At 38.7% G+C, this 57,671-nt stretch carries 58 protein-coding genes, 4 tRNA genes and 1 pseudogene (1 of these 63 running past the window's edge); 27 read left to right on the top strand and 36 right to left on the bottom strand.

Going from position 1 to position 57,671, the window contains the following annotated elements:
• The first annotated feature begins 19 nt into the window (after positions 1-19).
• Positions 20-95, top strand: a tRNA-Glu gene (locus tag BMW38_RS11630).
• 90 nt (positions 96-185) lie between these two features.
• Here BMW38_RS11630 and BMW38_RS11635 read toward each other — a convergent pair.
• Positions 186-1,133: a hypothetical protein gene (locus BMW38_RS11635; protein WP_045433461.1), complete on the bottom strand. Its 948-nt coding sequence runs from the start codon at positions 1,131-1,133 to the stop codon at positions 186-188.
• Positions 1,134-1,407: 274 nt separating this feature from the next.
• Here BMW38_RS11635 and BMW38_RS11640 point away from each other — a divergent pair, with 274 nt between their 5' ends.
• Positions 1,408-1,746, top strand: a complete 339-nt coding sequence (locus tag BMW38_RS11640) for a hypothetical protein (protein WP_005038239.1) — start codon at positions 1,408-1,410, stop codon at positions 1,744-1,746.
• Positions 1,747-1,764: 18 nt separating this feature from the next.
• Here the strand turns inward: BMW38_RS11640 and BMW38_RS11645 are convergent, their stop codons facing one another.
• The 5 genes from BMW38_RS11645 to BMW38_RS11665 all read right to left on the bottom strand — a co-directional run bounded on the left by BMW38_RS11645 (position 1,765) and on the right by BMW38_RS11665 (position 9,078).
• Positions 1,765-2,709, bottom strand: a complete 945-nt coding sequence (locus tag BMW38_RS11645; protein ID WP_092708185.1) for a cation diffusion facilitator family transporter — start codon at positions 2,707-2,709, stop codon at positions 1,765-1,767.
• 132 nt (positions 2,710-2,841) lie between these two features.
• Positions 2,842-6,000 (bottom strand): efflux RND transporter permease subunit, encoded by a 3,159-nt coding sequence (locus BMW38_RS11650; RefSeq protein WP_092708191.1) that lies wholly within the window; start codon positions 5,998-6,000, stop codon positions 2,842-2,844.
• Positions 5,990-7,207: an efflux RND transporter periplasmic adaptor subunit gene (locus BMW38_RS11655; RefSeq protein ID WP_092708194.1), complete on the bottom strand. Its 1,218-nt coding sequence runs from the start codon at positions 7,205-7,207 to the stop codon at positions 5,990-5,992. Before BMW38_RS11655 ends, BMW38_RS11650 begins: the two co-directional genes overlap by 11 nt.
• A 2-nt stretch (positions 7,208-7,209) precedes the next feature.
• The gene (locus BMW38_RS11660) at positions 7,210-8,625 is read right to left on the bottom strand and encodes a TolC family protein (protein WP_092708197.1); all 1,416 of its coding nucleotides are present in this window, start codon (positions 8,623-8,625) and stop codon (positions 7,210-7,212) included.
• Between the two features lie 54 nt (positions 8,626-8,679).
• A complete protein-coding gene (locus BMW38_RS11665) occupies positions 8,680-9,078 on the bottom strand; it encodes a cation efflux protein, CzcI-like (RefSeq protein ID WP_170834066.1) in 399 nt (132 codons plus the stop codon).
• A 158-nt stretch (positions 9,079-9,236) separates the two neighbouring features.
• Here BMW38_RS11665 and BMW38_RS11670 point away from each other — a divergent pair, with 158 nt between their 5' ends.
• A complete protein-coding gene (locus tag BMW38_RS11670; protein WP_092708203.1) occupies positions 9,237-9,929 on the top strand; it encodes a hypothetical protein in 693 nt (230 codons plus the stop codon).
• Between the two features lie 61 nt (positions 9,930-9,990).
• Here BMW38_RS11670 and ettA read toward each other — a convergent pair whose 3' ends face one another.
• Positions 9,991-11,652: an energy-dependent translational throttle protein EttA gene (gene ettA / locus BMW38_RS11675; RefSeq protein ID WP_003653862.1), complete on the bottom strand. Its 1,662-nt coding sequence runs from the start codon at positions 11,650-11,652 to the stop codon at positions 9,991-9,993.
• Positions 11,653-11,948: 296 nt separating this feature from the next.
• Here ettA and BMW38_RS11680 point away from each other — a divergent pair, with 296 nt between their 5' ends.
• Both BMW38_RS11680 and BMW38_RS11685 read left to right on the top strand, forming a co-directional pair.
• Entirely contained in the window at positions 11,949-13,226 is a 1,278-nt protein-coding gene (locus tag BMW38_RS11680; protein ID WP_092708206.1) for an O-acetylhomoserine aminocarboxypropyltransferase/cysteine synthase family protein, read from the top strand.
• Positions 13,227-13,499: 273 nt separating this feature from the next.
• Complete coding sequence (locus tag BMW38_RS11685; RefSeq protein ID WP_005044093.1) at positions 13,500-14,390, top strand: SDR family NAD(P)-dependent oxidoreductase; 891 nt, start codon at positions 13,500-13,502, stop codon at positions 14,388-14,390.
• Between the two features lie 66 nt (positions 14,391-14,456).
• Here the strand turns inward: BMW38_RS11685 and BMW38_RS11690 are convergent, their stop codons facing one another.
• From BMW38_RS11690 to BMW38_RS11700, 3 genes are all read right to left on the bottom strand, one after another.
• On the bottom strand, positions 14,457-16,646 hold the full coding sequence (locus tag BMW38_RS11690; RefSeq protein ID WP_092708209.1) for a solute carrier family 23 protein: 2,190 nt from the start codon (positions 16,644-16,646) through the stop codon (positions 14,457-14,459).
• 334 nt (positions 16,647-16,980) lie between these two features.
• Positions 16,981-17,622 carry a hypothetical protein gene (locus BMW38_RS11695; protein ID WP_092708212.1) on the bottom strand — a complete coding sequence of 214 codons (642 nt, stop codon included), beginning with the start codon at positions 17,620-17,622 and terminating at the stop codon, positions 16,981-16,983.
• Between the two features lie 78 nt (positions 17,623-17,700).
• Positions 17,701-20,049, bottom strand: a complete 2,349-nt coding sequence (locus BMW38_RS11700) for a Tex family protein (protein WP_092708215.1) — start codon at positions 20,047-20,049, stop codon at positions 17,701-17,703.
• Between the two features lie 668 nt (positions 20,050-20,717).
• Here BMW38_RS11700 and ompR point away from each other — a divergent pair.
• The 5 genes and pseudogenes from ompR (at position 20,718) to BMW38_RS11725 (ending at position 25,224) form a co-directional block, all read left to right on the top strand.
• Positions 20,718-21,482 carry an osmolarity response regulator transcription factor OmpR gene (ompR, locus tag BMW38_RS11705; protein WP_000060753.1) on the top strand — a complete coding sequence of 255 codons (765 nt, stop codon included), beginning with the start codon at positions 20,718-20,720 and terminating at the stop codon, positions 21,480-21,482.
• 17 nt (positions 21,483-21,499) lie between these two features.
• Positions 21,500-22,957 carry an ATP-binding protein gene (locus BMW38_RS11710; protein WP_092708218.1) on the top strand — a complete coding sequence of 486 codons (1,458 nt, stop codon included), beginning with the start codon at positions 21,500-21,502 and terminating at the stop codon, positions 22,955-22,957.
• A 27-nt stretch (positions 22,958-22,984) separates the two neighbouring features.
• Positions 22,985-23,113 (top strand): annotated as a pseudogene (locus BMW38_RS11715) (hypothetical protein).
• Positions 23,114-23,148: 35 nt separating this feature from the next.
• Positions 23,149-24,663 (top strand): acetyl-CoA hydrolase/transferase family protein, encoded by a 1,515-nt coding sequence (locus tag BMW38_RS11720; protein WP_092708221.1) that lies wholly within the window; start codon positions 23,149-23,151, stop codon positions 24,661-24,663.
• Positions 24,664-24,792: 129 nt separating this feature from the next.
• Entirely contained in the window at positions 24,793-25,224 is a 432-nt protein-coding gene (locus tag BMW38_RS11725) for a GNAT family acetyltransferase (protein ID WP_003653874.1), read from the top strand.
• A gap of 173 nt (positions 25,225-25,397) precedes the next feature.
• Here the strand turns inward: BMW38_RS11725 and BMW38_RS11730 are convergent.
• From BMW38_RS11730 to BMW38_RS11740, 3 genes are all read right to left on the bottom strand, one after another.
• A tRNA-Phe gene (locus BMW38_RS11730) sits at positions 25,398-25,473 on the bottom strand.
• Between the two features lie 126 nt (positions 25,474-25,599).
• A tRNA-Phe gene (locus BMW38_RS11735) sits at positions 25,600-25,675 on the bottom strand.
• A gap of 105 nt (positions 25,676-25,780) precedes the next feature.
• Complete coding sequence (locus BMW38_RS11740) at positions 25,781-26,164, bottom strand: GNAT family N-acetyltransferase (RefSeq protein WP_003653877.1); 384 nt, start codon at positions 26,162-26,164, stop codon at positions 25,781-25,783.
• Between the two features lie 101 nt (positions 26,165-26,265).
• Between BMW38_RS11740 and hisB the strand changes: the two genes are divergently transcribed.
• From hisB to hisA, 5 genes are all read left to right on the top strand, one after another.
• Positions 26,266-26,859, top strand: a complete 594-nt coding sequence (gene hisB / locus BMW38_RS11745; protein WP_004639787.1) for an imidazoleglycerol-phosphate dehydratase HisB — start codon at positions 26,266-26,268, stop codon at positions 26,857-26,859.
• Positions 26,859-27,476 carry an imidazole glycerol phosphate synthase subunit HisH gene (gene hisH / locus BMW38_RS11750; RefSeq protein ID WP_092708224.1) on the top strand — a complete coding sequence of 206 codons (618 nt, stop codon included), beginning with the start codon at positions 26,859-26,861 and terminating at the stop codon, positions 27,474-27,476. Before hisB ends, hisH begins: the two co-directional genes overlap by 1 nt.
• 152 nt (positions 27,477-27,628) lie before the next feature.
• Positions 27,629-28,177, top strand: coding sequence for a DUF805 domain-containing protein (locus tag BMW38_RS11755; protein ID WP_092708227.1), 549 nt, complete (start codon positions 27,629-27,631; stop codon positions 28,175-28,177).
• 86 nt (positions 28,178-28,263) lie between these two features.
• Positions 28,264-28,905, top strand: a complete 642-nt coding sequence (locus BMW38_RS11760) for a 3'-5' exonuclease (RefSeq protein WP_092708230.1) — start codon at positions 28,264-28,266, stop codon at positions 28,903-28,905.
• Positions 28,906-28,999: 94 nt separating this feature from the next.
• Positions 29,000-29,731, top strand: a complete 732-nt coding sequence (gene hisA / locus BMW38_RS11765) for a 1-(5-phosphoribosyl)-5-[(5-phosphoribosylamino)methylideneamino]imidazole-4-carboxamide isomerase (protein ID WP_092708233.1) — start codon at positions 29,000-29,002, stop codon at positions 29,729-29,731.
• A gap of 55 nt (positions 29,732-29,786) precedes the next feature.
• Here the strand turns inward: hisA and BMW38_RS11770 are convergent, their stop codons facing one another.
• Positions 29,787-30,488, bottom strand: coding sequence for a hypothetical protein (locus tag BMW38_RS11770; protein WP_092708236.1), 702 nt, complete (start codon positions 30,486-30,488; stop codon positions 29,787-29,789).
• A gap of 30 nt (positions 30,489-30,518) precedes the next feature.
• The gene (locus BMW38_RS11775) at positions 30,519-31,070 is read right to left on the bottom strand and encodes an XRE family transcriptional regulator (RefSeq protein ID WP_213031157.1); all 552 of its coding nucleotides are present in this window, start codon (positions 31,068-31,070) and stop codon (positions 30,519-30,521) included.
• A gap of 96 nt (positions 31,071-31,166) precedes the next feature.
• Between BMW38_RS11775 and BMW38_RS11780 the strand changes: the two genes are divergently transcribed.
• A complete protein-coding gene (locus BMW38_RS11780; protein WP_092708242.1) occupies positions 31,167-32,069 on the top strand; it encodes a DMT family transporter in 903 nt (300 codons plus the stop codon).
• Positions 32,070-32,102: 33 nt separating this feature from the next.
• On the opposite strand, the gene BMW38_RS11785 is transcribed toward BMW38_RS11780, so the two are convergent.
• The 4 genes from BMW38_RS11785 to BMW38_RS11800 are packed head-to-tail and all read right to left on the bottom strand — an operon-like array spanning position 32,103 to position 34,433.
• Entirely contained in the window at positions 32,103-32,408 is a 306-nt protein-coding gene (locus BMW38_RS11785) for an antibiotic biosynthesis monooxygenase family protein (RefSeq protein ID WP_092708527.1), read from the bottom strand.
• A 4-nt stretch (positions 32,409-32,412) separates the two neighbouring features.
• The gene (locus BMW38_RS11790; RefSeq protein ID WP_092708245.1) at positions 32,413-32,805 is read right to left on the bottom strand and encodes a DUF4870 family protein; all 393 of its coding nucleotides are present in this window, start codon (positions 32,803-32,805) and stop codon (positions 32,413-32,415) included.
• Between the two features lie 36 nt (positions 32,806-32,841).
• On the bottom strand, positions 32,842-33,471 hold the full coding sequence (locus BMW38_RS11795; protein WP_092708248.1) for a DUF1294 domain-containing protein: 630 nt from the start codon (positions 33,469-33,471) through the stop codon (positions 32,842-32,844).
• An 11-nt stretch (positions 33,472-33,482) separates the two neighbouring features.
• Positions 33,483-34,433, bottom strand: coding sequence for a homoserine kinase (locus BMW38_RS11800; protein WP_092708251.1), 951 nt, complete (start codon positions 34,431-34,433; stop codon positions 33,483-33,485).
• 112 nt (positions 34,434-34,545) lie between these two features.
• Between BMW38_RS11800 and hisF the strand changes: the two genes are divergently transcribed.
• Complete coding sequence (gene hisF / locus BMW38_RS11805; RefSeq protein WP_092708254.1) at positions 34,546-35,304, top strand: imidazole glycerol phosphate synthase subunit HisF; 759 nt, start codon at positions 34,546-34,548, stop codon at positions 35,302-35,304.
• A 41-nt stretch (positions 35,305-35,345) separates the two neighbouring features.
• On the opposite strand, the gene BMW38_RS11810 is transcribed toward hisF, so the two are convergent.
• A complete protein-coding gene (locus tag BMW38_RS11810; RefSeq protein ID WP_092708257.1) occupies positions 35,346-35,984 on the bottom strand; it encodes a hypothetical protein in 639 nt (212 codons plus the stop codon).
• 109 nt (positions 35,985-36,093) lie between these two features.
• Here BMW38_RS11810 and BMW38_RS11815 point away from each other — a divergent pair, with 109 nt between their 5' ends.
• From BMW38_RS11815 to BMW38_RS11825, 3 genes are all read left to right on the top strand, one after another.
• Positions 36,094-37,098 carry an AraC family transcriptional regulator gene (locus BMW38_RS11815; RefSeq protein WP_092708260.1) on the top strand — a complete coding sequence of 335 codons (1,005 nt, stop codon included), beginning with the start codon at positions 36,094-36,096 and terminating at the stop codon, positions 37,096-37,098.
• 132 nt (positions 37,099-37,230) lie between these two features.
• Positions 37,231-37,920 carry an aquaporin Z gene (gene aqpZ, locus BMW38_RS11820; RefSeq protein WP_092708263.1) on the top strand — a complete coding sequence of 230 codons (690 nt, stop codon included), beginning with the start codon at positions 37,231-37,233 and terminating at the stop codon, positions 37,918-37,920.
• A 41-nt stretch (positions 37,921-37,961) separates the two neighbouring features.
• A complete protein-coding gene (locus BMW38_RS11825) occupies positions 37,962-38,126 on the top strand; it encodes a hypothetical protein (protein WP_092708530.1) in 165 nt (54 codons plus the stop codon).
• A 10-nt stretch (positions 38,127-38,136) separates the two neighbouring features.
• Here BMW38_RS11825 and BMW38_RS11830 read toward each other — a convergent pair whose 3' ends face one another.
• From BMW38_RS11830 to BMW38_RS11840, 3 genes are all read right to left on the bottom strand, one after another.
• Entirely contained in the window at positions 38,137-38,379 is a 243-nt protein-coding gene (locus BMW38_RS11830; protein WP_092708266.1) for a hypothetical protein, read from the bottom strand.
• A gap of 45 nt (positions 38,380-38,424) precedes the next feature.
• A complete protein-coding gene (locus BMW38_RS11835; RefSeq protein WP_213031149.1) occupies positions 38,425-39,024 on the bottom strand; it encodes a LysE family translocator in 600 nt (199 codons plus the stop codon).
• A 97-nt stretch (positions 39,025-39,121) separates the two neighbouring features.
• Positions 39,122-40,201, bottom strand: coding sequence for a DNA/RNA non-specific endonuclease (locus BMW38_RS11840; protein ID WP_213031150.1), 1,080 nt, complete (start codon positions 40,199-40,201; stop codon positions 39,122-39,124).
• A 255-nt stretch (positions 40,202-40,456) separates the two neighbouring features.
• Here BMW38_RS11840 and BMW38_RS11845 point away from each other — a divergent pair, with 255 nt between their 5' ends.
• On the top strand, positions 40,457-40,894 hold the full coding sequence (locus tag BMW38_RS11845; protein ID WP_092708272.1) for a hypothetical protein: 438 nt from the start codon (positions 40,457-40,459) through the stop codon (positions 40,892-40,894).
• A 56-nt stretch (positions 40,895-40,950) separates the two neighbouring features.
• Here the strand turns inward: BMW38_RS11845 and BMW38_RS11850 are convergent, their stop codons facing one another.
• Positions 40,951-42,828 (bottom strand): potassium transporter Kup, encoded by a 1,878-nt coding sequence (locus tag BMW38_RS11850; protein WP_092708275.1) that lies wholly within the window; start codon positions 42,826-42,828, stop codon positions 40,951-40,953.
• A gap of 118 nt (positions 42,829-42,946) precedes the next feature.
• On the opposite strand from BMW38_RS11850, the gene BMW38_RS11855 reads away from it, so the two are divergent.
• Positions 42,947-43,036: transfer RNA gene (locus BMW38_RS11855), tRNA-Ser, on the top strand.
• 63 nt (positions 43,037-43,099) lie between these two features.
• Here the strand turns inward: BMW38_RS11855 and BMW38_RS11860 are convergent.
• The 3 genes from BMW38_RS11860 to BMW38_RS11870 form a co-directional block, all read right to left on the bottom strand.
• Positions 43,100-43,441 (bottom strand): DHCW motif cupin fold protein, encoded by a 342-nt coding sequence (locus tag BMW38_RS11860; protein WP_092708278.1) that lies wholly within the window; start codon positions 43,439-43,441, stop codon positions 43,100-43,102.
• Between the two features lie 136 nt (positions 43,442-43,577).
• A complete protein-coding gene (locus BMW38_RS11865; RefSeq protein ID WP_092708281.1) occupies positions 43,578-44,357 on the bottom strand; it encodes a hypothetical protein in 780 nt (259 codons plus the stop codon).
• A gap of 146 nt (positions 44,358-44,503) precedes the next feature.
• Positions 44,504-45,061, bottom strand: coding sequence for an NAD(P)H-dependent oxidoreductase (locus tag BMW38_RS11870; RefSeq protein ID WP_092708284.1), 558 nt, complete (start codon positions 45,059-45,061; stop codon positions 44,504-44,506).
• A gap of 116 nt (positions 45,062-45,177) precedes the next feature.
• Between BMW38_RS11870 and BMW38_RS11875 the strand changes: the two genes are divergently transcribed.
• Together BMW38_RS11875 and BMW38_RS11880 are read left to right on the top strand one after the other, a co-directional pair.
• Entirely contained in the window at positions 45,178-45,513 is a 336-nt protein-coding gene (locus BMW38_RS11875) for a winged helix-turn-helix transcriptional regulator (RefSeq protein ID WP_092708287.1), read from the top strand.
• A 27-nt stretch (positions 45,514-45,540) separates the two neighbouring features.
• Positions 45,541-45,759, top strand: a complete 219-nt coding sequence (locus BMW38_RS11880) for a DUF6500 family protein (RefSeq protein WP_092708289.1) — start codon at positions 45,541-45,543, stop codon at positions 45,757-45,759.
• A gap of 101 nt (positions 45,760-45,860) precedes the next feature.
• Here BMW38_RS11880 and BMW38_RS11885 read toward each other — a convergent pair whose 3' ends face one another.
• The 3 genes from BMW38_RS11885 to BMW38_RS11895 all read right to left on the bottom strand — a co-directional run bounded on the left by BMW38_RS11885 (position 45,861) and on the right by BMW38_RS11895 (position 48,787).
• Complete coding sequence (locus tag BMW38_RS11885; protein WP_092708292.1) at positions 45,861-46,745, bottom strand: hypothetical protein; 885 nt, start codon at positions 46,743-46,745, stop codon at positions 45,861-45,863.
• Positions 46,742-48,094: an AAA family ATPase gene (locus BMW38_RS11890; protein ID WP_092708296.1), complete on the bottom strand. Its 1,353-nt coding sequence runs from the start codon at positions 48,092-48,094 to the stop codon at positions 46,742-46,744. Before BMW38_RS11890 ends, BMW38_RS11885 begins: the two co-directional genes overlap by 4 nt.
• A 144-nt stretch (positions 48,095-48,238) precedes the next feature.
• Positions 48,239-48,787, bottom strand: a complete 549-nt coding sequence (locus BMW38_RS11895) for a TetR/AcrR family transcriptional regulator (protein WP_092708299.1) — start codon at positions 48,785-48,787, stop codon at positions 48,239-48,241.
• Positions 48,788-49,492: 705 nt separating this feature from the next.
• Between BMW38_RS11895 and BMW38_RS11905 the strand changes: the two genes are divergently transcribed.
• The 3 genes from BMW38_RS11905 to BMW38_RS11915 all read left to right on the top strand — a co-directional run bounded on the left by BMW38_RS11905 (position 49,493) and on the right by BMW38_RS11915 (position 52,435).
• Positions 49,493-50,296, top strand: a complete 804-nt coding sequence (locus BMW38_RS11905; protein ID WP_092708302.1) for a GNAT family N-acetyltransferase — start codon at positions 49,493-49,495, stop codon at positions 50,294-50,296.
• A 123-nt stretch (positions 50,297-50,419) separates the two neighbouring features.
• On the top strand, positions 50,420-51,322 hold the full coding sequence (locus tag BMW38_RS11910) for a helix-turn-helix domain-containing protein (RefSeq protein WP_092708305.1): 903 nt from the start codon (positions 50,420-50,422) through the stop codon (positions 51,320-51,322).
• A gap of 111 nt (positions 51,323-51,433) precedes the next feature.
• A complete protein-coding gene (locus tag BMW38_RS11915) occupies positions 51,434-52,435 on the top strand; it encodes an aldo/keto reductase (protein WP_092708308.1) in 1,002 nt (333 codons plus the stop codon).
• Between the two features lie 46 nt (positions 52,436-52,481).
• On the opposite strand, the gene BMW38_RS11920 is transcribed toward BMW38_RS11915, so the two are convergent.
• The 6 genes from BMW38_RS11920 to BMW38_RS11945 all read right to left on the bottom strand — a co-directional run.
• A complete protein-coding gene (locus BMW38_RS11920) occupies positions 52,482-52,874 on the bottom strand; it encodes a hypothetical protein (protein WP_092708311.1) in 393 nt (130 codons plus the stop codon).
• 22 nt (positions 52,875-52,896) lie between these two features.
• Positions 52,897-53,640, bottom strand: coding sequence for a hypothetical protein (locus BMW38_RS11925; protein WP_092708314.1), 744 nt, complete (start codon positions 53,638-53,640; stop codon positions 52,897-52,899).
• A gap of 182 nt (positions 53,641-53,822) precedes the next feature.
• Positions 53,823-55,019 (bottom strand): ATP-grasp domain-containing protein, encoded by a 1,197-nt coding sequence (locus tag BMW38_RS11930; protein ID WP_092708317.1) that lies wholly within the window; start codon positions 55,017-55,019, stop codon positions 53,823-53,825.
• The gene (locus tag BMW38_RS11935; RefSeq protein WP_092708321.1) at positions 55,016-56,227 is read right to left on the bottom strand and encodes an ATP-grasp domain-containing protein; all 1,212 of its coding nucleotides are present in this window, start codon (positions 56,225-56,227) and stop codon (positions 55,016-55,018) included. The genes BMW38_RS11930 and BMW38_RS11935 overlap by 4 nt, the downstream gene beginning before the upstream one ends.
• 14 nt (positions 56,228-56,241) lie before the next feature.
• Positions 56,242-57,132, bottom strand: coding sequence for an FAD-binding oxidoreductase (locus tag BMW38_RS11940; protein ID WP_092708324.1), 891 nt, complete (start codon positions 57,130-57,132; stop codon positions 56,242-56,244).
• Between the two features lie 15 nt (positions 57,133-57,147).
• Positions 57,148-57,671 carry the 3' portion of a hypothetical protein gene (locus BMW38_RS11945; RefSeq protein WP_003653956.1) on the bottom strand. It continues 157 nt past the right edge of the window, so 524 of the gene's 681 nt are visible here — the last part of the coding sequence; its start codon lies beyond the right edge, outside the window; the stop codon is at positions 57,148-57,150.

Below are 57,671 nucleotides of genomic sequence, written 5' to 3' on the forward strand. Positions count from 1 at the left end.
AGATGTATGCCTCACATATGTCCCTATCGTCTAGAGGCCTAGGACATCGCCCTTTCACGGCGGTAACCGGGGTTCGAATCCCCGTAGGGACGCCAAATTCTAAAAAGCCACTGCATAATGTCAGTGGCTTTTTTCTTGCCTTAAAAATGAAAAACCAATCAATGATTAGCTTTTCATATGCTCCATTAGCTCGCAATGCCCACTTGTACTTCAAGGCGACCCGACTGTACACGTAGCCCTCTAATTTCAAATTGATCTACCAATTGCTGGACCAACTCTCGGCTTTCTCTCAAAATATTCAAACCCGGTAAAATACTAAAATCAGTCAAACTTAAAAGCTTTTCAACCATCCATGAACGGTTATTAATAAAGTCGATAAATCCTGCTTGCTCTAGGTCAATAAACCACATACGGTGACCATCACGCTGGATGCCAGGAATATCACCAATCAAGTGATTAATGAGTGATGGAATCGGTAACATATTCACCACTTCAAAACCAACTCGACCAATACGGCGCACAGCCCAGTTTGATAGTGTTCCCCCATGGCGGATCTGAACATCAAGGCTCTCATCCATTTGACGTAGGCGCAAAAATTTTTCCTGCCCAATACGGCATTCCAATACTTTAAAATCTAAACTTAAACGATACATGAAACGATGGTAATGCCCATCGATCTCGACTTGGAAACTATCATTGCCACACTTGATTTTAATATCATCAATTTCAGAACGATCTATGCGCTTACGAATTTGATTATTTAATAGCATTTCCGGTAAATACAGCGTTAAGGTGCTCTTCCCCAAAAATGTACGTGCCATGATCAACGCGACTTGACGTGCAGTTTCACTGGTTTCAGACACCATATCTCTCACAGTGCCTGCCGCCAGATTAGTCATTCCGACAACTCCACGTCTGGTGTGAGTGGTCACTTGGTCGAGCGCATCTAATGCAGCATCCGCGACCCCTGCAATATTACGTGTCGTATCACTAGCGAACCCGACTGCATCTTGGGCATGTTGCAATGTCTTATGCAGTAATCGACGAGATAATGACGGTTTTGCGGTATCTGGGTTATCTACAGCCGATGCTGTTGTTGTAGGCTTCGACTCATTGTCATCTTGTTGACCCAAGTCCCTCTCTCCTTTTTATATTTATTTCACATCCTATTTATGAGTATTTAAGCTCATTTATAGTGCTAATCACACTTCATTTTTCTGTAGATTAGCATGCTCTACAATATTATTTTAATTTTTATGTGTACGCATAAATCATCTGCTTTTTGTATTTCCTTGTTTATTCAAAATTAATTTTTTGCTAGCTCAAAGCACTTCATCGATATCTTACAAATTTTTTTCTTTTTCGACATTTCCGTTAGAATAGATTCAAACTGAATGTGGAGTTCCTATGCAATACCGTTGCCCTCAATGTCAAAGTGTTAAAATTATGCCTGTAAGCCAAGGCATTAACAGCGCAAAACCAACTGTTCCTAAAAGCCTTGCTATCTTAATTCCTGCAATTTTTATGCTTTTACTCTTGGTTATTATTAGCATTTTTATGTGGATTTTTGGCAATGGTGCAAGCAGCTCTCTTCAAATTGCAACAGTAGTTGTTTTTGTTGTGACTGTAGGGGCAGGTTTTATGTTCTGGCGTGATTTACCAGACTTTAAACTGTCTATGCAAGCATTTATGCAGTCACAAAAACATTGGAAATGCCGTGACTGCAATAACGAGTGGGAAATCTAATCAATTATTCACATCAGTTTAATGCTGATGTGAATGTGCTTCGTCAGCATGTTCATGGGGAGCATGCTGGGCAGTGTGCTGACAGTTAATCTCCTCGTCATCTTCAATTTGCAAAGTAACCTCTGCAATCCCATGTTCATGAGATAGCATTTCGACTGCTTCATTATAAAGCCTTGTCCGTTCTGCTTCTGGCGCAAACAAGTGCACCGTTAAATGAATATTTTTAGACGTAATGGCCCAGACTTTAAGTTGATGAATACTTTCAACGCCATTTAAAGAAAGTAGATCTGTACGTAATTTCTCAATATCCACTTCTTCTGGCACACCTTCGAGCAAAATATTAATACTCTGTTTAAGCAAAATCCATGTTCTTGGTAACACCCAAAAGCCAATGAGTACGGCAATAAGCGTGTCAATCCAGTACCAGTTGGTGAAATAAATCGTTATTGCCGCGATGATCACTCCTACCGAACCCAATGCATCGCTTAAGACCTCTAGATAAGCACCTTTAACATTTAGACTAGAGTTAGCGCCCGACATTAAAATTTTCATTGAAATGAGGTTAATTACTAAGCCAACCGTTGCCACAATGAGCATCCCCACACTTTGGATTTCAGGTGGCTTAGAGAACCGAATATAGGCCTCATATAAAATATAAACTGCCACCACAAAGAGCATGAGCGCATTAAATAAAGCTGCCAAAATTTCAAAGCGCTGATAGCCAAAAGTACGCTTATTATCAGCGGGACGTTTTGAAATTTGAATGGCAACCAAAGCAATTGCCAAAGCAGCTGCATCTGTAAACATATGTGCAGCGTCAGAGAGCAATGCCAAACTTTGTGTGATTAAACCTGCAATGACCTCAATAATTAAAAACGTTGTAGTAAGAGCTAAGGCAATTGTTAATTTTTTAGCATTACCTTCAGTCACTACCGCATGACTATGATCATGTTGTCCACCCATGTTGCGGACTCCTTATTATTTATCTTTATGGTGAGGTAAAAGTAACAATGAATGCATTATTATTTTTACCTCTTTCAAACACTTTTTTGACTTAGATTCTGTAATCAAAAAAGATATCTTAAATCGATGACATTATGAATGCTCAGCGCTTTTCGCCTTGCTTTCATTCATCCATCGATAAATTACTGGTAATAAAACCAGAGTTAATATCGTAGATGAAATAATGCCACCAATAACAACCGTTGCCAAAGGTCGTTGCACTTCTGCACCGGTTCCTGTTGCCAAAGCCATTGGAATAAAACCAAGCGAAGCAACACAAGCCGTCATTAGAACGGGTCTTAAGCGTAAGATCGCCCCATTCCAAGTTGCAGTTTGAATATCAAAGTTTTCTCTAAGCTCTTTAATAAAGCTCAGCATCACCAGACCATTCAAAACAGCAACACCAGACAAGGCAATAAATCCAACGCCAGCCGACATCGAAAGCGGAATATCCCTTAGCCAAAGTGCGATAATGCCACCCGACAAAGCAAACGGTACGCCGCTAAACACCAACAGACTTTCTTTAATATTATGGAATACAGCCATCAGTAAAATGAAAATCATAGCAAGCGCTAATGGAACAACAATTTTCATTCGTGCAGCAGCTGAAGCTAGATTTTCAAACTGACCACCATATTCCAACCAATACCCCGCTGGTAGTTGTTCTTTTGCGAGCGTTGTTCTTAGCTCTTGAACAAATGATCCTAAATCACGGCCTTCTACGTTAGCGGTAATAATGACACGGCGCTTACCATTTTCACGTCCTACCTGATTTAAGCCTGAGGTACGTTCAACTTTAGCGACATCTTGAAGCTGGATTAGACCACCATTTGGTAATTGAATCGGAAGTTGGGCTAAGTTTTGAATGGTACGTTGCTGATCCTCTAAGCGAATTTCAAAATCGAATCGTCTATCACCTTGTAAAATCTGCCCTACATTTTGTCCACCGACACTTGCCGCCACAATATCTTGAATGGCTTTGGCAGATAATCCATATTGCGCAGCCAAAGGACGATTAATTTCGATACTTAGCACAGGCAAACCGCTCGTTTGTTCTACCTTAACGGCTGTAGCACCAGAAATTGTCTGTATTTTTTGAGCAAATGCCTGAGCCTGCTCATTAAGCACTTGCATATCATCGCCAAAAATCTTGACGCCAATATCGCTACGAATGCCTGAAATCAGCTCATTAAAACGCAGCTCAATCGGTTGAGAGAACTCGCTGTTATTGCCCGGTAATGTCGCCAAGAAAGCCTGCATACGCGAACGTAGTTCATCTAGCGTTTCTTTAGAGTTTGGCCATTGATCATGAGGTTTAAGCAAAATGACCGCATCAGAGATATTAGGGGGCATCACGTCAGTTGCAACCTCAGCCGTTCCTGTTCGTGCAAAAACAGCCTTTACCTCTGGAAAATTTTTCAAAATGAGCTTTTCAGTATTTTCTTGCATTCGCAGAGACTGTTCGAGTCCTGTACTAGGTGAACGCATTTGCTGTAACGCAAAATCACCTTCACTGAGTTGCGGAGCAAATTCACTGCCCATTTGGGTCGCTAACACACCTGTGAGCACTAAAATACTTAATGCAAAACTCAGAACAACGATCTTAAGTTGATAAGCCCGATCGAGAATATCTCGATATTTCTGCTTTAAAAGCAGCATCCAACGTGTTTCTTTTTCTTTCACTTCACCCGTAACAAAAAGAGCAACTGCCGCAGGTACAAATGTCACAGAAAGAATCATGGCACCCAATAACGCCATAACCACGGTCATTGCCATTGGATGAAACATTTTGGCTTCAACACCCGATAAGGCAAAAATAGGTAAATAGACCACTAAAATAATCATTTGCCCAAAAATAAGCGGTCGACGGGCCTGTTTCGCTGCGAGAAAAACTTCTTTGAATCGCTCAGTGCGTGTAAGTGGGCGTTGTAAAGCATGCTGTGCTTCTGCTAGACGTCGAATACAGTTCTCTACGATAACAACTGCACCATCTACAATAATCCCGAAATCAAGCGCTCCTAGGCTCATCAGGTTGGCACTAATGTTTTGCTCAGCCATACCTGTCAGGGTAAATAGCATCGAAAGTGGAATAACACAGGCAGTAATTAAAGCTGCTCGGAAATTTCCAAGGAAAATAAACAGAATCACAATAACCAGAATCGCCCCTTCTACAAGGTTCTTCTGTACTGTTGCAATTGCTTTGTTTACCAAACTCGTCCGGTCATAAACCGTTTCGATTTCTACACCTTTAGGTAAGGTAGATTGGATTTCCTTAATTTTGGCATCAACCGCCTGAGCAACGGTACGGCTGTTTTCCCCCATCATCATCATGGCAATGCCAAGAACAGTTTCTTCACCATTGTAAGTTGCGGCACCTGTTCTTAAATCATGCCCAATAGAGACATTCGCCACATCTGCCACACGAATTGGTAAACCATTTTTAGTGCTTACAGTAATGTTTTGAATATCCTCAACACTACTTAACATGCCCGGAACACGAACAGTGAGCTGCTCTCCGTTTTCTTCAATAAAACCTGCTCCGCGATTTTCATTATTTTCTTGCAAAGCAGTTTGAAATTCATTAATTGAAATTTGCAGCTGCTGCAGACGTTTTAAATCAGGAGAAACAATATAGGTTTTATTGTAGCCACCAATACTGTTAATTTCGGCTACGCCTTTCACTCGCTGCAATTGAGGACGTACAATCCAGTCCTGAATTTCACGCAAGTCCATGGCTGTATAGGCTGTACCATCAGCTTTTTTAGCACCAGATTTTGCTTTTACGACCCATTGGTAAATCTCACCTAATCCCGTTGAAACAGGAGACATAACTGGATCAACTGATTCGGGCAGTTGTCCGTCCGCCTCTTGCAATCGCTGATTAATTAATTGCCTTGCCCAATAAATATCTGTCCCATCTTTAAAAATGATGGTGACTTGAGAAAGTCCATAACGGGAAATAGAGCGAGTCTGTTCCAGATTAGGAATTCCGGCCATCGCATTTTCAATAGGATAGGTAATGCGTTGTTCGACCTCTAAAGCCGTATATCCATTTGCTTGAGTATTAATCTGGACCTGAGCATTGGTAATGTCTGGAACCGCATCAATAGGAAGCTTTTGATAACTCCAGATTCCGACTCCAATCCACGTCAGCACAAATAGCATGACCCAAATAGCATTTTGAATGGCAAACTGAATAATTCGATCAAATAACCCTTCGGGTTTGGGCAGTTCAGGTTTATTAATGTCCATGCTCTGCCTCTCCTTTTTCCAGTTCGGATTTCAGCAAGAAGCTGCCTTCTGCAACATAGCGCTGGCTTGGATTAATACCTTTTACAACTTCGACCCACTGACCATCTTTAGAACGTTGCCCCAACTGTACCGTGACAGGTTCAAACTCAAAGCCTGTTTTGACCATTTTTGGAGTAAAGATAACGTCTTTACCTTCAACTTGCTGGATCGCTTGTGCTTTTACACGTATCACTTTTTGCGTTGAACCTGAATTTAGCTCAACGTTAACCATTAGGTTTGGACGTAATTCACTATTATTTGCTAAAACCTTAGCACGAACTTGTAAGCGCCCTGTCTGAGCATCAGCCTCTGTTGTTAAGCTTTGAACCTGTGCAGTAAATACATTCCCAGTTTGCAAAGATTTAAATTCAATCTGCTGATTTGGCTGTACATTCATATTTGCGGTGCTTGGTAAAATAAACTCCAGCCACAACTGATCAAGTTGATTAATAATAAAAAGCTGATCTGCAAGCTGTACGTTTTCACCCACCACAATATCTTTATTACTCACCGTGCCAGCAATTGGAGCTGTTAAGGTGTAGCGTCCGCCTGAACCGGAACCTGCGCCGAATGCACTTAAGCGTGAGCGAGCTGCTTTAACCTGAATTTGGGCTTGCTGGTAAGCGTTATAAGCTCGTTGATAATCTTGTTTAGCAGAAATTCCCTGAGACCATAAGCTACGTTCACGTTCATAGTCCTGACGCGTTAAATCAAGATTAGACTGTGCAATTTGTAAATTCGCTTGTTGATCGACTAGATCTGGAACCAATAAGCTTGCGAGAGCCTGACCCTTTTTAACCTGTTGTCCCAATTCAACATAGACTGCTTCGACACGACCACTAAAACTTGGTGAGACATGGGCTTGACGGTCTGTATTTACAACCAGTTTGGCTGGATAAGTTTGAAGTTGAGCAACTTCCCCCACTTCAACCTGTTCAATTTTTAAATTTTGTTCCTGCATTTGTTGAGCAGTGAGCATCAATGGTTTTTCACCTTCGTCATGATGTCCTTCACCCTCTTCCTCAGCATGCCCATGGCCTTCTGAGGCTTCAGAAGAGGCAGGTTTATTTTTTGAATTTAAAACGAGCAAGCCGATTAATATTGCAGTGACTGCTGCAATCACTCCCACCCAAAGCCACTGAGAATTTTTCTTTAAATTTGTCGACATTTTTATTCTCCTGCCTGAGTTTGGAATGATTGGCTTTGTTGCCAAGCACGTTGATTCAATTGCATTAAGGCATCTTTCGCCATGATTTGTTCCGGCTCTAAACCGAGACGCAAACTTTGAATTTCAATTGAATTTTGCCAAGCCTGTTTTAATAGCTCGACTTTACGTAAACGGACATCTTGCAATTGCATGGTGGCTTGCTGAACATCGGTAACTGCGAACTTACCCAAACGGAAACCTTGTAATGTTTTTTGTTGAACTTGAGCCGCAAGAGGAACTTGCTGATCATTGAGTTGTTTAAACTGGATGCGCAAACCCTTTAACTCTGACATCAAAGTCTCAATATCTGCTTGATTCTGCTGTCGATAAAAGCTTTGTTGGCGTTGAGTCAGCTCTTGCTTGGCTTGAGCAATCTTGATTCCATATTGCTGGCGATTAAAAAGATTTAAAGGAATTTCTACGCCTAAACGAATTTGGTTATCTGTACTCTGCTCTGGAGAGCGAGTGTTATTAACACCCAAAGTTACGGTAGGTTGTGGTCTTGCTTTTGCTTTAAGCTGTTGAATATTGGCTTGCTGCGCAAGAGAATCCAACTGGAAAGAGCGCTCCAATAAATTATTTTGTGAATCTTGGTTTGGTTCTATATTCGCTGCCAGCGCCCATAACTGGTTTGGACTTTGAAAGAGCTGAAACTGACTTGAACCACCACCCCATAAATTCACTAGTTGCTGTTTCGCAACTTGGAGTTTTAAATCGACTTGTTGGTATAAGCGCTGATTTTCCAAGTGAGACATACGCACTCGGTCTACATCAACTTGCGCAATACTTCCTGCCTGATAACGTTTTTCCGATGCTAGTAAATTTTCTTGGCTAACGGATAGCTGCTCTCCAATGAGAGACTTTTCAAGCTCAAGCAAAGCCACTTGCGACCAAAAATATTTAACGATTAATCCAAGCTCAGCGGTATAACGCTGCTCAGCCAAATCAATTTTTGATATCTCCACTTTTGCCAAATTTTGTGCAGCTTTGCGCTGCCCAAAAATATCCAAAGGCTGAGATATACCAATTGCGAGTTCTTTTTCTTGATCACTCTGGAAACCTGTTTGCTCAATGGAAAGACTTGGGTTTGCCCATAAACGACTCTGCTTTAAATTAGCCTCAGCCATTTGCTGCTGTGCTTGCCAAACACCTTGCTGACTTTGATAGTTTTGTACCTGTTCTAACGCTTGCTCAAAAGTAAACGCTGCCTTTTGAATATAGCGTTCTTGTTGAATATCAGACTGAGCCATCACTGCTTGCCCAGCCAATAGCATAGCAATAGACAGGCTTGAAATTGTTAAAACTTTTTTTAACGTTATCTTAACGTTACTCTCTAAGTGATAAGTAGAACTCACTCGATTTGAAAAAATAGAAGACATGTTTTTGCCCCGCAATAAATAAGAGATGCGGTGGGCTTTTTTTGGCTACCCCACCTATAGCGGGGTTAAAACAGGAGGAGGTTTTAAAGCAGTAAGATGGGGTGACTGGTAAGAATTAGACCAGTGATAAATTTGTGAGAGTTCCTGCACGTGTACTAAAGGTGCTTCAGCTTGTTTTGCAACTTCAGTCATCACAACGTGAAAACATGAAGGTAAATGATCATGGTGATCTTGCAAATTTAAAGGAGCTTTATGAGAGGGGTTTCCAGCATCGTTCTGTTCAATATGAGCTTGATGTGAAGATTGATAAACATTCAAAACTGCATGATGCCCGAAATGATGCAATGCTTTTTCCTGATTTTCATGCGCGCAAAATGCCGCTGCCACATTCCATAAACTCTGGAATATGAGCAAACTAAACAAGACGAACACAAAAATTGCGGAACGTGGCAAAAGCGCACCATTAAACTAAAAAGTTGAACAAAGCCACTATAACAGGCACTAGGCATGTAATAAAATTACAAAACCTCGAATCACGAATCCCCACCTTTTAATTTAGAACTTATCTCACGTTAGACGAGACAAAAATAACTTATTATTGAGTAATGATTATGTACAAGCTTTTTTCTGCATCTATATTAACAATTTGCCTTGGCTTAACTGGCTGTGCAACGTCAATGCTATCATCTGCCTTGCCCGATGAAACAACTCAAGTTCAGACGAATACTTTAAAAACAGATCAAATTATTGCTCTAGGTCAGGCAGTTAAAAATCAGCAGGAACAAGGATTAGTATTTATAGGTCAAGACTATAATTATTTAATGACTGATGGTAGCGCAGAGCTTCTAAAAATTATTAAAACTATTCCAGCCACCGAAAGAACGCTTAATATCCCCTCTCCACTTGTACTCACTATGGATGATCCAAATCATTTTCACGGAGTAATACAGGTTCGCTATAATACACGCATGGGAAATCTAAATGAAAAACAAAAAGATATGTTAAAGGATTTGGGTTTTAAACAGAATTTTGCCATGCTCCAAGCTCAAGAGAATACCCCATATCCCTATATTAATATTTTTTTCAAAGGCCAGCTTTATGAAGCTAAAGACCTAAAAGATATTCAACAAAAACTAGTAACCCCATACGTGGTGGAATTACAGGAAAAAATTGAAACAACTACAAAACATCCATTCAAGCGTGCTACCCGCAAGGTTTTGTACCCTTTAGCAATGACCTTTGATGTAATTGTCTTTGCACCCTCTTTAATATGGGCAGATTTACATGGTGACTTTAATAAATAAAGCACTGAAATTCCTAAAACAAAAAACCAGCCCTTAGGCTGGTTTTTAAATTTAGCAGTAATTAACCGCTAATTTTTTTGTATTTCGTACGTTTTTGAGCAGCATCATCACCTAAACGTGACTGGCGATATGCTTCATATTCAGCATAGTTACCTGCGTAGAATTCTGGCTGTTCATTTTCAAATGACAAGATATGTGTCGCAATACGGTCAAGGAACCAACGGTCATGCGATACCACCATTACAGTACCTGGGAATACAAGAATTGCATCCTCAAGCGCACGTAAAGTTTCAATATCCAAGTCGTTTGATGGCTCATCTAGTAAGATTACGTTTGCACCTAACTGTAAGATCTTCGCTAGTTGTAAACGGTTACGCTCACCACCAGACAATTCACCTACACGTTTTTGCTGATCTTGACCTTTAAAGTTAAAACGGCCGATATAAGCACGTGATGCGATTTCGTAATCACCAATTTTTAAGATATCTAAACCGCCAGAAACTTCTTCCCAAACAGTTTTATTATTATCTAAAGTGTCACGGATCTGACCAACATAAGCAACTTTAACCGACTCACCTAAGGTCACAGTACCTGTATCAGGTTGCTGTTCGCCGGTCATCATACGGAATAAAGTCGTTTTACCTGCACCGTTTGGACCAACAATACCAACAATCGCTGTTGGAGGTACGGTAAACGTTAAGTTTTCGTACAACAAGCGACCGTCAAATGATTTGCTGATGCCTTCCACTTCCACAACTTTGTTACCCAAACGTGGACCAGGTGGAATATAGATTTCAGACGTTTCATTACGTTGCTGGAATTCTTTAGAGTTAAGCTCTTCAAAACGTTCCATACGCGCTTTGTTTTTCTTTTGCTGACCTTTAGCATTTGAACGAACCCATTCAAGTTCTTTTTTCAATGCTTTAGCAAAAGATTCTTCTTGTTTATTTTCCTGCTCTAAACGAGCATTCTTTTGTTCTAACCAAGAAGAATAGTTCCCTTGATAAGGAATACCCATGCCACGGTCAAGTTCAAGAATCCACTCAGCCACGTTATCCAAGAAATAACGGTCATGCGTAATCGCAACGATAGTGCCAGGGAAATCTTTCAAGAAACGTTCTAACCAGGTTACAGATTCTGCATCCAAATGGTTCGTCGGTTCGTCCAGAAGTAACATATCTGGTTTCGAGAGCAATAAACGGCAAAGTGCAACACGACGGCGCTCACCACCAGAAAGTAATGATACGTCTGCATCCCAAGCTGGAAGATTCAAAGCATCCGCAGCAATTTCAAGCTGGTTGTTTAGGTTGTGTGCATCCCAAGCATGGATAATTGATTCTAATTTTTCCTGCTCTTTTGCAAGTGCATCAAAATCTGCATCTGGATCTGCATACTCTGCAAAAACTTGATCAAGACGTTCTAATGCATCTAAAGCTTCACGCACGCCATCTTCAACGTTACCACGAACGTCTTTAGTCGGATCTAGCGGTGGTTCTTGCTCTAAATAGCCGATTTTAATTCCAGGTTGTGCACGAGCCTCACCAGAGAAATCTTTATCTACGCCAGCCATAATACGAAGCAAGGTAGATTTACCTGCACCGTTCAAACCGAGCACACCAATTTTGGCACCCGGGAAAAATGATAAAGAGATGTCTTTTAAGATTTCGCGCTTTGGCGGAACCATCTTAGACACTCGGTTCATCGTATAAATATATTGGGCCACGCAGGACTCCTCAATTGAAAAACCAGTACATCGCAATAAGCGATAAATAATCGCGCTTATTATACGCTGAAAACCTCTTTGACTTGAAGTTATGATTTCCATCGTACGGATTTATCAAACAATTTTCTTTTTCAATAAGTTGCAAAATGTTTATGTATAAAATTTATACAAGGTTTCAGCGTATATTTTTCTATCTTTATTCCTAAAATTGGAAAACAAACCAGAATTTCTGCAATTTTCTCTATTCGTTTTAGGCTAGACTCGCTCAATATTTAACTCACGAAGATGAAGTAATAATGACTTATAAAGATGAAACCTTAGCCATTCATGCAGGCTATTCACCAGAGGCGACCACAAAAGCTGTTGCAGTCCCTATTTATCAAACCACATCTTATGCATTTGATAATACCCAGCACGGTGCCGATCTTTTCGATTTAAAGGTTCAAGGTAATATTTATACCCGTATTATGAACCCAACGACCTCTGTGCTTGAACAGCGTCTTGCCGCGCTTGAAGGTGGTATTGGAGCTTTAGCATTAGCATCTGGTATGGCTGCGATTACCTATGCTATTCAAACGATTACTGAAGCAGGAGACAACATTGCCTCGGTCTCAACATTGTATGGTGGAACCTATAACTTATTTGCCCACACCTTACCGAAACAAGGAATTGAAGTTCGTTTTTTTGATTACCAAAAGCCTGAAAGCTTACGTAACTTGATTGATGATAAAACCAAGCTTGTTTTTGTTGAGTCGATTGGCAACCCACTCGGAAATATTATTGATCTAGAGGCTATTGCTAAAATTGCTCATGAATATGGGGTTCCAGTCGTTGTAGACAATACCGTTGCCACCCCTGCTTTATTAAAACCTTTTGAATATGGCGCTGATATTGTCATTCATTCTCTTACAAAATATATCGGTGGTCATGGCAATAGCATTGGCGGTGCGATTGTAGATAGCGGTAAATTCCCTTGGGGTAAATATCCGGAACGCTTTAAAGTTTTGAACACACCAGATCCGAGTTATCACGGGGTTAATTATGTCGAAGCATTAGGTGATGCAGCTTATATTGCACGAGCTCGCGTAGTTCCATTACGCAATACAGGTGCAGCAATTAGCCCTTTAAGTGTGTTCTTAATTTTACAGGGTCTAGAGACTCTAAATTTAAGAATGGAACGCCATACTGAAAATGCTCAAAAAATTGCGGAATATTTGCAAAATCATCCAAAAGTAAAATGGGTGAATTATGCAGGCCTCAACGATCACCCACAGCACCAACTGGCTCAAAAATATGTAAAAGGCAAGCCTTCTGCAATTTTGTCTTTTGGCGTTCAAGATGGTCTCGAAGGCGGTACTCGTTTCATCGATGCACTACAACTGTTTACTCGTCTCGTAAATATTGGCGATGCCAAAAGTTTAGCTTGCCATCCTGCAACGACAACTCACCGCCAGCTCAACGAACAAGAACTTAAAGCTGCTGGTGTAAGTGAAGATATGGTGCGTCTTTCAATTGGTATTGAGCATATCGATGACTTAATCGCCGATTTACAACAAGCGCTTTCAGCTGTATAACTTTTAAACTATCTAACAAGCCTCTGGAAACAGAGGCTTTTTTATTTTCTGCTCATGATAGGACTAAAAACAATTAATGGATTAAGATACTATTTTAGAGTTTTTACTCTAAATAAATTGTTAAATTTCATATATTTACAGACTAGACAATTTTTAAACATCTATTAAGATAAGAGCTATATTTATGAGTTCATTTGGATGAACCTACGGTTGTAAAAAATAAAAATTACATACCGGAATAAATAGTCCCTGCCCCTACTTAGGTAAAATGCTGTGAATAAAAAATTAGAAGCTCTGTTCCAGGAAAAGGTACAAGATAAAGTCATTTTAGTGACAGGCGCCTCGAGTGGAATCGGATTAACGATTTCAAACAAACTTGCTGATGCGGGTGCTCATGTTTTACTTGTTGCCCGTACTCAAGAAACTTTGGAAGAAGTGAAAGCAGGTATTGAAAGTCGTGGCGGTAAGGCATCCATTTTCCCATGTGATCTCAACGATATGGATACGATTGATCAAGTATCTAAAGAAATTTTAGCTACGGTTGATCACATTGATATTTTAATTAATAACGCCGGTCGTTCTATTCGCCGTGCCGTACATGAGTCTTATGATCGTTTCCATGACTTTGAACGCACGATGCAGTTAAATTATTTTGGCGCAGTGCGCTTAGTTCTCAATATTTTGCCTCATATGATTCAACGTCAAGATGGGCAAATTATTAATATTAGCTCGATTGGTGTGTTGGCAAATGCGACTCGCTTCTCTGCCTATGTGGCATCTAAAGCTGCTCTCGATGCATTTAGCCGCTGCCTATCAGCTGAGGTTCATGCACATAAAATCGCAATTACTTCAATCTATATGCCGTTGGTTCGCACTCCAATGATTGCACCAACTAAAATTTATAAATATGTACCAACTCTGTCACCTGAGCAGGCTGCTGACTTAATTGCTTATGCAATTGTGAAACGTCCAAAACGTATGGCAACCAACTTGGGGCGTTTAGCGTCAATGACTTATTCGGTTGCACCGGGTATCAACAATATGTTTATGTCGATTGGCTTCCGCTTATTCCCAAGTTCGGATGCAGCAAAAGGTCAAGAAACCGAGAAGTTGAACTGGGCACAAAAAGCATATGCACGAATTTTCCCAGGTGAACACTGGTAATTTTGAATTAATAACATAGTGAATAAAAAAGCGCCTCAATTAAGGCGCTTTTTTTAACTAAAAATATTACCCATCAAGAAACTGAACATGTCCTGTTTTTACATCATAAATTGCACCTACAACTGCAATCTCACCTCGCTCAACCATATCCTTTAAGACGTTACTCTGGTTAATGATGTATTGAATGTTGTAGTGAACATTCATGGCAGTCACCTGATTGATAAAAGCTTTGCTTAGTTCACGTGGCTGCATAATGTCATATACACTATCAACTGAATGCATTAACGGCCCAAGCACATATTGAATATGTGGCATTTCCTTCACGTCAGCCACTTGCTTATGCTCTAAGCGTAATTGACATGCGCTCGTCACCGCACCGCAATCGGTATGCCCTAACACTACAATCACTTTAGAGCCTTTAGCCTGACAAGCAAACTCAAGCGAGCCTAATACCTTTTGCCCAGCAATATTACCTGCGATTCGTAAGCTAAACAGATCGCCGATACCCACGTCAAAAATCATTTCTGTAGGTGCACGTGAGTCCATACAACCAAGGACTGCTGCGATCGGATGTTGCCCTTCATCTGCGGTAACTCGGATTTGACGATAAATATCTCGTTGTAAGCGTTCATTTTTTACAAAGCGCTCATTACCTTCTTTAAGCAGATTTACAACCTGCTGAGGGCTCAGCTTTTGTTGTAAATCATGTGTACTAATATCAATATCAAGTACCGCATCATCAACATCTTGATAGTGTTGTTTGAACCCGACCAGTTTAAGATTTACCTGACGTTTAATAGCAGTTTCATTTTGATAATCTTGAATAACCTGATAGATATCAGGATCAATCGAATCACATTGAGTTGCATCAATAATGAGTTGTTGATGTTTATGTACATGTTCCAATGCAGAAATAAGCGCAGAACGATTTAGAAAGGTTACTTGTGACGGAAGTTCAATACGAGTAACTACACCATGTAAACGCTTCTCTCTATAAACACGAATACCCTTATTAAAATTGCCATAGAGAATAAAAGCACTGCTGGTAAATAGACCAATTAAAATTCCCATTAAAAGATCAGTCAGTAAAATTGCAACCAAGGTAATAATAAAAGGTAAAAATTGTTTCCAACCCTTTTGATAGAGCTGTCTAAATAATCTTGGGTGAGTAAGCTTAAAGCCTGTCACGATTAAGATCGCAGCCAATGCCGACAGTGGAATCATGTTCATTAATGGCACGAAGAACAAAACCGCTAATAGCAACAATACGCCATGAATAATGGTAGAGCATTTGCTACGCGCGCCTGTATTTGCATTCACTGAACTACGCACAATAACCGAGGTCACAGGCATTCCACCAATTAAGCCCGAAATAATGTTACCTGTACCTTGTGCCCAGAGTTCACGGTTAGGAGGAGAAGAGCGTTTTTGAGGATCAATTTTATCTGCTGCTTCCAGATTCAATAATGTTTCTAACGATGCAACAACAGCAAGCGTAATTGCTCCTGTGTAAATCATAGGCTCAGCTAAATAGCTAAAATCAGGGAAAATTAATACTTCTTCGGGTGCTTGCAATATATTCGGCAATTGAATGAGGTTATCAACTTGCACTGCCCAAGGTGAGCCAATACTCACCAAAATAAAATTTAAAACCGCTGCCAACACAACTGCAATCAGAGCAGAAGGTAAAGCTAGTTTTTTGAGTGGACTACTATCCCACGCTAAAATTAAGAATAAGCTGAGCAAACCAATCAGTGCAGCTCCTCCATCAAAACGCTGAAGAAATGCATCTGGCGTTGAAGTCCAAACCTGTTTCCATGAAAAATCAGAAAGCCCGAACAGATAGGGTAATTGTGTCGCAATCAGGATGACACCTATGGCCGCTAGTAATCCTAAAATGACATTATTTGGAATAAAGTTTGCAAAAAAGCCTAACTTAAATAATCCAAAGAGAATTTGTAGAACACCTGCGAAAATAATACACAATAAAAAGGCGGCATAATTGCCGCCTAATTGTTCTAACTGTACAAGAATTACAGCAGTGAGTCCTGCTGCTGGTCCGGCTACACTGATGTGGGAGCCACTCAGTAAGCCAACAATAATACCACCAACAATACCAGCAATAATGCCAGAGATAATGGGAGCTCCTGAGGCTAAAGCGATACCCAAACACAGCGGTAATGCCACAAGAAATACGACAACTCCGGACAGGAGGTCTTTTAAATGAAATCTATTCTTCAGGTTTAAAACCGACATAAAACAACCATTTATAATAAAAAGAAATAAGCAAAGTTGTACTATTACAGCCTGAAAGTGATTAATTGCTTCAAGGCTTGGTTGATGGTGTCGGACAACTGAATATCGTTAAAGTTGAGTTATGCTATAACGTTGTGTATTTAATTGTGTATTTAACAACAATTTGTTGATCTTAAGATTCACCTCATCTTTACGACTGCGATTTTTTATTAAATACTCATAATTAATTATTCATAAATATAGGTGGTACAAAATTTTATAGATTTGGAAAGTTGAATAAAATACGAAAATGCTTAAGTACGTTGGCCTTTATTAGATAATTTTTATCTTAGATTTATAAAATATAGCCTATCCAAACATTATCTGTTTCAACAATATAATATTCATTCCCATTAATAGTTTTTACTTCTCGATATTTCTTAATTACATTGTTCTCAAACCATTTTTTTGAATCTTCATAATTTTTTTGGGTCTCATAGTCAGCAGGGCTACCAAGCCAATCTTTTTCATATAAAGTTATTTCTATTTTCTTCTCCCAATTAACTTTATTCATAATATCGCTAACATCTTGCCACTCGACTATGTTTAAAGAAGCCCCATCAATGGACTTCTCAAAAAGCCCATGATAATACTCAATTTTTTCGTCAATTGCGCAAACAATTTGTGACCGCTTTAAATCATTTTCAAATAACCATATTCTTAAATAAGAAGGCTGACCTAAGGAATCTAATTGTTCTTTCCATGACATGTATATTCGTAGCAACCCATCAAAAAATAATTCCTTATATATACCTTGAGGTTGTGGATACTGACTATTTGTTAGAGATAACCTATCCCATGGGTTAACCCAAAACTTTACATATTCACACTGATATTGCTTTAGATATGCGGTATCAAGGACGAGATGATCATCAACCCACTGTTTAATCTTTCTAATTCGTCTTTTTTCTCCACGAATTTTTTTATATTTAATCATTACTTATCCTATTATTTCTATATAAAAAAGAAGCCTATCGAGATAGGCTTCTTTAATCAAATTTTTTAATTTAGCAGTTTATTTAGAGCCTTTAATCCCTGCTTGTAATAACAATGCACCTAAACCGCCAATCTTTTGTTCTTGTGGTTTATCTTGCTTGCTACGCTGAGGGCGTTCAGCTTGATCTTTACGCGGTTGAGGACGTTTACCTTGAGGTTTACGCTCAAAACGCTGTTCTGTATTTTGCTCACGACGTGGTGGACGCGGCGCTTTAACAGGTGCAGAACCTTCAGCACGCATACTTAAGTTCACGCGGTTACGTTCAATATCAACCTGCATAACACGCACTTGTACAATCTGGCCCGGTTTTACAACTTTATGCGGATCAGATACAAATTCATTTGCTAATTCAGAAATATGAACTAAGCCATCCTGATGCACACCGATATCAACAAAGGCACCAAAGTTAGTGACATTAGTGATCACACCTTCAAGCTGCATACCTTCTGTCAATTGACCAACTTCAGTAATATCTTCACGGAATTTAGCAGTACGGAACTCTGGACGTGGGTCACGACCCGGTTTTTCAAGTTCAGCTAAAACGTCTTGAATTGTTGGTAAACCAAATTTGTCATCAACAAATTCATCAGCTTTTACTTGGCGAATGATTTCAGTATTACCAATGATGTCTTTAACAGTTGTTGCTTTTGCTGCAACAATTTTCTCAACAAGACCATAACTTTCAGGGTGAACAGAAGAAGCATCCAAAGGTTCAGAACCATTTTGAATACGCAAGAAACCAGCTGCCTGTTCAAAAGTACGCTCGCCTAAACGTGGGACACTTTTCAACGCTTGACGGTTATCAAAACGGCCATGCTCTTTGCGGTATTCAACAATTTGTTGAGCAATTGCTTTGTTTAAACCTGCGATATAAGCCAAGATTGCTGGTGAAGCGGTATTTACATCAACACCTACAGCATTCACACAGTCTTCTACCACTGCATCAAGTGTTTTTGCCAAACCAGTCTGGTTCACATCGTGTTGATATTGGCCCACACCGATTGATTTCGGATCAATCTTAACAAGTTCAGCAAGTGGATCTTGTAAACGGCGAGCAATAGATACTGCACCACGAATTGAAACGTCAAGTTCTGGAAGTTCTGCCGACGCAAGTTCACTTGCAGAGTAAACAGATGCACCCGCTTCACTTACAGTGATTCGTGTTAAATTCAGATCAGTATTCGCAGCCATCATTTCAGCAACAACAGCTTCTGTTTCACGGCTAGCTGTACCATTACCAATTGCAATGAGCTCTACATTATATTCACGGCATAGGCGTGCAAGTTCAGCAATTGAGCCTTCTTTATCTTCTTTTGGAGCAAATGGATAAATCGTGCTGTGAGCAAGTACATCACCTGCATCGCTGATTACTGCCAGTTTCACACCAGTACGAATACCAGGGTCAACACCCAAAGTAGTACGGCTACCAGCTGGCGCTGACAATAATAAATGACGAAGATTTTCTGCAAATACCTGCATTGCTTCTGCTTCAGCAGTAAGACGTTTTTCTGTCAGCAATGAATGTTCGATTTGAGGACGAATCTTACCTAACCAGAATAATTTTGCAGTTTGCTTTAAGAAGTCCTGACGTGCTTGAGGTTGAACTTGCTCAAGGTTGTATTCAGTTTCAATACGCGCCAGTGGTGCATCATCTTCACCATCTACTTTCAAACCCAATACGTTTTCTTGACGACCACGTAACATCGCCAATAAACGATGAGAAGGTAATTTGTTTAGACCTTCAGAGAATTCAAAGTAATCACGGAACTTTTTACCAACTTCTTTCTTTTCTTCAGATGCAACCGCACTTTTTAAAACCGCACTTTTTGCAAAAGTTGTTTTTAATTCTGTAGTAAGTGAAATATTTTGTGCCCAGTCATCAATCAGAATATGCTGAATCGCATCTAACTGACTTTCAACATCTGGGTAGTCTTCATGACTGAATCCAGCCAATGCTTCTGTCGGGTCAACTTGTTCTGCAATAATTTTTTCAGCAATTGGTCCTAAACCTGCTTCTTTTGCTTTAAAAGACTTACTTGTACGCTTAGGGCGATACGGTGCATAAATTTCTTCTAAAGCATTTTTTGTTTCGGCTGCATTCACCCGCGCCAACAAGTCATCACTCAATTTATTCTGTTCTTGCAATGACTGAATAACCTTTTCACGGCGCTCATATAAATCACGTAAATACGCTAAACGAGTATCTAATTGGCGTAACTGCGTATCATCTAAACCTTGTGTTACTTCTTTACGGTAACGGGCAATAAATGGAACACTGGCACCTTCATCAATTAAGCGGATGGCAGCTTCTACTTGGTTTGGACGTACGGCAAGCTCACTTGCCAACTGCTGAACTAAGTCAGTCATCGTGTTTGATCCCACAAGGATAAAGTTTAAAAGCACTGATTATAAAGACCAAGCCCATAAAATCCACACTTGTTTGCGTATTCAAAACGTTTTTTTGTATTGACTCTGAATATTTATAGTTTTTACGACTACTAGAGCACATAAAAACAGGAGTTCAAGTATGAAAAAGTTGAGGCTGAGCTCTGTTTTTTAATCTTTATAAAATATAAACGTAGGCCTTGTGTCATGAAAGTGACAAAATTTTATGATAATTTATGAGAAAATGATCATATTGATACATTCCTCAAAAGCTAAAAACATAGCGATTCAACAAGGTTTTATTCGTCCAATCTTTTAACCAACCCATCTATCTGCTTACTTCAACAATTAAAAGCTCTATAACAACCAAGTTGGCTTACCTAAAATAACTTATTTGAAACAATTAGTTATTACTATTTAATTATTAAAAATTTATCAAATATTTAAGTATTTGTTTTTTTAGATCAGTCTTTGCTAAATTAGGGGCTTAAGATGTTGTTTTTTGGTTTCAAACCACCTTGAAAATTGTAATTTTGAGCAAATTGATACATAGTCTTAACGAGAACATCAGCATTATACTGAGGGCTTGCTGGCAATAAGCCTCACCGACCCAATAATATATAAATTATGACTTTAAAAGGGAGTACATCATGAGTTTAGTTGTACCTGCTGAACATCCTGAAACCGTACACAACGAAACGGATCGTGTCGAACGTATTTTAGTGGTCGATGACGATGTGCGTTTACGTACCCTCTTGCAACGTTTTTTGGAAGATAAAGGCTTTGTTGTAAAAACTGCCCACGATGCTTCGCAAATGGACCGTTTATTACAACGTGAGTTATTTTCACTTATCGTACTCGACTTTATGTTGCCAGTTGAAGATGGTTTGAGTATTTGCCGTCGTTTACGCCAATCAAATATTGATACGCCTATTATCATGTTAACAGCGCGTGGTAGCGATTCAGACCGTATTGCAGGTCTGGAAGCTGGTGCAGACGATTACTTACCAAAACCATTTAACCCAAATGAACTTTTAGCCCGTATCCGTGCTGTATTGCGTCGCCAAGTTCGTGAAGTTCCAGGTGCTCCAAGCCAACAAGTTGAAGTTGTGAGCTTTGGACCATGGTCTTTAGACTTGTCTACCCGCACGCTGACACGCGAAGGACAAATCGTTACCTTAACGACTGGCGAATTTGCAGTATTAAAAGCCTTGGTACAACACCCACGTGAACCATTAACACGCGACAAACTCATGAACTTGGCTCGTGGTCGTGAATGGGGTGCAATGGAACGTTCAATTGACGTTCAAGTCTCTCGCCTACGTCGTTTAATCGAAGATAATCCTGCACGTGCACGTTATATCCAAACTGTATGGGGCGTGGGTTATGTATTTGTTCCAGATGGTGCGGAATAAGCTTGAGATAATATAGAGTGAGTTTAGAACCAATCGCGCCACAAAACTTTACTGACTACACCACCTACTCTGAACGGAAACGAACTCGGTGGGAACGGTTTCTCGACAAAATTAAGCCACGCTCTGCTGCCATGCGTACCACCATTCTGGTACTGCTGGTGGTATTTTTTAGCTTATTTATGTCGTTATGGTTCTTTTGGCGCACTCTTTATTTACCTGAAATTCAACAACATGCCCGTTATCTAGCAGTTGAACTTGAACTCGTCAACAATCCAGATATACGAATTTTTCATCGTGACAACGAAGTTGATGTTGATGCGTGGTTACGTAATCGGGTTGGTATTGAATACGTTACCAACCCCAAAGAATATCCAAGCGTCCGCGATAAAGTTATTGCTGAGTTTTTTACCAATCAGATCGAACAAAAACTGGCAAATGAGATTGGTACGAAGGATGTTACGGTTTACTTCCAGTTTAAGCCTAGCCCACGCATCTGGATTCAAACACCTGAAATGCACGGGAATTGGGTCCGTGAGCCTTTAAAAACCTATGCCAATTATAGCCCTGAGCTATTAATTGGTTGGATCGTTGGTGTTCCATTACTTTCAGCTATTATTATTCTGATTTTAGTTAGGCAGATGAACCGCCCTTTACGTCGTTTGCAAAATGCTGCCAATGAATATAGTAAAGCTGGAACAGCTCCCTATTTAGATACCAATCACGGTCCCTTAGAAATTCGTCAGGTGAACCAAGCCTTTAACCGCATGGTTTATACGCTTGACCAAACTGAGCGTGAACGACGTATTATGTTGGCCGGCATTTCACATGATCTAAGAACTCCTCTTACGCGTATTCGCTTAACGGCGGAAATGTTACCTGATGAGTTTTTACGTGAAGGTCTGGTTTATGATGTAGATGATATGGATGCAATTCTTAATCAATTCATTTCCTATATGCGTGATGGCTCAGATGAAGAATTGAAAGACACCAATATCAATATGCTTTTACAAGAACTTGTTATCCAGTTTAAGCCACTTGATATTCACTTCGAAATGCAGGATGTGCCAATTATTCCGGCACGTAGCCTTTCTTTAAAGCGACTTATTGCCAACCTGATTAACAATGCAAAACGCTATGGTGCTGAACCGATAGAACTCAGTGCAAAAGTTGAAAATGAACATATTTTAATTACTGTTGCCGATCATGGTGAAGGTATTCCAGCAGATCAAATAGAAGAGTTAATGCAACCTTTTGTTAGAGGAAACTCGGCAAGAACAGTTCAAGGAAGCGGTCTTGGCCTTGCGATTGTCAAACGTATTGTTGATATTCATCATGGTGAAATTCAAATTCATAACCGTGAACAAGGCGGTTTAGAAGTTATTATTTCTTTACCTATCCCAAAACCAAGCACTGAAGAAAACAGCTCGATCAATCCATTAGAAAAAATAAAACAAACTTTGAGTGAGCGCTTTTAATTTAACCAATTAGTTATTAAAAGCCTCATTTTAAAGACAAATAAAATAATTAAAAATCAATAAAATAAAAACTATAAATATATTTTATACCACCATTTATTTACAAAATTAGACCTTAGCCTAACACCTATGCACTTTTCAATTTTTCATAGCTAAAATCCCCTATGTTTTGACAATTCTGAGGATGTCCAATGTCTTTAAGTCGTATTCGCCTAGCTTCTCTTCATGACAAGGTCATCAGTGCTGAACAAGCTGCACAATTCATCGAAGATGGAATGACCGTAGGTATGAGTGGTTTTACTCGTGCTGGTGAAGCTAAAGCTGTTCCACAAGCACTTGTAGAACTTGCAAAGAAAAATCCGTTAAAAATTACGTTAATTACGGGTGCCAGCTTAGGTAACGACTTAGACAAACAACTCACGGAAGCAGGTGTTTTATCTCGTCGTATGCCATTCCAAGTGGACAACACTTTACGTCGTGCCATTAACAATGGCGAAGTTATGTTTATTGACCAACATTTGTCTGAAACTGTTGAGCAAATGCGTAACCAACAGCTTAAACGTCCTGATGTTGCAGTGATTGAAGCAATTGCAATTACTGAAGATGGCGGCATTATTCCAACGACTTCTGTGGGTAACTCTGCAAGTTTTGCTATCTTTGCCGAGAAAGTTATTGTTGAAATCAACACATCTTTAAGCGAAAGCTTTGAAGGTTTGCACGACATCTACATTCCAACCTATCGTCCAACACGTACTCCAATTCCATTAACAAAAGTGGATGAGCGCATTGGTACATCAGCAATCCAAATCGATCCTGCAAAGATTGTTGGTATTGTATTTAATGATACTCATGACTCACCATCAACGGTAACTCCGCCAGATGATGAAACTCAAGGCATTGCAAACCACCTGATCGCTTTCTTTAATAAAGAAGTTGCAGAAGGTCGCTTACCGAAAAGCCTTGGTCCATTACAAGCAGGTATCGGTTCTATTGCCAATGCTGTATTAACTGGCTTAAAAGATTCTGACTTTGAAGACCTCATCATGTACTCAGAAGTATTACAAGACTGTACTTTTGAATTAATTGATGCAGGCAAAATGAAATTTGCTTCTGGTAGCTCAATTACGCTTTCTGCAAAATGTGGTGAAAAAGTTTTTGGCAACATTGAAGCGTACAAAGACAAATTAGTACTTCGTCCACAAGAAATTTCTAACCACCCTGAACTGGTTCGCCGTTTAGGCATTATCGGCATTAACACTGCGCTTGAGTTTGATATTTACGGTAACGTGAACTCGACTCATGTGTGTGGTACTAAAATGATGAACGGTATTGGTGGTTCAGGTGACTTCGCTCGTAACGCTCACTTGGCGATCTTTGTAACTAAATCAATTGCTAAAGGCGGCGATATCTCTTCTATCGTGCCAATGGTGAGTCACGTTGACCACAGTGAACACGATGTTGATATTTTAGTGACAGAGCAAGGTTTAGCAGACTTACGCGGTTTAGCACCTCGTGAACGTGCTCGCGTTGTTATCGACAACTGTGTACACCCACTTTACCGTGATGCATTAAATGATTACTTTGATCGTGCATGTGCTAAAGGTGGACATACGCCTCATTTACTTCGTGAAGCATTGTCTTGGCATGCAAACTTCGAAGAAACAGGTCAAATGCTTCAAGCAGCACCAGTTGCAAGATCAGCTTAAATAACTGGTTTAATTCAAGCACTCCTACGGGGGTGCTTTTTATTTGTTTAAATTTTTCATAAAATACTGCTCAAGCCCCAATTTTTATTTTATCTTTTCAGCACATCAAAACAAAAAGTAGAAATCCATATGTTTATTATTCGTCAATTTACAAATGCGGATCTGGAAGATGTCGTTATTTTATGGGAAAGCTGCGGCCTGACTCGTCCTTGGAATAATCCTGAAACCGATATTTTCAGAAAAGTCTCACAACAAGATGATTTATTTTTGGTTGCTATTAAAGATGAGCAACTCATTGGTACACTTATGGGCGGCTATGACGGTCATAGAGGCTGGATTAACTATTTAGCTGTTCACCCCCACCAACAACGCTTAGGAATAGCTACAGCGCTCGTTCAGCAGCTTGAAAAGCGACTGATTGCTCGAGGTTGCCCAAAACTACAATTATTAGTGCGTAAAGATAACCTAAATGTACTGAATTTTTATGAACAGCTCGGCTATGACGAAGTAGAAGCAGTATGCTTAGGGAAACGTCTAATTAACGATAGCCCACATGATTAGGCCCTTACTTATTATAGCTTTGACATAATAATAAAAATAATCAGAACTTGGGGATAAGTGACAGTGCTTGTGGATAAATCTCATTTTACCCACAAGTAAGGAAATGAATTATTCAAATAAAATCATAAGCATGAAAAAAGCCTCATACGTTATGTATGAGGCTTTTTTGAATATGGTGGCGAGACCCAGGATCGAACTGGGGACACACGGATTTTCAATCCGTTGCTCTACCTACTGAGCTATCACGCCGATGGCCTGTATTAAGCCGTATCTCAGAACAATAGTCAACTATTATCCTGAGTTTTTGATTTAAATGAGTATTTTTTATACTTAAAAAAAATCCCTGATGGGATCAGGGATTGAAAACACAAATAATGGTGGCGAGACCCAGGATCGAACTGGGGACACACGGATTTTCAATCCGTTGCTCTACCTACTGAGCTATCACGCCGAAGTGGGCATATTAAACAATGTTTATATGACCACGTCAAGCAACTTCCGTCTTTTTTGTAACAAGTGATTATTTTTAAATCACCATCAAATACGAACTGGGCTTTTAATGATGTAATTTACCAATATGAGCCAAGCAACGATGAATAGCGCCACAACCCGGCTCAAAAATTTTCACGCCTTTTGACTCTTCTATACGACAAGCTTCTTCAACTAAACGCTCTGCTACCCCACGACCACGGTTGGCAGGATGCACAACAATATATTCAAGAACCTTGCTTTCACCTTGTCCTGAAGACCACATTGCCCCTATAATTTTGGTGTTAAATTCAGCAGTGTATAGCGTGGTATACTGTTGTAAATCTTGTTCAAGTTGTTCAATCGCATCGTGCCCGTCACCAAACTCCGGACTTGTATCATACAGTCGCTCAAGCTGATCGCGAATCTCTGAATTATCTAGAGAACTATAAGCATGTACGGTAATAGGCATTGATTAACCCTCCTGAGCAAACTATGATGCTGTCACGAATTCGTCACAGCGAAATTATCGTTACATCCAATCATTTTTGACGTTTTTTGAGGAACGTGTCCATGACGCAACGTATCAGTGAAGTGGTTAGAAATACCAATGAAACCAAAATTCGAGTTCGATTAAATCTCGACGGTACTGGTCAAGGCACACTAAACACTGGAGTTCCATTTTTAGACCATATGATTGATCAAATCAAGCGACATGGCTTATTTGATATCGATATTCATTGTGACGGAGACCTCGATATTGACGATCACCACACCGTAGAAGATTGTGGAATCACGCTTGGACAAGCTTTTGCACAAGCTTTAGGCGATAAAAAAGGTTTAAAACGCTATGGTCATTTTTATGCACCATTAGACGAAGCTTTGTCTCGTGTTGTTGTAGATTTATCTGGTCGTCCGGGCTTATTTATGGATATTCCATTTACCCGCGCACGTATCGGTACGTTTGATGTCGATTTATTTTCTGAGTTTTTCCAAGGTTTCGTAAACCATGCGCTTATGACCTTACACATCGATAATTTGAAAGGTAAAAATAGCCACCATCAAATTGAAAGTGTCTTCAAAGCATTAGCTCGTGCTTTACGTATGGCATGTGAAGTTGATCCACGTGCAGAAAACACGATTGCATCGACAAAAGGTAGCCTCTAATGACACGTATCGCGTTACTTGATTATGGCATGGGCAATCTACACTCAGCAGCTAAAGCACTTGAGCATGTGGGCGCTACAGTCGATGTGACCAATGATCCAAAATTAATTGCACAAGCCGACAAAATTGTTTTTCCGGGTGTTGGCGCAATGCGTGACTGTATGCAAGGTATGCGTGAAGCAGGTATTGATGAAGTCGTACGTAAAGCTGCTTTTAATAAACCTGTTCTTGCAATTTGTGTCGGCATGCAAGCATTACTACAAAGTTCTGAAGAAAATGGCGGTGTAGATGCACTAGGTATTTTTGACGGCGTAGTAAAACACTTCCCTCAAATGGAAGGGTTAAAAGTGCCTCATATGGGTTGGAATCAGGTTCATCAATTGGACCCAAGCCACCCTATGTGGAACAACATCGAACAAGATGCACGTTTCTACTTTGTACATAGTTATTATGTCGAGCCAAAAGATGAAAGCGTTGTGGCTGCGACCTGTGACTATGGTGTGAACTTCTGCACAGCAATTCACAAAGAGAATTTATTTGCGACTCAATTCCATCCAGAGAAAAGTCATACTGCCGGTTTGCAGTTACTGAAAAACTTTGTGGAATGGAATATTTAATTTCCTTTAAAAAATAAAATAGATCAGGTCGAGATGGCCTGATCTATTTTTTTATTTATAATAACAACCAATCATTTATAGAATGATATTTTATTCAACAAAATATTGAATATTTATACTTTTAAATAAAACCAAATGATCAGGAAAACAAAATGAATTCACCTTTTGAAAATCAACCGATTCAACAAGATTCCCCCTTTAAAGCAAGTGGCCGTTTTGGACGACTCTCTTATGCGGCATGGACCCTCTTATTTTCACTCGTAATTGTGATCGCCGTTCTTATTGTCGCTTTTACTTTTGGACTAACAACTAGTGAAGATTTAAGCGGTCTTTCCACCGCAGGAATGATTGTTTTAGGTATTGTCTATATTGCCTGTATCTATGTCAGCTTTATATTTACTATCCGCCGCTTACATGACCGCAATAACACGGGATGGCTGTCATTACTGATGCTCATCCCTGCTGTAAACTTTATTTTTATGATTTATCTATTTGCTGCAAAAGGTACAGAAGGTACTAATGATTATGGTCCACAGCGCCCAACTCTTGGCTGGGAGCGTGTTTTAGGCTGGATCTATATTGTCATTATTCCGCTCGTATTTGTTTTCGGTGTTATTGCTGGAATTATGGTTCCGAGTTATCAAAGTTATATTGAAAAAAGTGAAAGTATTGAAATTGGTACACCTTCTCAGTCTCAATAATTTCTTGTGGTCCTTTATAAAGCCTAGTTCTCTAGGCTTTATTCATATATAAAGCTAATAGCTCAATTCTTTTCTACACTATAAATATGTCTGAAGTGTCCCCCCTTCTTGATAAAGCCTCTATTCAGCAGCTTCCTCCTTTCGAAAATCTTAACTATCAAAATATTGTGGTGATTGAAAATATCGAGCAATGTAAAAATATTGAAAATGAATTAAAAGCAGCCCATTTTCTAGGATTTGATTCCGAATCAAAACCCACGTTTCGAGTGGGCGAAGTCTCGACAGGCCCACATCTGATTCAGTTAGCGACTGAACAAAAAGCATATCTGTTTCATGTAAATTCATCGACTTTAAAATTTTTACAGCCCATTTTATCTAACCCAAAACAAATTAAAGTCGGTTTTGGCCTCAAAAATGATAAGCATATTTTTCATAAAAAAGGCATTGAACTCGAAGGTTGTGTCGACCTCGCAAAAGGCTTTAGCCATTTTGGTTTTAAACAGCAACTGGGGGTACAAAAAGCTGTTGCGCTGTTATTTGAGCAATATCTTGCAAAGTCGAAAAAAGTCGGAACATCAAACTGGGCACGAAAGCCGCTTAGCTCTCAGCAAATCAGTTACGCTGCTGCCGATGCATATGCTGCTTTATTGGTATTTCAAGAGCTCAGAAAACAAAAACTATTACCCGCTCACATTTCTCAAACTATTCAAACCGCACTTCAAGCGTAAAGTTATAAAAGTCTTTTCTAAGGCTTAGCGATTGATCAATACTTTGCTAAGATGTGCACAATTTCATAATCATGATGAAGCAAGGAGCGGAAGCATGCTAATCATTCCTGCAATTGACCTGAAAGATGGTAAATGTGTGCGTTTAAAACAAGGGCGTATGGAAGACGATACCGTTTTCTCTGACGATCCAGTTGCAACTGCCCAGCATTGGGTAAATGAAGGCGCACGTCGTTTGCATTTGGTCGATTTGAATGGCGCTTTCGCAGGCACTCCAATTCATAAACCTATTGTTGAAGCAATTGCTAAAGCTCAGCCAGAATTACCAATTCAAATTGGTGGTGGTATTCGCTCTTTAGAAACAATTGAGCACTATTTAGAAGCTGGCGTGACTTTTGTCATTATCGGCACTAAAGCAGTTCAAGAACCTGAATTTGTAGAAGAAGCTTGTAAACGCTTTGCAGGCCACATCATTGTTGGTATTGATGCCATGAATGGTATGGTAGCAACTGACGGTTGGGCTAATGTAACTGACGTTAAAGCAACTGATTTAGCAAAACGTTTTGCTGATGCTGGCGTATCTAGTATTGTTTATACAGACATTGCGCGTGACGGCATGATGCAAGGCGTAAATGTTGAGCAAACTGTCAACTTGGCTCAATATTCAGGCTTACCAGTAATTGCTTCTGGTGGCGTAACTAACCTTGATGACGTTCGCAACCTAATAGGCAAACCAGGCATTTTAGGTGCGATTACAGGCCGTGCAATTTATGAAGGCACACTGAGCCTTCGTGAAGCTCAGCTTTTGTTAGATGAAAATCGTCTTTAATTTTTAAGATGTAAAAAAGAGCCGCTTTAGGCTCTTTTTTATTAACTATATAATTTTATCTAAGGTAGCTAGAGGTTGTTTTCAAAGTTAGCCGAACTATGCCAGTTGTAGAGTCATAACAAATTAAGTATTTATTCTCTATAGAATTTTTAGGCACATATAGCTTTGATTCTTGATATAGAGCTATTTCTTTATTAAAACTAAAATTTTGTTTACAGCTTATTTTCTTATTCTGAATAATTTGCCAATACAAGTCATCTGGACCATAAACTATATATGAATGCTGCTGATTAATCTGATTATCCGATATTCTTAATCTTTTTCTTAAACACGGCTCATTGGAATCAAGACAGTATTTTTTCAAATGAGGAAGAAGCCAAACTTTTTTTGCTGGTGGCTGTGCAAAAAAGAACTCATCTTTTTCATTATCCACTAGCGATAGGAAATTTTTATTTTCTGCACTTATTAACCATCCTGATAAACGTTGGATCGCTTCAGGATTCAGTTTATAGAAAGAAATATAGTATTCATTAGACTTAAAACGCGAATCTTCAAACAAAATCATTTTGTATTCATATGCAATTAATTGATTACAATAATTTTGTTTTGTTATATTCCCAATAAGCTCACAATTCTGTTGCTTCACTTCATGAAAATTTTTATACACATAATATGCATCCACTACTAATCCCTTAGTTGTGATCACGACATATAAACTAAAAATAAATAATATTAATATTCTCAGCCATTTGGGCATTTATATTTCTCTTCAAATTTTTTATTAGAATCAATAAACTACATTACGCATAAATTTAAGTACCTGATTTCCACTATTGATATAGGTATAAGTCACTGAACTAGCAAAACTAAAAGATGAACCAGCAGGAATTATTTTTATGCAGTCGGTAAATTGTATGGTCAACTCACCTTCTAATACATAAATAAGTTCTTGCCATCCTTCCGCATCTGCTTCGGCAATATAAGATTCCCCCACTGCCAATGACCATGTCCAAAGCTCAACTTGAGAACGAGATGGAACTGAAGCCAGTAAAGTTGCGCTGCTTTCTTCTTTGTTTCCCTGCCAAGCAAGTACATTCACTAAGGCTTGTTCTTTGAGCTCAGGCGCACTCACAATCGTTCTAAAATCTACGCCCAACACTACCGCAATCGCATCGAGTTTAGCCAAGCTAATATTGACCTGCCCTGTTTCCAAAGCAGCAATTGTTCGTCTACTCACACCAGCTTGATCGGCTAAATCCTGCTGGCTTAAACCTCGCTCATCTCTTAATGAACGGATGTTTGTACCGACATGCTGTAAAACGGTGCTGGACTGGGTCATAAAATAAGTAACAAAGAAAATATGAGCAATATATTGCACAAAACATAGGAATACTGCAATATGTGCAGTATATTGCACAATCCCTCCTGATCAGATATGTCACCAATTTCTCTGAGCTCAAGCAAAGCCCCACAGCTAGCTCTTATCCTAATTACCGTTATTTGGGGCGGAACATTCCTTACTGTGCAGTATGCACTGAATTTTTCTTCACCTATGTTTTTCGTAGGTTGTCGGTTTGCTGTAGCGGCGCTTACTTTACTGCTTATTTCATTAAAGAGTATGAAAGGCATAACGTTAAAAGATTTAGGTGCAGGGAGCGCGATTGGCCTTGTAATTGCGGCAGGCTATGGCACACAGACGATTGGTCTTCAAACCATTCCAAGTAGTGAATCCGCATTTTTAACGTCACTTTATGTGCCGCTTGTCCCTCTTTTAATGTGGCTCATCTTTAGAAAAACTCCACACATCATGACTTGGGTTGGAGCAGTCCTTGCTTTTACTGGCCTTGTTTTGTTGACAGGCAATGGTTTTAAGCAGATTTCATTAAGTTTTGGACAGCTTTTAACAGTGCTTGGCGCATTTGCGATTGCTTTAGAGATTATTTTTATTAGCTACTTTGCTGGAAAAGTAAATTTACGCCGTGTCACCATCATTCAACTCGCTGTCGCATCGCTACTTTCTTTTGCCATTATGCCTGTGATTGGTGAACATACGATTCCAGCATTCTCATGGCCTCTGGTACTGATTGCGGTTGCATTAGGCTTAGCCAGTGCACTCATTCAATTTGTGATGAACTGGGCTCAACGTGTGGTTGACCCTTCACGTGCTGCGATTATTTATGCAGGAGAACCTGTTTGGGCAGGCCTTATTGGCCGAATTGCAGGTGAGCGTTTACCAGTTATTGCTCTTTTGGGGGGTGCTTTAGTGGTATTAGGTGTTTTAGTGAGTGAGTTAAAAATTAAGCTTCCACCCAAAAAAATCAAAAGAATTCGAGAATAAAAAAGAGAGCGTAATGCTCTCTTTTTTTATCTATTATTTTTTCTTCAATAATATGCAGGGTTGATAATACTCAACTGTCGGCATTGGATCATAAAATGGATGGAGCAATGTTTTCCATTCCTGATAAGCCTCAGACTTTCTAAACCCTTCGGTATGATTTTCAATCTCATCCCAAAAAATCATTAAAATATACTGATGAGGATCCGTTGCATATCTAATCAGCTGGACAGCATTAAAGCCTTCCATTGGATAGACAATATGTTTGGCCTGCTCGAATGCCTCAAGAAACGCCTCACTTTGCCCAGCCTTTATGCTCAAATGCACATGTTCAATAATCATGATCTTATAGATACATCGGTCTATTATCATTTAACGCAATCAAGCCACGAATTGCACGATATACAATCCAAATCCACGCAGCAGTAATTACGCCTATGCAGAATACGGTTGATGAGACTGCAACACCTGCAAACAGATCGGTATTTTCACCAGTAAAGAACAAGAAAATAAACGGCAAAAAGGCAATAATATTCCAAGCAAGATACCACCAGAATGTTCTGATTTGCCATGTAAAGTGGCTCGCAAAAATTGAACCTTGCACATCAGAACGTTTCACGTAGTTAATAATTAGAGCAATAACCGCAAGTAAGCCGCCTGTAAAAATGGCAACAATATAAAGTACATATAAAATAAGCGTTAAAGTACGATTTGAATCTTGGTCGATAGAACTATTCATTTTTATACCTCTCAAGTTTAATAAAACAATTTACTTTTATGAGCCCCGCAATACGTTTAAGGGAGAAATTAGCCACAAAATCAAAAGTAAATGAAGGAATATGGTACAAAAATAAATCTTACGAAAGGGTTGTTTTTGTGTTTTATGTCTCAGTTTTTGTTGTGCCCACCATGCAGCAGGCCAGCCCCCTAAAAAGCTAACAATATGCAATGTTTGTTCAGGCACACGGCGATTACCCAATTGTGCAGCTTCTTTGTCTTGTGAATAGAGCCAATAACTCAGCACATTCATCATTAAAACAAACAACAAGGTGTAAGCTGGCAAAGTATGCATAAAGCTCATAATGCCCATTAAAACAAAATAAAATACGATCCCCATTTGCATGGCAGACCATGGTTTAGCTTGAAAAGAAGATTCTGGTTTTGTTGGCTTTGAAGCTTTACGAGTTTGAGAAGCTTTTAAGTAAGTCACCTGCTGGGCACGGAAGCGACCACGTTCATCAAGAATAACCAGATATTCCAGTGCACAGCCAATAATTGGCCGAGGACCGGGGCGTGCAAAATCTTTGATATGCAAAAAGACTCGCTCTTTTTCAGCATCATCTGGCTGAATAAAGCCATAACCTTTTTCGTCGAACCATTCGACTAATCGCCCCTGATCTCGCATCTTAATTCCTTTTATCCTTTTACATGGCTTAAACGATCTTGCATCATTGCTCGCATTTCTAGCGGGTCTTTTTGCAAAATGTCGTCGCCTGTACGTCCTTCTTCTTTATTTTTTTGAGCAACTTGCAAACGCATCGACCAAAAACGGCACGCTGCCATTGCTAAGAATACATCTAAACATTCAAGTTCATCTGAAGTAAGCGCACGAACTTTTTGGTAAGCCTCTAAGTAAGCTTCTACTTTCTCTGAGTTTAAATGCGCTTCTGGATATTCGGTACAGAAATCATTGATGGTAATCGCAATATCAAAAAGTAATTCGTCTTGATTGAGCTCGTAAAAATCTAAAATACCTTGTAATTGCTCGCCTTCAAACAAAGTATTGTCGCGGAACAAATCTGAATGAATAAAACCTGTTGGTCGATTTGAGTACTGTGCTGTTTTAGCATTAAATGCTTGATAGACCTGCTCAAGTAAAGTTTGGTCTTCTTGAGTCATATTTGGTTTAAGCTGTTCTGCAACGCCTGTCCAGTATTGATGATCACGTCGATATTCACGCTCAAGCGGAAAATCTTGCAAAGCGACATGCAGTTTCGCCTGTGCATCTGCAATCGCTGCAACTTGTGCAACTGTCGTTTGCATGGGATGGTGACCCATTAAACGTGGAGCAATTTGTGCAGGCTTTTCTGCAATAACGTGAACCGCTTGTCCACTGTGTTTTAACGGCACAGCAACGGGTACATCATGAGTCCCCAATTGTTCAAGAACAGGAATCAGCTCGCCTGCTCCTTGTGCATCTAACTCTTCAAATACAGTCAATACATATTGTTTGCGGTTTACATCAACCAGAAAATAATTGGTGTTTTGAATACCTCCCTGAATTGGGTTCAGCTCCAACACCTCTAATCCATAAGGTGCAGCAAAGGTGCGAACTTCATCTAAACTCAACGGGGTATAAACCGACATGGAAAACCTGCAAAAAACATCTGTGAAGTTTGATAGAATACCTCTTCCCTCCATGAAGGTGTAGCGCCTGTGTAGGAACTTTCACCAACGGCGATTATTTTTGGAAAAAGCTATGCTTGCTAAACGTATTATTCCTTGCCTAGACGTTGATAACGGACGCGTAGTTAAAGGCGTTCAATTCCTCGATATTCGTGATGCTGGCGACCCTGTTGAAGTGGCACGTCGCTATAACGAACAAGGTGCAGATGAAATTACCTTCTTAGACATTACCGCTACACATCATGGACGCGATACCACTTACCGTACTGTTGAACGTATGGCCGAGACTGTATTTGTGCCATTAACTGTTGGTGGTGGTGTACGTAAAGTTGAAGATATTCGTTCGTTATTAAATGCAGGTGCGGATAAAGTGAGTATTAACTCCGCAGCCGTATTTAACCCAGAATTTGTTCAGGAAGCTTCACAGCACTTTGGCGCGCAATGTATTGTGGTTGCGATTGATGCCAAAAAAACTGGCGAAAACAAATGGGAAATCTTTACCCACGGTGGCCGTAAACCAACTGGTATTGATGCGATTGAATGGGCCGTAAAAATGGCTGACTATGGTGCAGGTGAATTACTTATTACCAGTATGGATGCTGACGGTACTAAAGCAGGTTACGATATTGCACTAATGCGTGCTATTAATGACCGCGTTACCGTTCCAACGATTGCATCAGGCGGCGTAGGTAACTTACAACACCTTGCAGACGGTATTTTACAAGGTGGTGCCGATGCAGTATTGGCAGCAAGTATTTTCCACTTTGGCCAATATACCATTCCAGAAGCTAAACAATATTTAGCTGAACAAGGCATTGAAATGCGTTTGTAAATTTATTGATATTTAAAGGGGCGATATGCCCCTTTAATTTTTTATGCAGCACCCTCTACAACATTTACATCATCGATGAGTTTAGGCTTTTCTTTTTTCTCGACCCATTTTGCAGGAAAGATTTTTTCTACAACTTGAGATAATGGTTTAGCAATCACTGTCGGTAACCGTACGCCCAAAGGATTTTGTTCTTTTAAATCTGCCGAAGACACCACACGTGTTCCCATCACATAATCAAACCAAGGCTTGGTTACACACCAATTGGCATCTTGATTAGAGTTCATATGGTGGTCGTAATGCCATGGGATTTTACGCTTCGCCCATTCAGGCTCAAGATGTGCACGGCGATGAATATAATAATAATTTCCTGCACTGTACCAAGCTGCAAGCGCCATCCCTTTTGAAAATGGATAGAAAATTGCGCTTGAAACAGTTGCTACGAATGCGAGTGAAACTAACTCATTTTTAGTCCGCCAGTTTCCTACGCCTTCCACATAGCAATCATCATGAAATTTCTGTTTACGTACTTCACGATGGTGTGCCCAATGTGACTCCATGCTTTTTGGCACAGGGCTGTAACGCGGTTGTCCGGCACGATGTACTCCATGCAAAATATATTTATGAGCTACCCATTCAAATGCGTTAGCAACCGCAATTCCGGCAATAAACCCTTTTAACATAGCTTTACTCCTTTTTCTTTTTATTGAGAATATAAAATTCGATATGCTATGTATTGACCAGAATTTATGGTTTCATTGACAAATCACGACAAGAAAGAGGTGGTCAGGAATGCCACAACTAAAAAATTATACGGGTTCGGTCTATGGAGGACTTGGACACCTATTAAAAGCTTACTGTGAAGCCAATCAGTTAACTATTCCTGAGCAACTAGAGCAAATTCAAAATCTGGAACGCTTTGACTATGTCGTTTGGCGTGATTTATTAGAAGTTATTTATAAGTTAGACCCCAAGCCGGGATTAGGCTTAGAAATTGCCAAATATGTACAACCCAAACACTTAGGAATTATTGCCTACCTTGCCCTCTCTTGCGATAACTTAGGCGAAGCTTTAATTCGCTATCATGATTTTCACCGCCTAATTTATGACGGAAGTCCGTTAGTGGTTGAACTCTATGGGCAATATGCTTCTATTCGCTGGGAAGCTACAGAGTTGCACCCTACCCAACTTACCGATGAAATTGCGATTGCTCTGGTTATTCAATTTTTACGCCTTTTTATGTCTCACCAAGATGTGCATTTGCATGAAATACATTTTTTAAATGCCCCACCTAAAAACATCAGGGTCTATGAACAATACTTTCAATGTCCGGTTCGTTTTAATCAGCCCCGTACCCAATTACTCATTCCAAGTTCTGAAATTAATAAGCCTCTGAGCAGTGCTGACCACACGCTACAACAATTATTGGTTCAACAAGCCCAAGCGCTTTTAGAGCAATTACCAAATTCGACACAACTTGATCAACGCTTACAGCACTCAATTTTGACTGGGCTACAAAAGGATCAATATCAAATTGAATATATTGCAGCTCAGCTAGGCCTTTCGGTCCGACAACTTCAACGTCACTTACAACAACAAAACACCACCTTTCAAGAACGTGTTCAGCAAGTGCGATTCATGCTCGCAACTGAATATTTAAAGGACCCGCACTTAAGCTTACAAGAAATTGCTCTTTTGCTTTGTTATTCAGAACAAAGTGCTTTTCAAAGAGCATTTAAACATTGGACCGATCAAACACCACAGCAGTGGAGAGAACATTTTTTAGACAAAGAATAACCAACCAAAACTTACAAATCTTTTCTTGATTAAAACAACACTGAAAACAAAAATTTCATATAGTCACATGCTTCAAATTTATGTGACGTAATTCACATTAATTAAAATAGATTAAATAAATGAGTAATCAGAATGAATAAATATTTTGCTGAATTTCTAGGTACGTTTTGGCTAGTCTTTGGTGGTTGTGGTAGCGCAGTATTAGCCGCAGCTTTCCCTGAACTTGGTATTGGCTTTGCAGGTGTAGCCCTTGCCTTTGGTTTAACCGTACTCACAGGTGCCTATGCTCTAGGGCATATCTCAGGTGGACATTTTAATCCCGCGGTAAGTGTTGGCCTTTGGGTCGGCGGCCGCTTCGATGTTAAAGATTTGATTCCCTATATTGTTGCTCAAGTGGTCGGTGCGACTGCTGCTGCATTTGTTCTTTACATTATTGCTCAAGGTCAAGCTGGCTTTAGCGGTGTTGGTGGTTTTGCTTCAAATGGTTTCGGTGATTTATCACCAAACAAGTTTGGCTTAGGTTCTGCTTTCATTATTGAAGTTGTACTTACTGCTTTCTTCTTAATCATTATTTTAGGTGCAACTGACCGCCGCGCACCTGCCGGCTTCGCTCCTATTGCGATTGGTTTAGGCTTAACGCTTATTCACTTAATCAGTATTCCAGTCACGAACACCTCTGTGAACCCTGCACGTAGTACAGGTGTGGCGTTCTTTGCTGAAACTGCTGCTTTAAGTCAGTTGTGGTTGTTCTGGGTGGCGCCGATTTTAGGTGCTGTGATTGGTGCGCTTATTTATAAGGTAGTTGCTGGGGAGAAGGATTAACTTTTCTTAGACTCAATATGCTATCGCGGTGGGTGACATGGATGTCACCTGTTGAGCAGGGGTACATGGATGTACCCTCTGATCAACAAAGCCTTTTGTTTACTTTTGGGCTTTCAAAAGTAAAAAATGTCTATACAAACTCAATAAGACCTAACTTGGCATTAAAGACTGTATGGCAGCATGACTATGCTCAACATCACACATAGAATGTATAAATTATAAAAACGGATTATTAATTTCTTTTTCAGCTGGATGTTCAATTTTCTCAGGCAATTCTTCTTTTTCCAAAGCCACAACCACGTCGTTTAAAAAACTCTGTAATGCCTTCGCCTGTTCTAGGCCGACTTTGTCTTTGGTAATTTGCAAGTTGCCATAAATGCTCACGCAATCGACATCATTTTCTAATGTTAAATCTTCAATTGAAGAAGATTCTGTACCCTTTTCAAATGGCTTAAACATAGGTGTTGTCTCGTTGTTATATCTTCACAGTGTAATACGACCAATTTAAAAAAAATCAATCAAAATTAAAAGTGCCGATAAAATTAGAAATGCTCCCATCAAGATATTAAAATATTTCAAACGGTTGCCATGGTTAAGTACTACTGAAAATTTATCACCACATAGCCCCCAAAAGAACAAACAAGCATAGCAAGTGAAAAAATAAATAATGATAAAGATCGGCAATGACTGCGGGTTTTCAATGCTTGTAAACATGGTAATACCCGACACACAAGCCAACCACGCTTTCGGATTAAGCCATTGTAGTAAAAAGCCATCTTTAAAATTGGGGATAATCATCTGTTCTACTGGAACACTTGAAATGGAAATATTGGCAGCAGAAAGAATAATTTTTATACCGATATAGCAAACAAATAGCGTTCCACAAATCGCAAGAATTTTTAATACGATCGGAAACTGAGTTAATAAACTCTGGAGACCAAATGCCATAAAAATCAAAAGTAAGGTAAAACCAATGGTCGCGCCTGAAATGTAAGGAAGCGATCTTTTTAAACCATGATTTAAACTGGTCGATAAAATTACGGTATTTACGGGACCGGGGGTAATAGACATTGCAAATGAAAAAAGAAACATCGAGGCAAACATTGTTATTGTCCTTATTAAAATAGAATCCATAGACAGATCTGTCTATGGATTCTATTTTAAATAATTACGGTGTTGCAATAACAATCAAAAAAACTGCTTATTTCATTATTTGCAAGAAATAGTTCACCAATGCTTCAACCAGTTGCTTCACAATGGCTTGGCGTGTTTCTTCGTCAATCGTTGGAACTTTTGCTTCCATCGGTTCTGAGGAGCCACTTTTTTGCTTTTTAAACTGGTCTTGTAACGCTTTAATTTGATCAGCATTTAAGTCTTGCTCACATTGGCTCTCACCATCCCAATGTAAATAATCTAACTTTTGATTTGGCTTAACCGATGCTACCGTTAAAGGTAGACGATAGACATTACGCTTTTGCTGCTCAGTTAACTGCGGAAATAGATTAACGCCTAAGCGTTCTTCAAGGTAGCAAACACTCACCACTTTCACTTGTAGAGAGTTATTGTTGGGTGCGTAGTAAGCCCCTATAGCGCCAGTTTTTGGCATATACACCGCTTTATAAATTGCGGTTGGGACAATTACACCTTTCCCAATAGTTTTAAGGCGTTTGCCCTCAAAAACAGGGCCAGTAACAACATATACATCTTGTTTTTGCTTGGTCGCAATGGCGCGTGTGGCTTCTTCGAGTTTACGCCAAACTTCCTGATTATTTTTAGGTGCTTGCGGCACCATGTTGCTTAACGAGAAGCTATCAGACTGTGAGTTTTTATTTGGCATATCGCCATTTGGTGCCATGTGACCACGGTCATAACCTGAACCACGATAGTCACTTAACAGTGCCCGATGCTTTTGAGCAACACGAGTTTCTTCATGAAAGTTATCTTCACGCTTAATTTTGACACTCAAACGTTCTGCATTTAAATGCTCAGCCGACCATAACGGGGTTTTAGAGATGCCTGAATATAAAACGTTAAAGCCGTTAAAGCACAGCGGATAACTGTCTTTTTTTAAGCTTTCTTTATTTAAAGCAGGAGGAACTTCACGATAGAACTGATTTAAACAAGTCGAGTTAGTACTTAAAGGCGAAAACCACTGCGAAATCTTTTCACTACCAAAAGCAATTGCAAAACTTCCCGCAGCAATACAAGCAAGAATAATCTTGCCCAAATGCTCACTTAGAGAAAAAGAGTTTGTACCTTTACTACGTTTTTTACTTGCCATGTTTCTATCAATACCACTGTCCACACGCAGCTTAACAACCCTGCTTTTTTAAGTATATCTCTTATCTTTCAAATGGTTAAAACATGGTCATCTTTTTTGTAACTCCATTCCCCATTACGTAACAATCTGTTGGAATTATGAGAGGCTTTGGCTATTGAATTATGCCAATTGCGTATCTTTCGTTGAAAAACACTGATTGCTTATGACATGGTTAGCTCCACAAATTTGGATAAAAATATAATCGGAGTCCACTTAATGATCCATTCAAAGATTATTGGTATTGGCGTAATCACGGGATTATGTAGTATGGCAGCTTTGGCTGAACCAGCAGTCCAGCCAGGAGATACTTTAGAAAGTTTGTCTAAAGTGAAAGTTACGACAACGGTAAATGGCCAACCTGGTTCTATTAGCGATTTAGTCAATAGCGGGCAAGTACAACAAGTTTCTGCTGCACCGACAAATGCTGCGCCTACTGGTGCTCCTATTCCGGCAGATGTTCCACCAGCACCTCCAGCAGGCGGTGAAATGGCACCTCCAGCACCAATTGATGCAGTGCCACCTGCACAAGATCAGGCGTCTCCAGCGCCACAAGATCCGAATGCTGCACCACCTGCGGTAGATCCAACTCAGTCGGCAGACCCAATGGCAAAAGATGGTGCATTACCAGCAGATGCACCTATGCAAGCTCAATAATCAGAGCCATAAAAAAACCAAGACATTTGTCTTGGTTTTTTTATTACATCAAATTTTTATATTTCGATTTGACTACCTAACTCAACCACACGGTTGGTTGGAATTTGGTAGAAGTCACTCACCGGACTGGTATTACGCTGCATAGAGATAAATAGTTTCTCTCTCCATGGAGACATACCATCACCCACCGAATGAACAATACGATCGCGGGAAATAAAGAAGCTGATATGCATTAAGTCATATTCAAGACCTAACTGCTCGTAAGCTTGCATGAGTGCTTTTGGTACATTCATTTCATCTTTAAAGCCGTAGAAAATCTTAATACGGAAGAAATGCTCAGCTAAAGTTTCTGTTGAAATACGGTCTTCTGGTTCAACAAAAGGTACATCTTCAATCACTACAGTGACCAAGATATTGCGCTGATGCAATACTTTATTGTGCTTAATGTTATGCAACATGGCATGTGGTACAACGTTCGGTGTACCTGTCATAAAGACGGCATCGCCCGGAACCCAATGCACGCTATTACCAATACTTTTCACAAACAAATCGAGTGATAACGTATCGTGTTCGAGCTTTGCAAAAGTGAGCTCACGACCACGTTTCCATGTCATTAAGATGGTGACTGCAATCGCACCAATCAGTAATGGCACCCAACCGCCCGACAAGATTTTAAGTGATGTAGCTGCGACTAAAACCGACTCTAAAACAAAGAATGGAATAATCAGGAGTAGCACTTTTGGCATGCTCCACTTCCAAGCCGAATAGATGAACACAGCAACCAAAATCGTGTCACACAGCATTGTTAAGGTTACAGCAAGACCATAAGCACTTGCCAAGTTTGAGCTGGTTTTGAAAATCAAAATTAAGATAATAATTGCGATTAAAAGTAACCAGTTTAAGAAAGGAACATAAATCTGGCCTTCTTCAGACTCAGAGGTATGTTTAATACTTAAACGCGGTAAATAGCCCAATTGAATCGCTTGACGTGCAAGTGAAAACACCCCAGAAATTACGGCTTGAGAGGCAATTACGGTTGCCATAGTTGCCATAATAATCATTGGGTAAAGTGCCCACTGTGGCACCAATAAATAGAACGGGTTTTGAATCGCAGCTGGGTCTCTGAGCAACAATGCGCCCTGTCCTGCGTAGTTTAAAACTAAACACGGCAACACCACAAAGAACCATGCGAGACGAATCGGAACTGGTCCGAAATGTCCCATATCGGCATAAAGTGCTTCACCACCGGTAACTGTTAAAACGACAGCGCCCATCACGAAAAAGGTCATCACCGGATTGTGATAGATAAACTGAATAGCCCAATGCGGACTAAACATGCCTAATACCACTGGTGTCTGGATAACACTATGAAGACCTAATAATCCTAAAGATAAGAACCACACCATCGTAATCGGGCCAAAAAACTTTCCGACAAAGGCCGTACCGTGTTTTTGTACTAAAAACAACGCGATGATAATAGTAATTGCAATTGGCATGATGTACGGGTCAAACACATCGGTTGCAATTGACAAGCCTTCGACTGCCGAGAGTACTGAAATGGCTGGGGTAATAATACCGTCACCAAAAAACAGCGATGCACCAATAAAGCCAATGGCAATCATGTAGATTTTCTTATTATCGGCAATTTTGGCTTTACGTAAGTTCAATGCGAGTAAGGCCATGATTCCGCCTTCGCCATTGTTGTCTGCACGCATGACGATGGCGACATACTTAATACTGATGATCAGCATTAAGCACCAAAAAATAATAGATAAAATTCCTAATACGTTTTCAGGCTTAATTCCCAACCCATGCGCGGCATGGAAGGACTCTTTTAAGGCGTAGAGTGGACTTGTACCAATATCTCCAAAGACCACCCCAAGAGCTGCCAAAGCCGTGGCAGGCAAGGTTGCTTTTTTGGCCGTATTTTGCATTGTGTAATTAAACCAATATGATTTTTATCGCAATCTTATCACCTCTATTATTTTTTTTCTGTAAAGCTCATCTTAAATCTTGGCAGAACTTGTTTTTTTAGTTACTATCGCACGCCTTGGTGAGGTGTCCGAGTGGCTTAAGGAGCACGCCTGGAAAGTGTGTATACGTTTGCGCGTATCGAGGGTTCGAATCCCTCTCTCACCGCCAGAATTAAAAAAAGACCTAAGTCATTTTGATTTAGGTCTTTTTTATTTAGCTTAAAAAATCAATCTAATCAACTATAAGTAACTTCGCACCATTCAGGCTAAAAGACTGATGTGGCTCTGAATTATCTCCTACTTGATAACTCATCCCTGAAGTTAAAGTGAAGGTTCGCCCATCCTTCAACCTACTTTCTAACTCACCTTCTAAGCAAAATAAGATATGCCCTTTTTCACACCAATGATCTGCTAAATAATTTGCTGAGTACTCTACAAGTCTTACCCTTATTTTATTATTCTCTTCACCAAAAAATTGAGTTTTCCAATAAGCTTTTCCAGTTTCACCACTATATTCAGTGACTTCAATTTCTTCCCAGTTTGTAATTTGAAATGGAAAAGGCGCGATATTCATTTTTTATTCCACAGTATGTTTTGTTGTATTTTCAACTTATAGACAAATTTGCTTTTTGCAAACGATTTAAAAATATTATTTCTCAAGCCCCACTGTCTAACTCAGAAAGAAGTCCATTAGATTTCCCTAATTAGCCTTAATCCAAAACGAACACTTCTAATGACTCTACATAAGGCAAAATAAGATATTCATGATTAGATAAATGCTGTTCTAGCTGGTTATGCGTTGTTTGATTGAATTGATAAAAGTTGCTCAACTCATTAATCAACTGAGTTGTTTTATTTGCATCAAATTCTGGTGTTTTAATAAAGAATAATAAGCTTGCACCTAAGCCAACATACTCTAAGCCATAGTTCTGATCTAAATGCTCAATTAAGCTAAAAGATTCAAAAGGATTCAAATCACAGCTAAAATATCCATTGAGACATGCCGCAAATTTCTGAGTCTCCGTTTGAGTATTTACTAACTTTACTTGAATAACGTCATCTAAAATTTTTTCGGGTTCAGCATTAATCTGTAGCAGAGTCGCTTGATCTTCATCACAATAACTAAGCTTTTTAGGCAAGTTATTAAAGTCTATATAATTTTCTGGCTTTAATAATTGTTCAATATGATGTTGAAGTTCTAAAGGTCGAGTATTATCCCAACTTGCTTCGCTGTCATCTTCAACGAGTTCTGAAGTATCGAAATAAAGCCCATCTCCCATTGAAGCATGCATGGAAGTGTATTGGCATTGTCCAATATCTTCTAAAAGTAATAATACTTTTTTAGGTAAGTGCTTCTGCTTAATTTCTGAATATAAGTTAAGAACTTCCATCCATGAGTTTACTTTACTCATTGTTGCGTAGCATATTAATTCATGAGCATCATCAGTTATAAGGGAATTTTCTTTTTCTTTAATACGAAGAATGGTCATAAGTTTTTAAATTTAATCTATATTTAACTGATATTTATATCATAAATAAATCGTATATTTAACTTAAAAACTCTAACCCAAATCTTTAAAAAATATTCAATATTAAAGACCCAAACCCTCACGCTTAGGCCTTCCTATCTCTAAACTTACTTAGACAACTCTAATAGTTTCTGAACATACTGCATTGCATTATTGTCTATGTCTTGGTGAGTCGGAACAACGTCGTCTTCAGAAGGATTGGTGTCTAAACCATAAAATGCATGAAGTGGTTGATAGATTGCCCCAACATATAAAGCTGTTAGCTCAAATGGAACAAAAATCTTGTCTAAAGAAATTTGATAATCACCACTTTCTGAATAAATTTGCTCCTGCCCACCAGCAGACAAAGCCAACATAAACTTTTTATTTTTGAGCTTGTCACCTTCTGAACCGTAAGCCCATCCATACGCCAAAACTTCATCAAGCCATTGTTTCAATAGCGGCGGGCAGTTAAACCAATATACTGGAAATTGAAAGACTAAATTTTCGTGTTCTTCTACAAGCGCTTGTTCTTTTGCGACATCAATCATCCCGTCTGGATAAGCTTGATAAATTTGGTGAACCGTAAATTGATCGGGATATTTTTCTAGTTCCTCAATCCATCTTTTATTTACAACAGATTGGTCTATTTGAGGATGGGTAACAATCACCAATGTCTTTTTCATTATGAAAACACTCTTATCGAAAAGTAGATAAATCGATTATAGAAGTGTGCTTTCCTAAATATAAGTACGGTAATTTATGTTATATACTATACTAAAAGATAGTATGGATTTTAAAAATGAACGACTGCATTCCAACTTATACGCCATTAGAAGATACGGGTTTTGGGTACACCCTTTCTTTGATTAATGGCAAATATAAAATGATTATTATGTATTGGCTTTATGGAAAAACCGTCATGCGTTTTAATGAGCTGCAACGCTGCATTGGCAATATTTCGTTTAGAACGCTCAGCAATACACTCAAAGAATTAGAAAGAGATGGACTGATTCATCGCAAGGAATATCCTCAAATTCCGCCTAAAGTTGAATATCGGCTTTCAGAAAGAGGACAGTCTTTAATTCCTTTGTTAGATATGATGTGCGAATGGGGCGAGCAAAATAAGCCGTCTTAGTTTTATAAATTTGAAGTGATACTAAATATGAGAAATGAATTAAGAGAAATGTTTATTAAGGGATGCGACGAGAAAATTGAAAAGAAGGGAGACAATGTCGGTCTATCTTTTTATGCTTTTTTTAAAAATAAGAATGATAACCCTGAGTTACTGATGGAAGCAGCCCATTGGTGGATTATGTTGCATAAACTAGATCACTTTGAGAAAGCGGTTAAGATTAAAAATTTGGTTTTAAGTGAAAGTTAAAATTAGAGTGGAAGACTATCAGAAAGAGGATAGTCTTTAATTTCATATAATTTATGAAAAGATTGAATACAGTTAAACTATATTAACTCGATTTTAAAGGCTTATATTTCAAAAAAATCTTTTAAATCTTTATACATGTGATAACTATTTAATTCACTAGTATCTATAGTTAATCTTAAATACTGCTCAATCTCTTGAGAAGATAAATTAATCCCAAATTTAGTATGTAGATAGATACTTATCAGTTCTGTTACATCATGGCCTCGAGATAATCTCCACTTTTCACTACATTCATAATCAATACTATTACTTAAAATAAATAGTTCATCAACTAAATTTTTATAGATCGAACTGAATTTGACTCTACTTTCAAAATCTCTCTCTAAAAAAAGAAAGTTTCTATGATCAAAAAAATCATCAATATCAAACTTAAAAAGAATTGTCGACTGTTCAGGCAAATTCTTTATTCTTTTCAATAATTCATTGGCTGCCCTATATTTACCGATTCTTCTACTCTCACGCTCCACTTCATCTTTCATTGTATTTACTTGTTGCAGTGTCAGTCCACCAACCTCATCCAACCACTGTACCAAAGCTGATGAATTAACAAGATAACTCTCTAAATCATTTAGATAATGATTTTTCGTACTCTTACATACAGAATGAATAAATAAACTATCATCAAATCTAAGACTATTAGTAATATGATCATAATCGTTATCAATTATAAAAGCTATTTTATCAATTTTATTATAAGGATAAGTATTTTTAAAATAAAAATGACTAGAAATAACCATACGTTTCCCACACATTCCTAAATAAAAATAATCTTCCTCTACAAAACCCTTTTTCTTAAGAAACTTTTTATCACATATACCTTCAACAAATATAAATTTATCATATGTTTTTGATCTAAAAACACCAAAAGCTTCATCTAAAAAAGTTTTTTGTTCCTCAGCTATATCTTTCAATGTATTATTAGTCATTTTATCAACTCTGCTAATTCAATTGTATTATCCCAATTCCCATTAATCAAAGTAAAAGAATGTGTAGCAATTAAAACATTGAAGTTATTTATTTTAGAAATTTTCTCAATTAGGCCGAGAAGTTTTTTTTGCCATGCTGCATGTAAAGATATTTCGGGTTCATCTATTAATACAACAGATCCATATTTAGTATTAAAAATCAAGTCTCCCAATAATATTATTAAGTGTTTTTCACCTGAAGAAAGTAAGTTAATACTAAAATCACCATTATTAAAGCTTTTAATTTTTTTCTTATCAACAATTTCCTTTTCATCCTGAACTCTATCTTTATCTTTTTTCTTTTCAACAATTAATCCAAAAATAGGATGGATATCAATATTTTTAAACTGTAATAAAGAATTTACGGATTCTTTAAAAAGATTGATTCTTTCAGCAAGTTCAGCGCAAGTATCGATTCTCTGAATAACATCATCTAAATAAGAACTTAAAACCATTAAAAATGCTTTATTATCATATATTTGTTCATTTCTAAGTTTCCCAATTATATTAGGATTTAAATTTAAATTTCCAAAAATCTCATTTTCATTATATTCCCGATCAAATCTCGTAATTTTAACAATTTTATTAATAGTTTTAGTAACATCAATATCTATATCTTCACTTAATAATGACATAACTTTTTCTGGAAAATTAGAACTCTGATCCATAGAAATAGCATATTGTTTTTCCTTAACATCAACCATGAGCTGTCTAATACTTTTAGATAATTTATTTATTGCACTGTATTCTTGATTATTTTCATTAACATTAATATTATTTAGTCTATCAGCATCTACAAAAAAAACATCTCGCTCTAAAAGCTGTAATAAGTCATCATCCAACTTTACATTTACTATCTCTTCTGGAAAAATATAATTATATCTCTCCAACATCTCACAAGTAGTAATAACCTCATCATCCCGAGTATCAATCCATAAATTATTTTTAACTTTCTTCATGTATGAAAGTTCATTTTTTAGAATATTATTAAACTTTTTCTTATTATCTCTAAATATATTTTTATTTATTTCAACAATCTTACCTAAACCATAATATATAACCAATAAATTATTCTCTTTAACTACGGTGACTATTTGATCATCAAACTCTATTTTAAAAAGATCAAAACTTTCATCAAATAGATCATCAAATTTCATATTAAAAAAATCATCAATTATTTTTAAAATAGTTGACTTACCATACCCATTAGGAGCTGTTAATATAATTACATTATCTTTTATATCTTCAAAATTTAAGTTATAAGTAAAATCACCAAACATTCCATCAATATAAAGTTTTTTAATTTTCAAAAGATATTACCCCTGATATAAAATTATAGTGTTGTTAAATCATATTATTACAATTTACATAAAAGAATTCTATAAATCACTCCTATTTTAAACAAATAATTAAAAAAATTTCTAAAAGCCCAACTCCCGTCGGGCCTTCCCCCATCAAACCCGACTTAAAAAGTATTCAAGTAATGCATCCCTTTCATCAGTGTTATTGGTCCCTAAAAGCTGAACCATCGCGCCATCAATCACAAATAAAAACATGTGTGCATCTTCAACTGTAACAGTCGCTTTTACAGTTAAAAGGAATTTATGAATTTCTTTAAGAAACCAGTTTCGGTAGTCAATCACGAGTTTATAAGCTGCTGGATAGATCTTTTCAATTTCAAAAATGGCTTTAAATGGCAACCGATAAAAGCCCTCTAAGTTTGCATGTAAAAGGTAAATTTTCTTGAGTTTATCGAATGCCATGAGTTCACGGTACGAATGAATAATTGAAAACACCTCATGTTTTAATGCATCTATTTGAAAAGTTAAGCTCATCTGAATGAGCCTTTCTTTGGAGTGAAAATAGTTATAAAAAGTGGCTTTGGGGATTTTGGCTTCCTCAATAATTCGATCTATCCCGATGTAAAACCCATGTTGTTGAAATAAATCTTTTGCTGCGTGGAGCACGCTTAATGCTCTAAATGATGCTTCTAAATTTGGCATTTTTATACCGTTTAAAATAATTTTTTGTTGTATGTAAAAGAGATAAAAATGCCGTCACTCTTAAATTGAGCGCTAAAAACAGGCATGCGAAAACGACACAAAAATGGTGTGCTCGCCTATCTCGGGTTTTATTGTTGCTATGATTTTTTAGTCGTAATGACCTATGGCTTAAAACCTAGAGTCGGTTAAACCGTTTTAAAGACCAGTTGGGTATAGACGTAAAGATTTTGGCAAAGGTTGCCAATGAGAGAGATGAAATAGTACGCATGTGCGAACTCCTGTATGTATTAGAAGCTCTACCACAATTACTGCTAAATAATGGTGGCAGGACGAAAAGGGGTTAGCAGACTGGACATACAGAACCAGCACACCCGAGGGTGTCCCCCTTCCGCCCTACCGCAACGTGAGGGGGACGGTGGTTTCACACACAGATCTCCCCCTCAGAAGGAGTAAATCTGATGTGCTGTATGTAAAACGGTCTGCTAAAACCGACTGGCGATGTGGCCAGCAGGCAAAGGATAATCCGCGTGTTTTGGAGTGTCAATGTAAGGTTGAATAGAAATTGGTTAAATAATTTTTGTTTTCATTCAATTAGATATTTAAGCTAAACAGTCATTCAACTTAAATTTAAAGATATCACGATAATAATAAAAATGTAGGATAGTGAATTATGATTGAGTTCATCATTTAAATGAGTAATTAATAATGATAATAAAGGGACCTCCCACCAGTTCAGAAGAATACCAACTTATCTTTCAGTGGCTTGATGAACGGTTCCATTATTCTATTGGGGCAATGGCTTTTCTTAATCAAACACAAGCTACCAATACCGAGTGGCAACTCTTACGGTTATACCACCCACAGAACGCCGAGCAACTTTTAGGAGTCGCGGTCATCGTTACTGGGGGCACCTGCTTCTGGGTTCCATCAAAGACATCTTCATCTGGGGCATCGCTCTGTACATCAATTTTAGAGCTTCAACCGCATCGGATTGTAACGACCGCAATCGGGCGAGACTTATTACATGCCGAGATAAAACAAAAGTGGCGCATTTTAAGAGAATATGATCAATGGATCATGGTTTGCTCACGCCAATTTTCTGAAGCTCAAGGTCGCTTGGCTGAACTTTCTGACATTGCTCGTCTCAGCGAATATCAACATCAATATAATCATGAGCGCTCAGTGAATGAAGCACCTGATTGGGAATCTCTGATTCAGCAAGAAAAAATTATTGTGCTTGAAGCAGACGACCAAATCGTTTCAATTGTGCGTTTAGGGATAGAAACTGATCGGCTCGTTTCTATTGGTGGCACATACACTTTCCCTGCTTATCGTCGAAAAGGTTTTGCCGAACGCGTCTTACAATTCGCGGTCAATCGAATTGTTGCAACTGGACGGATTGCTCACTTAATTGTCGACATCGATAACACCCCAGCGGTTACGCTTTACCGCCAAATGGGCTTCGAATGCGTCGAGTCCTCTTACATTGCTTACCCAGAGTATTTATAGAAAATCATTCATTTTCAAAACCGCTTAAATGAACCGATTGATCACGCCATAAATAAAAGCTACAGTAAATAAAGTTTGAATTTTATAACTTTAAATAAATTGATAACGCATGCAGGCAAAGACATGGAAACCATACATGATTTTTATCGCCGCTTTTCTTTGACCAGAGATAGCGATTACTCGGTTCCATCAACTTCATTTGGACATTTTAATGTGTTTCAACGCGATGCCTGCTCATTTCTCACACCTTATAGCCGCCGCGATTATTATAAAATTTCACTGGTTTTAGGCACAGGCGAACTTCACTATGCCAACCGCTGGATAAAAGTAGACCGCCCTGCTTTACTGTTTTCAAACCCGACGGTTCCCTACGCTTGGGAAATTAATTCGCCCGAACAAGCTGGCTGGTTTTGCCTATTTACTGAAGAGTTTGTAAACCAAGAATCAAGACAAAGCTTTTTAAAAGACTCTCCACTGTTTAAAGTCGACGGCGACCCGCTATATTTTTTAAACGACCAACAGGTTGATGAAATTTCATTTATTTTCAAAAAGATGATGACTGAAATAAATTCAGACTATATTCATAAATACAACGTTTTAAGAAACTATTTGCACCTGATTGTGCATGAAGCCATGAAAATGCAACCGACCCAACAGTTTGAAAAACATAGCAATGCTGCGGTTCGGATTTGCCATTTATTCTTTGAGTTATTAGAGCGCCAGTTCCCAATCGACTCACCTCATTTTCAGCTTAAACTCAAAACTGCAAATGATTATGCTTATGGCTTATCTGTGCATGTGAACCATTTAAACCGCGCTGTCAAAGAAGCCACAGGCAAAACTACATCTGAGCATATTAGCTCGCGCATTACACAAGAAGCCAAAGCACTACTACAACACACCAGTTGGAATATTTCCGAAATTGCCTATAGCTTAGGCTTTGAATATTCAGCGTATTTCACCAACTTCTTTAAGAAAAATACCGGATTTTCACCTAAAAAGTTCCGTGAAGACTGTGTAGCTTAAAAACAGATTGTTTGAATTTTATAATTATTGGTTTGAATGTTATACGTCAAATTAGGCCAAAGCATTTTATAGTTTTTCTACTCAAGTGATTTTGCAAAAAGAGTGTGAAAAATGAAATATAGAACTTTAGGACAAACAGGCGAAAAAGTATCAGCACTTGGTTTAGGTTGCATGGGAATGAGCTTTGCCTATGGTGCCTCAGACGACACACAAAGCATTGCCACTCTAGAAAAAGCCTTAGACCTCGGCATTAACTTTTGGGACACCGCCGACATGTACGGCAACGGCGCAAACGAAGTTTTGCTCTCAAAAGTTTTAGAAAAACACCGCGACAAAGTGTTCTTGGCGACCAAATTTGGCTTTCGTTATAAAGAAGATAACCTTAACCCACAAAACTCTTTAGAGTCTTATATCGACGGTTCTCCAGAGTGGATTAAAGTTGCGGTCGAAAACAGTTTAAAACGCTTAAATACAGACGTGATTGATTTGTATTATGCACACCGCATTGACCCGAATATTCCGGTTGAAGACACGATTGGCGCTATGGCTGACTTGGTCCAACAAGGTAAAGTTCGCTACTTAGGCCTAAGTGAAGCTTCGGCTGAAACCATTCGTAAAGCACATGCCATTCACCCGATTGCAGCGGTTCAACATGAATATTCGCTACTCACCCGTGAGTTTGAGCAAACCCATTTGCAAACTATTCGTGAGTTAGGCATTAGCCTTGTGCCGTATTCACCGCTATCGCGTGGTTTAATTACCAATACGCTCGATGTGGGCAACCTAGAACAAAACGATTTCCGTCGCCAGTTACCACGTTATCAGGGCGATAACTGGAAAAATAACCAAAGCTTGGCGCAAGCATTTAGCGACTTTGCTCAAAGCAAAAACGCGACAGCCGCTCAACTGGCTTTGGCTTGGATTTTGGCACAAGGTGAAGACATTATTCCAATTCCGGGTACGCGTAAAATTGAGCGTCTTGTGGAAAATGCTGGTGCTGTAGATCTTGATTTAACAGCGGCAGATTTGGCAGAAATCGACGCGATTATTGCTAAATATCCAAACATGGGCGCACGCTATAACGCTGAGCAACTTGCTGCGGTGAATCATTAAAATATGAGTTATAAAAAAGTCCGACTTAGTGTCGGACTTTTTTTATTTAGTCTTTGCTATAACTGCCCTGCTGGCGGCCACCATTCCAAGTTACGTCCAATGATTTTTCCGAAATCGTCAGGCTTTCTGGAAAAATACTTAAATTCTTTTTGAATTTAGAGTCTGGTTTTAAACCAATACAGTTCCCATTTTTCCACCATGTCCCTTCGGCATATTGGTCTAAAGCGCCATAAGCTAACATCCATTTAAACTTGCCATCTGACTGAAGTAAAAGTTCTGAACCAACTTCCATCACACCATTTAAATAATAGTGTCCACTCCAAGCCTGATCAGCTTGCTGCAACTTCACTTCTTTGCATGTGCTCGTTGGCTCTGCATAAATTTGAGAAGAAATCGCAATCGTCGAAAGTAATAGCAACCGTGCAAATGTATTCATTATTTAATTCCCTATATTTTTAGTGTTATTTTCCAGACTCAACTTTTAAATAAGTTCCGTCTGCATACACGTTGTGTCCAAAGCCACAACCCGAATCGCCACTGTCTTGTTTTGCCTGAATGTAGTTTCCTAATTTCGCATTGGTTTTAAAATCAAGCTGAATGCGGCAGTCTTGATCTTTATAGACGATTTGCTTTTTATTGCTCGGCATTGTGGTGCCAAACTCACCCATGTTCGGGCCGTAAATTAAGCCTCTAAGGCCCATATATAGGCCCGCGTAGCTGATCGCATATTGTCCTTTCTGACGGCTTACTGTGATGTGGTCCCATTCACCAAAACCTGAGTAACGCACATATTCACCAGACAAGTCATTTGACGCTTTAGGTTTTGGTAATTGCTTAAGATTAAACTGACTAGACTTTGATTTTTCATCAAGCATAAACCACGATCTTGCCCAAAGTGGCTGGCCCAGTTTTGCATAGGCTAGGCCCACATTATTGTTAGCAACTTCAACATCTCGGTCAGTAAATTTAACCGTAGTTTCATCTGCATTGGCTTTACAAAATGCTGTCCAAGATGCTTGGTTTTGGAAATTTTCTAGGGCTTTTTTATATTGTTTTTGGTCGTAATTTTTCTTACCTAAGCTCGCGTATTGCTTCACTTTATTACAGCTTTGCTGTAGCTCTTGTGCAAAAGAAAACTCTGCATGAGTAACCGACAAAGCCGAAAGTGTCAGAACCGTGCAACCTGAAATAATAGATTTAATCATTTTTAAAATTCTTTAATAATTAACTAATTATATAATATGAGCTAGTTCGACAAATCACAATTCTCTGCAACAAAAGTCCATTACAATGCTGGTTAGCTTAGGTTCTTTCATCACGCCATATAAAAAAGGCCTGAACGTTTAAGTCCAAGCCTTTTGATTTTTAGAGTTTAGCCAAATTTCAACTAAGAAGACTCACTTAGACTCAAGTTAGAATGATGATTTTGACAAATTGCGCTTTGCAAAATTTTCATACTATTTTTAATCGCAGCTTCCACCTGTATTTGACTCTCTCCCATAAAGTGAATTTTTGCAGGGATATTTTCATAACTAAAATTATTATGGTCGCCGCTTTCTTGAATTAACTGATAAGTAATCGTTTCATTCTCTAATTCTTTAATGCCATTAAATAAAAAGCCAGAACTATAAGGATTCGGCATCATCAGAAAACCAGTGATTTTCGTATTCACTGACTCTTGTGGAATATTCATTGCCGCCTTAATCCACATTTCGTACAAGTCGACTGACTCATTGCGTAATGTAATGAACGGAATTTCCCCGCCACCGACTCGCCCACCGACTTCTAAAAACACCAACTCACCTTTAGATTCGATAAATTCAAGATGAATCGCCTGATCTTTTAATTTTAAGAATTTACATACGTCTAAAGTAAATCGTTCTACTTTTTGAATAAACTCAGAATTATCAATCGTTACTGAGCCTAATGGCGCACCGTTTCTAAAGTCTAAACAGGTATTAATATATTTTGAGACTTTAAAGTAAGGCATTTTATTGTCAGAAATAATGGCATCGACGTGATAGATATCTCCCTCAATAAACTCCTCGACTTCGTAGCCCTCATAGGAAGACAACCGTGGTATATCTGCCAACTCACTAATTTTGATCACACCTTCAGAAGCTGCACCTACTTGAGGTTTTAAAATAATTGCTGAGCCACTTTGCACCAAAAACTTTTCAATATCTTGGTATGAAGACACTTCTGCATATTTTGGATAACGGACAGTAGAATGAGCTAAGGCATCCTTCATTTTTTTCTTGTTACGACACAACAAATTGTCTTCAACCGTTGCACCCACAATATTCAATTCAGTTCGAATGCGAGCCGCAGCATCGAGGTCATATTCCGAGATGGCAATCACGTAATCTATTGGCTTTTTTTCATAGATTTTTACGGCTTCTTTTAATACATCCTCTTCATTTAATCGTTCTAAACCCGCTATGCAGTAACAGTTTGAAGAAGTGATATAGCGCATCGTCTCTGTTAATGAAATATAAGACACATGCACGGCATCGTGATCTATATATTTATTAAAGTCAGACAATTCATCGTCATATCTATTGATGATTAATACATGTTTCATATGACTTTCACCTGCTCATGTATATGTGTGACTAAACTACGAATCTTATCTTCACTTTCAGAACGGAGGATGATGTAGCCTAATCGTGAGGTCCAATCATGGTTACACGCGAGTTCATCGTCTGCTTCGTAGTAGAAGTGATGGTGTACACATTCAGGTGCTTCTAATAATTGCTCTAGCCCACTAAAACCTTTAAAAAGGCGGTGATTGCCTTGTGGAATAAACGCAATTGCAGAGACCATATTTTTCTCTATTGAAGGTGAATATGGCAGGTCGAGGTATTCGCTCAGTACAGCTTGTGCGAGGTCAAAATTAGTCGCCAGTTTAATTAACTCAACAATATTGTCGCCCGGTAAACGTGCAGCTAACTCGATCGCTACGGCTTTCCCCTGAGGCGTTACTCTCAGTTCTAGGTGAAAAGGTCCGATGTTTAATTCTAAGGTTTGAATGACTTTTGCGGCATAATCAAAACCATGTTCAGAAAATTGGTCGTCATACTTATTTCCAACAATATGCCCAATTTCCACAAAATAAGGTTCAGGGCCTAATAGCTTCTCTGTCAGTGAAGCAAAGGTTATTTTTCCATCTGTATGGACAATTCCTTCAACACTGTATTCTTTCCCAATGATATATTCTTCAACAATTAAATCACCACTTGCATAGAAGCCAATATCATTAGGTTTAGATTTCCAGATCGCGTCCACTGTTCTTAATAATTCATCAAGATCAGAGACTTTTTTAACAGACATACTGCCCGCCATATCAACTGGCTTCACTACAGCAGGAAATTTAAAATCTTGAGGTAAGCGAATCTCTTTACCCTGTGAAATCAAGGCATATTTAATATCGCTCAAGCCTGACTTGGTTAACTTGTCACGAAATTTGAATTTATTTCGAACCGTTTGCGCTGTTGTATATTCAAGAGAGTTTTTGGCAAATGAATTGCCTAGTTGTGCTGCCATAGGTACAGCATATTCAACCCCTGGTAATATCGCTCTTACTGTCTTTAACTCATTAATTTTAGAGAGTTGGCTATGAAAATCACTGGTATCTATTTTTATTATCTCTTTTGCTTTTTGTCGCATTGTTCCATCAATGCTGCACTCTCCTTCGTCAGTAGAAAAAACATATAAATCTATACCTAATTCTTGAGCGGCATTTAAATAAGTGATGCCTGAAGAAATAGGTTCTATAACTACTACAGTCATTGTTACAGTCTCCGTTAGGGACCAAAACTTTCCAACTCACACAGAGGCTGATTTAAAATTTTATTAATTATTGGGGTAGAACCGACACCCACTGTTAACTCGTGAGAGTCCAAATAATTTGAAAAATCAAATCCATTATTCGTCCACGTACAAAACGGGATATTTATAATATTAACCTCAGCTTCAACTTGCTCTCGAAAAACATTGACGCAATGTTGATGGTAATGACTTAAAACTAACCGATTAATCGCATAGATATTCACTTTAGAAATAGGATTTTTTCGGATGAGATCCAATCCCCGAGTAAGTGCAGCACCCATACCACTTCCACCACTTACAATATTAAGCGTAGATATGGCCTTCTCGTATTCAGGTTCTATATGATTATTCAGGTTATATTCTAATTGGTCACCAATCACTAGCTTTTGAAATAAGTTAGAAAATATTCCATTTGGTCTTAATTTTATGTGCAAAACAAAAAAATCATAATTTTTCATACCCAGTGAAACCACAGAGTAACTTCGAATTAAAGATTCTGATGGGTGTTTGATATTTACAATTGCTTTAGAACTAAAGAAGGTCCTTTTAATTTTAAATGTGAGCTCAACAATATTTTCAGAAAGAAAATTTCTAGTTATTAATTGAGCCACACTAAAATTATTAACCAATGGTGCGATTTCAACATCGCTCTGAGCATAGCTAATACAAGGTAAGAACTCTTTATCTATGGCAACTTGGTTTCCCGATTCATATACGACTCCACCTTTTAGTTTACATCGACAAACTCGGCACACACCTTTTAAACAGCCTTTCATCACTGTGCTATCAGGCACTGCATTGATAAGAGGCTGCTCAGAATCAGCAATGAAAATATGCTCTTTAATGCGAACATTCACCATTGGCATATTCTAATTCCATTGCTATGAAAGCGTTTCAGCACGCACAGCCTGAAAATACTCTCCCACCATCGGAACAAAGCTATTGATATGCTTGATTGCAAGATCAAAGTCTTCTTGTGTTTTAATTACAGAAGAAAGCATATCTGTCATCATGCCGCTATGGTCTTCTGCTTCATCAAATGCAACATGCGAAGCTGCGCCTGATACGGCCTGATTCCCCATATGAACACCCGCTTTTTGCGTAATAAAATTGTTAAATTTGTCGCCATAATATTCGAGGAACCAGTCCCAAACGACTGCTGGCAATGCACCAAATTTCTCTACACAAAAGTTTAAATACCCCATCAGTTTCCATGTTTCAGGAAATGCATTTTTTGAAATAATCTGATCTGAAGAATATCCATATTTAGTCAAGTCTTGACCAAACATTTCATCGTGTCCAAATTCATCATATAAATAATATGAAAGCTGTTTTGCAGCAGAGATATTATTGATTGCAGCAACGCGTACAGCATTTGCATCTAACTCATTATTCATATGAATGC

This window comes from Acinetobacter sp. yr461, from assembly GCF_900110445.1.
In the GTDB taxonomy this organism is placed as follows: Bacteria; Pseudomonadota; Gammaproteobacteria; order Pseudomonadales; family Moraxellaceae; genus Acinetobacter; species Acinetobacter calcoaceticus.

Bases quoted from the DNA above. Each gene is read 5' to 3' on its own strand.
- BMW38_RS11895 (WP_092708299.1), bottom strand. From the start codon at position 48,787: ATGCCAAATTTAGAAGCATCATTTAGAGCATTAAGCGTGCTCCACGCA.
- BMW38_RS11680 (WP_092708206.1), top strand. From the start codon at position 11,949: ATGACTTATAAAGATGAAACCTTAGCCATTCATGCAGGCTATTCACCA.
- hisB (WP_004639787.1), top strand. From the start codon at position 26,266: ATGACGCAACGTATCAGTGAAGTGGTTAGAAATACCAATGAAACCAAA.
- hisF (WP_092708254.1), top strand. From the start codon at position 34,546: ATGCTTGCTAAACGTATTATTCCTTGCCTAGACGTTGATAACGGACGC.
- BMW38_RS11695 (WP_092708212.1), bottom strand. From the start codon at position 17,622: ATGATTAAATATAAAAAAATTCGTGGAGAAAAAAGACGAATTAGAAAG.
- BMW38_RS11830 (WP_092708266.1), bottom strand. From the start codon at position 38,379: ATGTTTAAGCCATTTGAAAAGGGTACAGAATCTTCTTCAATTGAAGAT.
- BMW38_RS11785 (WP_092708527.1), bottom strand. From the start codon at position 32,408: ATGATTATTGAACATGTGCATTTGAGCATAAAGGCTGGGCAAAGTGAG.
- BMW38_RS11865 (WP_092708281.1), bottom strand. From the start codon at position 44,357: ATGACCATTCTTCGTATTAAAGAAAAAGAAAATTCCCTTATAACTGAT.
- BMW38_RS11775 (WP_213031157.1), bottom strand. From the start codon at position 31,070: ATGACCCAGTCCAGCACCGTTTTACAGCATGTCGGTACAAACATCCGT.
- BMW38_RS11720 (WP_092708221.1), top strand. From the start codon at position 23,149: ATGTCTTTAAGTCGTATTCGCCTAGCTTCTCTTCATGACAAGGTCATC.
- BMW38_RS11795 (WP_092708248.1), bottom strand. From the start codon at position 33,471: ATGCGAGATCAGGGGCGATTAGTCGAATGGTTCGACGAAAAAGGTTAT.
- BMW38_RS11835 (WP_213031149.1), bottom strand. From the start codon at position 39,024: ATGTTTGCCTCGATGTTTCTTTTTTCATTTGCAATGTCTATTACCCCC.
- BMW38_RS11850 (WP_092708275.1), bottom strand. From the start codon at position 42,828: ATGCAAAATACGGCCAAAAAAGCAACCTTGCCTGCCACGGCTTTGGCA.
- BMW38_RS11940 (WP_092708324.1), bottom strand. From the start codon at position 57,132: ATGCCAATGGTGAATGTTCGCATTAAAGAGCATATTTTCATTGCTGAT.
- BMW38_RS11845 (WP_092708272.1), top strand. From the start codon at position 40,457: ATGATCCATTCAAAGATTATTGGTATTGGCGTAATCACGGGATTATGT.
- BMW38_RS11910 (WP_092708305.1), top strand. From the start codon at position 50,420: ATGGAAACCATACATGATTTTTATCGCCGCTTTTCTTTGACCAGAGAT.
- BMW38_RS11840 (WP_213031150.1), bottom strand. From the start codon at position 40,201: ATGGCAAGTAAAAAACGTAGTAAAGGTACAAACTCTTTTTCTCTAAGT.
- BMW38_RS11925 (WP_092708314.1), bottom strand. From the start codon at position 53,640: ATGATTAAATCTATTATTTCAGGTTGCACGGTTCTGACACTTTCGGCT.
- BMW38_RS11870 (WP_092708284.1), bottom strand. From the start codon at position 45,061: ATGAAAAAGACATTGGTGATTGTTACCCATCCTCAAATAGACCAATCT.
- hisH (WP_092708224.1), top strand. From the start codon at position 26,859: ATGACACGTATCGCGTTACTTGATTATGGCATGGGCAATCTACACTCA.
- BMW38_RS11670 (WP_092708203.1), top strand. From the start codon at position 9,237: ATGTACAAGCTTTTTTCTGCATCTATATTAACAATTTGCCTTGGCTTA.
- BMW38_RS11650 (WP_092708191.1), bottom strand. From the start codon at position 6,000: ATGGACATTAATAAACCTGAACTGCCCAAACCCGAAGGGTTATTTGAT.
- BMW38_RS11930 (WP_092708317.1), bottom strand. From the start codon at position 55,019: ATGAAACATGTATTAATCATCAATAGATATGACGATGAATTGTCTGAC.
- BMW38_RS11725 (WP_003653874.1), top strand. From the start codon at position 24,793: ATGTTTATTATTCGTCAATTTACAAATGCGGATCTGGAAGATGTCGTT.
- aqpZ (WP_092708263.1), top strand. From the start codon at position 37,231: ATGAATAAATATTTTGCTGAATTTCTAGGTACGTTTTGGCTAGTCTTT.
- BMW38_RS11915 (WP_092708308.1), top strand. From the start codon at position 51,434: ATGAAATATAGAACTTTAGGACAAACAGGCGAAAAAGTATCAGCACTT.
- BMW38_RS11700 (WP_092708215.1), bottom strand. From the start codon at position 20,049: ATGACTGACTTAGTTCAGCAGTTGGCAAGTGAGCTTGCCGTACGTCCA.
- BMW38_RS11770 (WP_092708236.1), bottom strand. From the start codon at position 30,488: ATGCCCAAATGGCTGAGAATATTAATATTATTTATTTTTAGTTTATAT.
- BMW38_RS11760 (WP_092708230.1), top strand. From the start codon at position 28,264: ATGTCTGAAGTGTCCCCCCTTCTTGATAAAGCCTCTATTCAGCAGCTT.
- BMW38_RS11790 (WP_092708245.1), bottom strand. From the start codon at position 32,805: ATGAATAGTTCTATCGACCAAGATTCAAATCGTACTTTAACGCTTATT.
- BMW38_RS11800 (WP_092708251.1), bottom strand. From the start codon at position 34,433: ATGTCGGTTTATACCCCGTTGAGTTTAGATGAAGTTCGCACCTTTGCT.
- BMW38_RS11660 (WP_092708197.1), bottom strand. From the start codon at position 8,625: ATGTCTTCTATTTTTTCAAATCGAGTGAGTTCTACTTATCACTTAGAG.
- BMW38_RS11655 (WP_092708194.1), bottom strand. From the start codon at position 7,207: ATGTCGACAAATTTAAAGAAAAATTCTCAGTGGCTTTGGGTGGGAGTG.
- BMW38_RS11825 (WP_092708530.1), top strand. From the start codon at position 37,962: ATGTCACCTGTTGAGCAGGGGTACATGGATGTACCCTCTGATCAACAA.
- BMW38_RS11880 (WP_092708289.1), top strand. From the start codon at position 45,541: ATGAGAAATGAATTAAGAGAAATGTTTATTAAGGGATGCGACGAGAAA.
- BMW38_RS11780 (WP_092708242.1), top strand. From the start codon at position 31,167: ATGTCACCAATTTCTCTGAGCTCAAGCAAAGCCCCACAGCTAGCTCTT.
- BMW38_RS11640 (WP_005038239.1), top strand. From the start codon at position 1,408: ATGCAATACCGTTGCCCTCAATGTCAAAGTGTTAAAATTATGCCTGTA.
- BMW38_RS11860 (WP_092708278.1), bottom strand. From the start codon at position 43,441: ATGAATATCGCGCCTTTTCCATTTCAAATTACAAACTGGGAAGAAATT.
- ompR (WP_000060753.1), top strand. From the start codon at position 20,718: ATGAGTTTAGTTGTACCTGCTGAACATCCTGAAACCGTACACAACGAA.
- BMW38_RS11690 (WP_092708209.1), bottom strand. From the start codon at position 16,646: ATGTCGGTTTTAAACCTGAAGAATAGATTTCATTTAAAAGACCTCCTG.
- hisA (WP_092708233.1), top strand. From the start codon at position 29,000: ATGCTAATCATTCCTGCAATTGACCTGAAAGATGGTAAATGTGTGCGT.
- BMW38_RS11755 (WP_092708227.1), top strand. From the start codon at position 27,629: ATGAATTCACCTTTTGAAAATCAACCGATTCAACAAGATTCCCCCTTT.
- BMW38_RS11815 (WP_092708260.1), top strand. From the start codon at position 36,094: ATGCCACAACTAAAAAATTATACGGGTTCGGTCTATGGAGGACTTGGA.
- BMW38_RS11645 (WP_092708185.1), bottom strand. From the start codon at position 2,709: ATGGGTGGACAACATGATCATAGTCATGCGGTAGTGACTGAAGGTAAT.
- BMW38_RS11935 (WP_092708321.1), bottom strand. From the start codon at position 56,227: ATGACTGTAGTAGTTATAGAACCTATTTCTTCAGGCATCACTTATTTA.
- BMW38_RS11740 (WP_003653877.1), bottom strand. From the start codon at position 26,164: ATGCCTATTACCGTACATGCTTATAGTTCTCTAGATAATTCAGAGATT.
- BMW38_RS11875 (WP_092708287.1), top strand. From the start codon at position 45,178: ATGAACGACTGCATTCCAACTTATACGCCATTAGAAGATACGGGTTTT.
- BMW38_RS11905 (WP_092708302.1), top strand. From the start codon at position 49,493: ATGATAATAAAGGGACCTCCCACCAGTTCAGAAGAATACCAACTTATC.
- BMW38_RS11885 (WP_092708292.1), bottom strand. From the start codon at position 46,745: ATGACTAATAATACATTGAAAGATATAGCTGAGGAACAAAAAACTTTT.
- BMW38_RS11810 (WP_092708257.1), bottom strand. From the start codon at position 35,984: ATGTTAAAAGGGTTTATTGCCGGAATTGCGGTTGCTAACGCATTTGAA.